Origin of the sequence: Acinetobacter sp. V89_7, from assembly GCF_029967895.1 — a bacterium.
In the GTDB taxonomy this organism is placed as follows: Bacteria; Pseudomonadota; Gammaproteobacteria; order Pseudomonadales; family Moraxellaceae; genus Acinetobacter; species Acinetobacter soli.
On sequence record NZ_JASCAJ010000034.1, the window covers coordinates 113,667 to 161,809 of the forward strand.

47 protein-coding genes (1 of these 47 only partly in view) are annotated in these 48,143 nt (G+C 44.6%); 21 read left to right on the forward strand and 26 right to left on the reverse strand.

The features are described from left to right. The 4 genes from QLG00_RS15135 to yccS all read left to right on the forward strand — a co-directional run. A protein-coding gene (locus QLG00_RS15135; protein WP_004934375.1) for a ParA family protein crosses the window boundary here: on the forward strand, positions 1-620 show its 3' portion. Its footprint begins 25 nt before the window's first position; only the last 620 of its 645 coding nucleotides appear in the window; the start codon falls outside the window, past its left edge; the stop codon is at positions 618-620. 127 nt (positions 621-747) lie between these two features. After that, on the forward strand, positions 748-1,857 hold the full coding sequence (locus QLG00_RS15140) for an AI-2E family transporter (protein ID WP_282471321.1): 1,110 nt from the start codon (positions 748-750) through the stop codon (positions 1,855-1,857). Between the two features lie 253 nt (positions 1,858-2,110). Then, complete coding sequence (locus tag QLG00_RS15145; RefSeq protein ID WP_004934372.1) at positions 2,111-2,722, forward strand: NAD(P)-dependent oxidoreductase; 612 nt, start codon at positions 2,111-2,113, stop codon at positions 2,720-2,722. 184 nt (positions 2,723-2,906) lie between these two features. Next, positions 2,907-5,057 (forward strand): YccS family putative transporter, encoded by a 2,151-nt coding sequence (gene yccS / locus QLG00_RS15150; RefSeq protein ID WP_282471322.1) that lies wholly within the window; start codon positions 2,907-2,909, stop codon positions 5,055-5,057. An 8-nt stretch (positions 5,058-5,065) separates the two neighbouring features. Here the strand turns inward: yccS and QLG00_RS15155 are convergent, their stop codons facing one another. Then, complete coding sequence (locus QLG00_RS15155) at positions 5,066-6,295, reverse strand: MFS transporter (RefSeq protein ID WP_055414886.1); 1,230 nt, start codon at positions 6,293-6,295, stop codon at positions 5,066-5,068. A gap of 503 nt (positions 6,296-6,798) precedes the next feature. On the opposite strand from QLG00_RS15155, the gene QLG00_RS15160 reads away from it, so the two are divergent. Continuing rightward, positions 6,799-7,425: an NAD(P)H-dependent oxidoreductase gene (locus QLG00_RS15160; protein WP_282471323.1), complete on the forward strand. Its 627-nt coding sequence runs from the start codon at positions 6,799-6,801 to the stop codon at positions 7,423-7,425. After that, the gene (locus tag QLG00_RS15165; RefSeq protein ID WP_053469631.1) at positions 7,422-7,736 is read left to right on the forward strand and encodes a putative quinol monooxygenase; all 315 of its coding nucleotides are present in this window, start codon (positions 7,422-7,424) and stop codon (positions 7,734-7,736) included. The genes QLG00_RS15160 and QLG00_RS15165 overlap by 4 nt, the downstream gene beginning before the upstream one ends. A gap of 41 nt (positions 7,737-7,777) precedes the next feature. Here the strand turns inward: QLG00_RS15165 and QLG00_RS15170 are convergent, their stop codons facing one another. The 6 genes from QLG00_RS15170 to QLG00_RS15195 form a co-directional block, all read right to left on the reverse strand. Continuing rightward, positions 7,778-9,325, reverse strand: a complete 1,548-nt coding sequence (locus tag QLG00_RS15170; RefSeq protein ID WP_048764459.1) for an anti-phage dCTP deaminase — start codon at positions 9,323-9,325, stop codon at positions 7,778-7,780. Positions 9,326-9,445: 120 nt separating this feature from the next. After that, the gene (locus QLG00_RS15175) at positions 9,446-10,120 is read right to left on the reverse strand and encodes a DUF799 domain-containing protein (RefSeq protein WP_282471324.1); all 675 of its coding nucleotides are present in this window, start codon (positions 10,118-10,120) and stop codon (positions 9,446-9,448) included. Continuing rightward, on the reverse strand, positions 10,117-10,485 hold the full coding sequence (locus QLG00_RS15180) for a DUF4810 domain-containing protein (RefSeq protein WP_004934356.1): 369 nt from the start codon (positions 10,483-10,485) through the stop codon (positions 10,117-10,119). Before QLG00_RS15180 ends, QLG00_RS15175 begins: the two co-directional genes overlap by 4 nt. A 17-nt stretch (positions 10,486-10,502) precedes the next feature. Further along, positions 10,503-11,177 (reverse strand): CsgG/HfaB family protein, encoded by a 675-nt coding sequence (locus QLG00_RS15185; protein WP_119689998.1) that lies wholly within the window; start codon positions 11,175-11,177, stop codon positions 10,503-10,505. Positions 11,178-11,346: 169 nt separating this feature from the next. Next, on the reverse strand, positions 11,347-11,721 hold the full coding sequence (locus tag QLG00_RS15190; protein ID WP_282471334.1) for a hypothetical protein: 375 nt from the start codon (positions 11,719-11,721) through the stop codon (positions 11,347-11,349). A 102-nt stretch (positions 11,722-11,823) separates the two neighbouring features. Then, positions 11,824-13,233, reverse strand: a complete 1,410-nt coding sequence (locus QLG00_RS15195) for an FAD-binding oxidoreductase (RefSeq protein ID WP_282471325.1) — start codon at positions 13,231-13,233, stop codon at positions 11,824-11,826. A gap of 358 nt (positions 13,234-13,591) precedes the next feature. Between QLG00_RS15195 and serA the strand changes: the two genes are divergently transcribed. From serA to QLG00_RS15210, 3 genes are all read left to right on the forward strand, one after another. After that, a complete protein-coding gene (gene serA / locus QLG00_RS15200) occupies positions 13,592-14,824 on the forward strand; it encodes a phosphoglycerate dehydrogenase (RefSeq protein ID WP_004934348.1) in 1,233 nt (410 codons plus the stop codon). A 90-nt stretch (positions 14,825-14,914) separates the two neighbouring features. Then, positions 14,915-15,790: an EamA family transporter gene (locus QLG00_RS15205; RefSeq protein WP_208476769.1), complete on the forward strand. Its 876-nt coding sequence runs from the start codon at positions 14,915-14,917 to the stop codon at positions 15,788-15,790. 22 nt (positions 15,791-15,812) lie between these two features. Continuing rightward, positions 15,813-16,679, forward strand: a complete 867-nt coding sequence (locus QLG00_RS15210) for an EamA family transporter (RefSeq protein WP_149930031.1) — start codon at positions 15,813-15,815, stop codon at positions 16,677-16,679. A gap of 39 nt (positions 16,680-16,718) precedes the next feature. On the opposite strand, the gene QLG00_RS15215 is transcribed toward QLG00_RS15210, so the two are convergent. The 3 genes from QLG00_RS15215 to truB form a co-directional block, all read right to left on the reverse strand. Beyond that, complete coding sequence (locus QLG00_RS15215) at positions 16,719-17,168, reverse strand: hemerythrin domain-containing protein (RefSeq protein WP_004934341.1); 450 nt, start codon at positions 17,166-17,168, stop codon at positions 16,719-16,721. Positions 17,169-17,323: 155 nt separating this feature from the next. Further along, positions 17,324-18,094 carry a TSUP family transporter gene (locus QLG00_RS15220; protein ID WP_004945047.1) on the reverse strand — a complete coding sequence of 257 codons (771 nt, stop codon included), beginning with the start codon at positions 18,092-18,094 and terminating at the stop codon, positions 17,324-17,326. A gap of 13 nt (positions 18,095-18,107) precedes the next feature. After that, positions 18,108-19,013, reverse strand: a complete 906-nt coding sequence (gene truB / locus QLG00_RS15225; protein ID WP_282471326.1) for a tRNA pseudouridine(55) synthase TruB — start codon at positions 19,011-19,013, stop codon at positions 18,108-18,110. 148 nt (positions 19,014-19,161) lie between these two features. Between truB and QLG00_RS15230 the strand changes: the two genes are divergently transcribed. Both QLG00_RS15230 and QLG00_RS15235 read left to right on the forward strand, forming a co-directional pair. After that, entirely contained in the window at positions 19,162-20,199 is a 1,038-nt protein-coding gene (locus tag QLG00_RS15230) for a lipase secretion chaperone (RefSeq protein ID WP_282471327.1), read from the forward strand. A 131-nt stretch (positions 20,200-20,330) separates the two neighbouring features. Beyond that, complete coding sequence (locus QLG00_RS15235; protein ID WP_282471328.1) at positions 20,331-21,302, forward strand: triacylglycerol lipase; 972 nt, start codon at positions 20,331-20,333, stop codon at positions 21,300-21,302. Between the two features lie 66 nt (positions 21,303-21,368). Here the strand turns inward: QLG00_RS15235 and rplS are convergent, their stop codons facing one another. From rplS to ispH, 12 genes are all read right to left on the reverse strand, one after another. Further along, positions 21,369-21,740, reverse strand: coding sequence for a 50S ribosomal protein L19 (gene rplS / locus QLG00_RS15240; protein WP_004934323.1), 372 nt, complete (start codon positions 21,738-21,740; stop codon positions 21,369-21,371). A 209-nt stretch (positions 21,741-21,949) separates the two neighbouring features. Continuing rightward, a complete protein-coding gene (gene trmD, locus QLG00_RS15245) occupies positions 21,950-22,684 on the reverse strand; it encodes a tRNA (guanosine(37)-N1)-methyltransferase TrmD (protein WP_004934319.1) in 735 nt (244 codons plus the stop codon). A 48-nt stretch (positions 22,685-22,732) separates the two neighbouring features. Beyond that, positions 22,733-23,281 carry a ribosome maturation factor RimM gene (gene rimM / locus QLG00_RS15250; protein ID WP_004934317.1) on the reverse strand — a complete coding sequence of 183 codons (549 nt, stop codon included), beginning with the start codon at positions 23,279-23,281 and terminating at the stop codon, positions 22,733-22,735. Between the two features lie 17 nt (positions 23,282-23,298). Continuing rightward, positions 23,299-23,556, reverse strand: a complete 258-nt coding sequence (gene rpsP, locus QLG00_RS15255) for a 30S ribosomal protein S16 (protein ID WP_004934313.1) — start codon at positions 23,554-23,556, stop codon at positions 23,299-23,301. A 141-nt stretch (positions 23,557-23,697) separates the two neighbouring features. Further along, entirely contained in the window at positions 23,698-24,132 is a 435-nt protein-coding gene (locus QLG00_RS15260; RefSeq protein ID WP_055414914.1) for a type IV pilin protein, read from the reverse strand. Then, positions 24,132-24,605 carry a type IV pilin protein gene (locus QLG00_RS15265; RefSeq protein WP_119689994.1) on the reverse strand — a complete coding sequence of 158 codons (474 nt, stop codon included), beginning with the start codon at positions 24,603-24,605 and terminating at the stop codon, positions 24,132-24,134. The genes QLG00_RS15260 and QLG00_RS15265 overlap by 1 nt, the downstream gene beginning before the upstream one ends. A gap of 65 nt (positions 24,606-24,670) precedes the next feature. Further along, positions 24,671-29,032 (reverse strand): PilC/PilY family type IV pilus protein, encoded by a 4,362-nt coding sequence (locus QLG00_RS15270; protein WP_282471329.1) that lies wholly within the window; start codon positions 29,030-29,032, stop codon positions 24,671-24,673. Between the two features lie 17 nt (positions 29,033-29,049). Next, positions 29,050-29,718 carry a PilX N-terminal domain-containing pilus assembly protein gene (locus tag QLG00_RS15275; RefSeq protein ID WP_104123908.1) on the reverse strand — a complete coding sequence of 223 codons (669 nt, stop codon included), beginning with the start codon at positions 29,716-29,718 and terminating at the stop codon, positions 29,050-29,052. After that, a complete protein-coding gene (locus tag QLG00_RS15280) occupies positions 29,715-30,683 on the reverse strand; it encodes a PilW family protein (protein WP_212515270.1) in 969 nt (322 codons plus the stop codon). The genes QLG00_RS15275 and QLG00_RS15280 overlap by 4 nt, the downstream gene beginning before the upstream one ends. Continuing rightward, a complete protein-coding gene (gene pilV, locus QLG00_RS15285; RefSeq protein ID WP_025095723.1) occupies positions 30,684-31,220 on the reverse strand; it encodes a type IV pilus modification protein PilV in 537 nt (178 codons plus the stop codon). It abuts the gene before it with no gap. After that, a complete protein-coding gene (locus tag QLG00_RS15290; RefSeq protein ID WP_004945018.1) occupies positions 31,217-31,663 on the reverse strand; it encodes a GspH/FimT family pseudopilin in 447 nt (148 codons plus the stop codon). The genes pilV and QLG00_RS15290 overlap by 4 nt, the downstream gene beginning before the upstream one ends. Before the next feature lie 120 nt (positions 31,664-31,783). Continuing rightward, the gene (ispH, locus tag QLG00_RS15295; RefSeq protein WP_004934289.1) at positions 31,784-32,734 is read right to left on the reverse strand and encodes a 4-hydroxy-3-methylbut-2-enyl diphosphate reductase; all 951 of its coding nucleotides are present in this window, start codon (positions 32,732-32,734) and stop codon (positions 31,784-31,786) included. A gap of 135 nt (positions 32,735-32,869) precedes the next feature. Between ispH and gmk the strand changes: the two genes are divergently transcribed. The 6 genes from gmk (at position 32,870) to bfr (ending at position 37,868) form a co-directional block, all read left to right on the forward strand. Then, the gene (gene gmk, locus QLG00_RS15300; protein ID WP_025095725.1) at positions 32,870-33,493 is read left to right on the forward strand and encodes a guanylate kinase; all 624 of its coding nucleotides are present in this window, start codon (positions 32,870-32,872) and stop codon (positions 33,491-33,493) included. A 68-nt stretch (positions 33,494-33,561) separates the two neighbouring features. Further along, the gene (rpoZ, locus tag QLG00_RS15305) at positions 33,562-33,843 is read left to right on the forward strand and encodes a DNA-directed RNA polymerase subunit omega (protein ID WP_004934284.1); all 282 of its coding nucleotides are present in this window, start codon (positions 33,562-33,564) and stop codon (positions 33,841-33,843) included. 389 nt (positions 33,844-34,232) lie between these two features. Continuing rightward, positions 34,233-36,347 (forward strand): HD domain-containing protein, encoded by a 2,115-nt coding sequence (locus tag QLG00_RS15310; RefSeq protein WP_004934280.1) that lies wholly within the window; start codon positions 34,233-34,235, stop codon positions 36,345-36,347. 75 nt (positions 36,348-36,422) lie between these two features. Continuing rightward, positions 36,423-36,806, forward strand: a complete 384-nt coding sequence (locus QLG00_RS15315; RefSeq protein WP_004934278.1) for a RidA family protein — start codon at positions 36,423-36,425, stop codon at positions 36,804-36,806. 152 nt (positions 36,807-36,958) lie between these two features. Beyond that, entirely contained in the window at positions 36,959-37,153 is a 195-nt protein-coding gene (locus QLG00_RS15320) for a bacterioferritin-associated ferredoxin (RefSeq protein ID WP_004934275.1), read from the forward strand. A 250-nt stretch (positions 37,154-37,403) separates the two neighbouring features. Beyond that, positions 37,404-37,868 (forward strand): bacterioferritin, encoded by a 465-nt coding sequence (bfr, locus tag QLG00_RS15325; RefSeq protein WP_004934272.1) that lies wholly within the window; start codon positions 37,404-37,406, stop codon positions 37,866-37,868. Between the two features lie 210 nt (positions 37,869-38,078). Here the strand turns inward: bfr and QLG00_RS15330 are convergent, their stop codons facing one another. After that, entirely contained in the window at positions 38,079-38,558 is a 480-nt protein-coding gene (locus QLG00_RS15330; RefSeq protein WP_151746477.1) for a pilin, read from the reverse strand. A gap of 825 nt (positions 38,559-39,383) precedes the next feature. Here QLG00_RS15330 and QLG00_RS15335 point away from each other — a divergent pair. From QLG00_RS15335 to QLG00_RS15350, 4 genes are all read left to right on the forward strand, one after another. Beyond that, entirely contained in the window at positions 39,384-40,250 is an 867-nt protein-coding gene (locus QLG00_RS15335; RefSeq protein WP_119026145.1) for a carbon-nitrogen hydrolase family protein, read from the forward strand. A 60-nt stretch (positions 40,251-40,310) separates the two neighbouring features. After that, the gene (locus QLG00_RS15340; protein ID WP_282471330.1) at positions 40,311-43,100 is read left to right on the forward strand and encodes an ornithine decarboxylase; all 2,790 of its coding nucleotides are present in this window, start codon (positions 40,311-40,313) and stop codon (positions 43,098-43,100) included. A 137-nt stretch (positions 43,101-43,237) separates the two neighbouring features. Continuing rightward, positions 43,238-44,701 (forward strand): biotin carboxylase, encoded by a 1,464-nt coding sequence (locus QLG00_RS15345; protein ID WP_034440443.1) that lies wholly within the window; start codon positions 43,238-43,240, stop codon positions 44,699-44,701. 9 nt (positions 44,702-44,710) lie between these two features. Next, entirely contained in the window at positions 44,711-45,727 is a 1,017-nt protein-coding gene (locus QLG00_RS15350) for a C45 family peptidase (RefSeq protein ID WP_004944998.1), read from the forward strand. A gap of 1 nt (position 45,728) precedes the next feature. On the opposite strand, the gene QLG00_RS15355 is transcribed toward QLG00_RS15350, so the two are convergent. From QLG00_RS15355 to QLG00_RS15365, 3 genes are read right to left on the reverse strand one after another with little or no spacing between them, the layout of a single operon-like run. Next, a complete protein-coding gene (locus QLG00_RS15355; protein WP_004934250.1) occupies positions 45,729-46,289 on the reverse strand; it encodes a TPM domain-containing protein in 561 nt (186 codons plus the stop codon). Further along, a complete protein-coding gene (locus QLG00_RS15360; RefSeq protein ID WP_004944995.1) occupies positions 46,283-47,365 on the reverse strand; it encodes a TPM domain-containing protein in 1,083 nt (360 codons plus the stop codon). Before QLG00_RS15360 ends, QLG00_RS15355 begins: the two co-directional genes overlap by 7 nt. A gap of 23 nt (positions 47,366-47,388) precedes the next feature. After that, on the reverse strand, positions 47,389-47,979 hold the full coding sequence (locus QLG00_RS15365; RefSeq protein ID WP_004944993.1) for a LemA family protein: 591 nt from the start codon (positions 47,977-47,979) through the stop codon (positions 47,389-47,391). Positions 47,980-48,143: the final 164 nt, after the last annotated feature.

Below are 48,143 nucleotides of genomic sequence, written 5' to 3' on the forward strand. Positions count from 1 at the left end.
AAAAAGGCGGCTGTGGCAAAACCATAACAGCAATCACACTTGCCTCTGCACTGGCACAAAAAGGTTATCGCGTTGCACTGGCCGATGCCGACAATCAGAAATCGGCACGGCAATGGTTAAAACAACGGCCAAGTCATGTTGCAGGCATTCAAAGTCTGGACTGGCGTCATGAAAAATCGATTGGTGAAGTGCCCAAAGGAATCGAGTATTTAATTATTGATGCACCGGGCGCGCTTTCAGATGATCAGGCACAGCATCTGATCAGTGAATCACATGCCATCGTCACTCCGCTACAACCCTCTTTTTTTGATATTGATAGCACCAAGCGCTTTTTAAAAGATATCCACGATATCAAGCGGATTCGTAAGGGCAAGGTCGAAATTTTATTGCTGGCCAATCGCATGAAAGCCAACAGCTCAAGCAGTAAAGATATTCAACAGTTTTTTGACAAGATTGAGCAAGCGCCGATTGCATCGATCAATGAACGCAGTGCCTACGGTCAGCTCGCCATGCAGGGTCTAAGTATTTTTGATAAAACTCAGAAGAATTTTATTGAGTTGCAAAAACAGTGGCAACCGCTTCTAGATGCACTGATTGAAGATAAGAGCAAATGGTTCTAAAAACAATGTTCTTAACAGATAAAATAGCGTTATTTTTGGCTACGTAATAAAACCAACTGTTTATTTGCCAGTCAGTTATTTTCAGTTAATATGATTTGGCCTCGCCCATCATGATTTAGAGAGTTCTGTGCAACAATACGCGCCAACCCTGCAACGTGCTTTATTATTCGGTTTGTTGATTATCCTGCTGCTTTTGGGTTTTCACATTCTGAAATATTTTATTGTTCCTGTGGTATGGGCAGCGATTATTGCGTATATGACGTGGCCGCTATACAAGCGGATTCAACGTTTTTTTGGTGAAAATCGCCCGAATCTGACCGCCACCATCATGATCAGCATTATCATTTTAGTGATTGGAGTTCCGCTTACCTTTGCGGTGTTTATTTTACAGCATGAAGGGCGCAATCTGTTTATTGAGTTACAGCAGCAAATTTTTTCTGGGCATCTGGACGCACCAAATTTTGTCCGTGACCTACCGATTGTAGGTAAGGAAATTGTACGTATTCTCAATGAAATCAACACCAATCCGAGCAATATTACCCAAAACGTGACCCTTTGGCTGCAAAGCCATATGGGCTATGGGCGCTTTGTATTAAGTGAAATCAGTAAAAATCTGGTCAAACTGTGCTTTGCTTTGCTGTCGTTGTACTTCTTCTACCGTGATGGTCAAACGATTTTATCGCAAGTGAGTAAAGCCCTCGAAATGGTGATTGGCCCTCGAATTCATCATTATTTAGATACAATTTCTGAAACCACACGTGCGGTGGTGTATGGGGTGGGTTTAACTGCTGTGGCACAGGCTATTCTGGCCGGGCTGAGCTACTTTGTCGCAGGCGTCCCTAACCCGATGGTACTGACCCTAGTCACTTTCTTGCTGGCGTTGATTCCATTTGGTACACCGCTGGCTTATAGCGCGGTGGCCTTATGGCTATTTTCTCAAGGCCAGATGGTCGGTGCGATTGGGGTCATGCTCTGGGGAGTTTGTATTGTCAGCACCTCCGACAATGTAATTCGCCCACTGGTCATTTCTGGCGCGACGCAAATTCCATTTTTGCTGATTATGTTTGGTGTATTGGGTGGAATTGCCAGCTTTGGACTGGTCGGCCTCTTTATTGGCCCGGTCATTTTGGCAGTTCTTTTGGCGATCTGGCGCGAATGGCTGCATGAAAATATCGAACCGGAACCAATGCCTAAAACCACAATGATTTACGACAATCTGGACGACCCAAAACTCTAACGCCTCCTTATGTTAGTGTGGATAACAATCAAGTTATCCACATGATGGGGCACAAAAACCATTTACATTGCTCATTAAACTCCCGCATATCTGTGAAAAAACTGCTACACAAGCGTCTATTTGGTCATCAAAGCACTACCTTGATTTACATCTGACGGACATAAACTGAACGCGATTTACAAAACGAACTGTCATAGTTTTGAATCAGTCACTTTTATTTTTGTGCATTTTATAAACGTCAGAGGAATAAAATATGAAAATTGCATTAATTGGTGCAACAGGTATGGCGGGTTCTCGAATTTTAGAAGAGTTGGTGTCACGCGGTCACTATGTTAAGGCAATTGCTCGAGATATTCATAAAGTTGCAGAAACAGAACGCGTTATGGCGGTTGCATTAGATTTAAATGATCACGATGCTTTGGTCGATGCGTTGAAAGGCCAAGATGCAGTGATCAGTTCAGTGCGTTTTCATGGCCTCGATGCCAATGCATTGCTCAAAGCCATTTACGAATCGAAAGTGAAACGTTATATCGTGGTGGGCGGCGCAGGTAGCTTACATGTTCCGCATCAGAATGTTCGATTAATCGATACAGAAGAATTTCCAGAGGCGTATCGTCCCGAAGCTGAGGCAGCAGGACATTTTCTGGATAAATTAAAACAGATTGACGATCTGGACTGGACCTATATTTCGCCATCTGCCGAATTCGGCCCGGGTAAACGTACCGGCGAGTTCCGTTTGGGTAAAGATGAACTGCTGGTTGCCGATGATGTCAGTAAAATTTCAACCGAGGACTTTGCCGTTGCATTGGCCGATGAACTTGAACAGCGCAACCACGTTCAGGAACGCTTTACCGTAGGTTATTAATTTCAGTTTCTGATTTTCAGTCGCTGTTGATGACTGCATTCTTGTTCGCAGTTTGAAAGAGGAGCCTTCAAATGGCTCCTTTTTTACATGAGTGTGCTAGTAGCGATGATACGGTAAACGGATTGACAGCCTGTGTAAAAAAGCCCAATCTACAAACATAAAAAACTTAACAACTATAACATTTATGCGCAGTCGCTTTGAATTTTTGTCGTCTTATCAAATTAATGCAACGCTGGTGTATTGCGTCCAGATTTTTATTGTTTTGCTCGGGACCACCTTGGGGCTTCGAAGCTTAGGTCTACATGAACTGATCATTCCAGTGACGCTGGGTGCAATTGCAACCGCCCTCACCGATTTTGATGACCGCTTGACTATTCGTTTACGCAATTTAATGTATGTGTCGGTACTATTTTTTGTGGTCAGTACCATACTTGAGTTACTGGCGCCCTATCCCGCTTTTTTTATTGTGTACCTGTCGTTATCGAGTGGCTTTTTAATTTTGCTGGGTTCACTTGGTCAACGTTATGCGACCATTTCATTTGGTACTGTGCTGCTGTCTGTTTATACCCTTTTTGGATTAGGAGAATACACACACTGGTATCAGCAACCTCTGTATTTTGTTTATGGTGTGCTTTGGTACGGCCTGACCTCTGTGCTGTTTTTTATGATCAAGCCTACACTTGCCGTGCAAGACAATCTGGCTCAGATTTTTCAAAATTTATCGCAAGTACTCACCTTAAAGTCACGCTTATTTGATCCCGATAATCTCGACAATGTTGAGCAGTTGCTGTTTGAACTTTCACTCGAAAACAGCAAAACCGTGCAAAGTCTGAACAGTGCCAAAAGTTCATTACTCAGCCGTTTAAAGGCATCGCGGGTCAATAAAAACAGTATGCAATGGTTACATTTGTACTTTGTCGCACAAGACATCCATGAACAGGTCAGCGCCAACTATTTGCATTATGAGCAAATTCAGCGCAATTTTAGCCGCAGCGATCTGATTTTTCGGATTCAAAAAAATATTCGCTTGCAAGCACAGGCCTGCGAACAATTAAGCCAATGCATTCTGAGTCGCCAACCCTATCAGCCCAGACCGGAAATCAAACAGTCATTGCTGCAACTAGAGCTGTCGATGCAAGACTGGATTGCCGAAAACCCGCACAACATCGAGGTGAAAAATCTCAAATTAATTTTAAAGAATTTACATAATCTGGATGATCAACTGAGTAACCTCGATGATCTTCAAGCCACCTATCCACAGCGGATGCAACATCATATCGATAACCTGAACTTACTGGATGACGATATTCATGGCATACGGGATTTATGGCTTAAGTTTCGCCAGCATCTGACGCCTCAATCGGCCTTATTTCGTCATGCCACACGTATCGCCTTTGTGTTTGCTGCCGGTTCGCTCATCTCGCTGCTGCCTTTTGCGCAAAATGGCTACTGGATTTTACTGACCGGACTGTTTGTGTGTCAGGTGACTTATTTTGCGACCAAAAGTCGCTTACGGTTGCGTACGCTTGGCACCCTGCTCGGCGTTATATTTGGTTTGCCCATCCTGTATTTTGTTCCCAGCGTTGATGGGCAACTCATGATCACCGTGATCTGCGGGGTGTTTTTCTTTTATCTCAGACAAAAAAAGTACGCGCTGGCCACCAGTATGGCCACGCTTATGGTATTGCTGATTTTTAATTTAAAAGGTGCAGGCTACGCGATTATTTTACCGCGTGTGATCGATACCTTACTCGGTTGTGCAGTGGCTTGGTTTGCGGTCAGTTTCATCTGGCCTGACTGGAATTTTCGCAATATTTCCAACAATATTCGTAACAGTAGCCAAGCTTGTGTGGCGTATTTTTCTTCTGTGATTGAGCAATATCAAACGGGCCGCAATAATAGCATGGCGTACCGGATTGCTCGGCGCTTGGCACACAACAGCCAAATTGAACTCTCGACCATGATTTCGAGTCTTAGTGCAGAGCCACACCCGAACCCCGAATTAATTCATTCGGCTTTTCGCTACTTGGTTTATAGCCACAGTCAGTTAAGCTACATTTCGGCTTTGGGGAGTCATCGGGAAAAGATGGAGGATCCAGAGATTTTGGCACTCATGCAAAAATGTCAGCAGATGCTGCATGCCGTTTTACAGCAACACCAGCGATTGCCTCAGGGTCAAATCGAACAACAATTGCGTGAAATTGAGCGTTTGGCACAAAGCAACTCAGGCGCCGATAACCTGATGCTGGTACTCAAACAGATCAGTTTGATTTTGGAGACCCTTCCCGAGCTGATCAACTTACGTACGCAACTGTTGCAGCAAGAGATTCGTTAAAGCTTAAGTTAGAATTGATCATTAGCTTGGCGGATACGCATTTGTTGCAGCAGTACCTTACGCGGAAAGCCAAACCATAATGCAATTAAAAACACCGAAGATAAACTAAATGCCATGATATGAAACTCGACATAAAGCGCGCGTACCAGTTCAATAATCAGGAAAAAACTAAACATCAACAACATGGATACCGCTGCGGCCACTGTGCCTTTGGCCACAGGTGAAGACATCAATGCAAAGCGGTAAATCACCGAAAAGCTGAGACCTTCACCAAAACTGATCAAAGTCATTCCGAGTAATAAACATGGTATGAGATATTGCTGCCAGATCGCTCCAACCATAAGCACCAAAGTACCCAATAGCATGATCGGCAGCCCGATTAAAATGGTGCGACCTAAAGTCAACCTATCGATGATTTTAATTAAAACAATATTGCCCGCAATCAGCCCCAGAAAAATCGGAAACTGAGCCAAACCATACTGCACACTACTCAGTTTTAGCTCATCCACCAGCATCACCGGGGATAACGCAATCCAGAGCATCAATGGCATCGCCACCAGTGGGAGTGCCAGCGTGAGGCCTAAAAAGGTGCTATCGCTGTAAATGCGTTTAAAATCATCAAATAAATATATAAATGGCTGACGGGTTACACTTTGCTGCTGGCTCGGCATTTTGGCTTTCAGCCCAAACCAGCTTAAAAAAGCTAAGGCAGCAATGGCCACAAATCCCCAGTGCCAAGAAACATAATCAATTAAAAAAGCGCCCAGTACCGGGCCAAGCAATGGTGCTAATAACGAGATATTGGCCATCAGTGCCATCACCTTAATGGCATCCCGCTCTTCGAAATTTTCCTGAACAGCCGCATAACCCACAGCAGAAATTACAGTTAAACCAATGCCTTGTAAAAAGCGTAACGCCAAAAACTGGGCCATATTGTGTGTGAGTAAAATCAGCAAACAACACACTGCAAAGAACAAGACGCCAGCCAGCAAAACACGCTTACGCCCCAAACGATCCGACAATGGCCCCAGCAGCCAAGCCACGCAGGCACCGCCAAGAACATAAAACGACATCGACGACGGCGCCCATGTGGCACTGACACCAAAGTCTTGCGTAATGGCCAACATCGCTGGCTGAATCAGATCGTTGCCGATATAGACCGCAAACTCAAACAGCACCAAGGCCAGCGGAAACATCAACGTTGCACGATTTAGGGAAGTAGTGTGTTTCTTTTGCATGATGCTCAACGTATCTCACATGCTCATTATCGAGCATAGGTATTTTTGAAAAAATAAAGCCCCTGATGACGAGCACCAAGTATTAAAAAATTGATATGAATCACGAGCTGAACTGCTCAATAAAATTCACCCTGCATACAAGGTGAGAATAAAGCCAAGATCATTATGCTGCGTGTGCGTTTTGAAGCACGATTTGCATAATGCCTGATCTGTATTTCAATGTGATGATCTTAGCATTTTTGACTTAAATCGTCGATGCGAGAATTGTTGACGGTCTGCTAAGGCCACTTAAAACAGCTGATTTGTTTTAGCTTGAAATCACGCAATTACAGGCTAAATGTTCTTTTAATCCGATTGAAATTGAAGTGTAAAAATTTCAGTTCGACTGTGTAAATAGATATTTTCATGATTTTTAATCAATAATCTTTTTCTCATTCCAGCATTTTTCAGCAACATTATGCGCTTTATACTGTCTTCAATTTTTACAATTTCTACCCAATCCTATGAGCAAAATTTTACTGATTAATGGTGCAAAAACCTTTGCACATTCCAAAGGTGAACTGAATGACACCCTGACCGAATTCGCCACAGACGTATTGAATGAACTGGGGCATCAGGTACAGGTTACGCGTGCAGACAGTAAATACAATGCAGATACAGAGGTTGAAAAATATCTCTGGGCGGATATGGTGATTTATCAAATGCCCGGCTGGTGGATGGGTGCACCGTGGACAGTTAAAAAGTATATCGATGATGTCTTTACCGCAGGCCATGGCAGTTTGTATGCCAGCGATGGCCGTAGCCGCTCAGATCGTACGAAGACTTACGGATCAGGTGGCCTGATTCAAGGCAAACAGTATATGTTGTCCTTAACGTGGAATGCCCCACTCGATGCATTTGAAGATCCAGATCAGTTCTTTCATGGTGTAGGGGTCGATGGTGTGTATCTCCCTTTTCATAAAGCCAACCAGTTTTTAGGTATGACGGCACTACCAACCTTTATTGCCAACGACGTGATTAAGCAGCCAGAAATCGAGGCCTATAAAACGGCGTATCGTCGACACCTTGAAACCGTGTTTGCATCGACTGCTCTATCATTTGAGCAGCACGATCAGGAGCAGCATGCATGATTACCGTGATTGCCGAAATTAAAACCCACGCAGGTGCCGAGCATCGTGAAGCCGTGCTGGCTGCTCTACACAGTATTCGCACTGAAGTGCTTGCAGAAGATGGCTGCCATGGTTACCAGCCGATGATTGATCATGCGTCTGAGGTCAGTTTTCAACGTCACGATGCACAGTCAATCGTCATGCTTGAACATTGGGAAAGCGTTGCACATTTAGAGGCACATTTACAGACTGCACACATGCAAGCTTATCAAGCGCGTGTAAAAGCACACGTGATCGAGGTTGATATTCGTATTCTGGATCATGCGTGCTAAGGCTTTAGGCCGATGTAACAGGCCCTGCATTGGGCCTTGTTTTAATTTTGGTCTTTGAGCAACTGCTCAATCTGCTGTTCTAGCTCGTGGTACGATTGACCATACATCGGCAAGCGTGGCTGCGCCGTTTTGCCATCCCACTGCAACACATACCCATCTTTGGATTTACGTTTGAGTTTACGTCCAATCCCCAGCGACACCGAAAACAGATTGACAAAGCTACGCGCACCAACGCCCACAAATGGCTCAAAGATTAACTTTGGCTGATCGGCCGCTTCTCGACCCTCCCATTTTTGCATGATGGAGTCTTCATGCATCATCAGGGCTTTACTTTTAGGGTATGGCTCAACAAAAACGACCTTTTCAATACCGGCAGAAATAATATGTTTGGCACAGTTATGACACGGAAAAGTCGTTACAAACAATGTCGCCCCTTGCGTTGAAATGTTGCTTCGACTACAGCTGAGCAAGGCATCCATTTCAGCATGGACCACCCGCCCATATTCGGTAATTTTTTTGATTTTACTTTCTTTTAAGATTTGCTGAATTTGAAGTTTTAATGGCGCTGTTCGTTCTTGCTCTACCGATTGATCAATCACCTCAGCCAGTTGCTGAAACAGGTCATCGATAATTTTATTTTTTTCAATGGTATTGGCATCGAAACCACGCATAAAATCACGGCCCGATTCGAGATCGCGTACCTCGCCTGTCTCATCATCTAGATACGGCCAGTACGTACCGCCTTGAAATTTCGGTACATCATTCGATCCCACTGCCAAAATCGTATTGTTACGCGCAATGACTGCCCCAACCTGTCGCGACAGATCGGCTGAACGTACACTGGCCGTAAACGACATATAGGTCGCAAACTCGTTAAAGGTTGGCGTGATGTACGGGTCTGCAAACAGAATTCTTAAAAAGCGCAAACATGATGCCCGTAGCTCCAGCTCAGGTTGACGTGATTGTTCAGGATTATACTTATCGAGCTTTAAAAAATAATCGGCCAAGTGAAACGCTTCACTGGTGTGCTGACCATAAGCATTGGCTTCGCCTTCGTCGCGCTCAATCAAGATGCGGGCGCTTTCCGGGCTAATGCCATAATGTTGAATCAATGAACTGTGACGCGCCGTTTTTGATTCATATAACGACAGCTGAAAAAAACCATTGGTGTAGATTTGTCTGAGCGCCTGAATTTCGGCTTCATGCTTTAACGAATCGATGATATAGGCTACACGGCGCTGGCTTGCATCTTGGTCTGGATGTTGTGCCTGCCATGCTTGACGGTGCTTGGCAATCAGACGTGCAATCTGAAGGGCCAAAAAGTCGGTATCGTGGTCATGGCGTAGCTGATTGCCGACATCCATATAACGATAAATCCGTTCAAATGCATTCAGTGGATGTGCTGGCTCGTCGACATGCTGCGCCAGAATATCTTTGGATACCGTAATAATCTCGACGTCGTAAGCAAATTCGGTTTCTAGCAGATCGGTGAGTGTAGCGGTCAGGATGTTCAGGCTACTTCCCACCGCCCCGACTAACCCGATAATCAGTTCATTGCTTACTTTTTGTATTTGCTCTAGCAACCGCATTCTCCAGCAAACAGATTGACAGACTTGATTAGTGTAACGTGTTTAGATCAAAAAAGATCGCATGCGGCACATTGGTCCGCTGCGATCTGAATGAAATCATACTTGGTAATCAACAAGCGGTTATTTCGCGCTCGTCTGATGCTGAAACTGCGGTGAACGTGGGCCATAAAGTAGCCCTATTCCCGGATTTGCAGGCGTTGGTGTAAGCATTTGATAATTGACTGCGCTGGCAATTGGGTAAGCACGGTCATTTAAGCTACTGGCAATCTGTTCGACCAATGCACCGACCAGAGCACCAATCAAACCGCCATTGCCGTTATTGCTCGACTGCGCAATTCGCTTGCTGCCACTCCAGAGCACATCTCCGGTTTTCAGATCGATCAATTTGGCATCGGCGGCCACTGTGGTCACACTCTGTAGCACCTGATAGCTCGATCCGTATTCCTTCACACGGATATACAACCCGGCATCGGCCCCAAAAATCTCCTGCAACTTCTGCGGAGCAATCGATTGTGCATCGCTGCCATTGGTGACTCCGTTTTCTTTAAACATGCTGTCGACAACAGCCAGCGGGAATACATAGTAACCCGCTTCTGCAACCGGCACGGTTACACTCGACCAATAGCTGTAGGTCGCTTTGACATCGGGTGAATCATTAACCGGTGGCAAAACCAGAATGGATTTAGGCATATGCTGCTGATAGGCCGTGGTGTCTTTTTGCAATGCAGTCGAACTGGCACACCCTGTCATCAGTGCGGTTGCGGCAAGGCCAAACGACATTAAAAGTGATTTCATGAGCGTACCTGACCCGTACTTGCCGTAAGTTTTTTCGAAAGACGATCCATCAAAATGCTCGATTCAGGATACACCTGCTTCTCAAGCTGAAAATACTCGCCTGCTTTTTGGCTGTTGCCTTGCTGGAGGTACATCAGCCCAAGATGTGCATATAGTCCTGGCGGAACAGCCAGACCTTTGCCCTTCGCTTTTTCAATATCGGCTTCAAGCTTGATAATTTGCGCGGCCGGCGTGGCTTTTTGCGGCGCACTGTACATCAGGTACGACTGCTCAGGATAACTTCCCCAGCTATACAACGATTTGGGTGCAGAAACACAACCTGTAAACAGCACACTTAAGCTGCTCAATAGAATTAGTTTTTTCATTTGCGGTGGCTCGGCTATTACTGCATCGACCAACGATTCGACTGGATATCGGTCACCAAATGATTAACAGCTTCGCGTACAGCCAAATCCAGAACCTTGCCATTTAAGGTTGAGTCATATGAAGCGGTAGAGCCAAAGCCCAACACCTCACGGGCACTCAGCGCATATTCACCAGCGCCTTGTACCGAATGCACTACTTCAGAGGTGCGTACATCCACCACATTTAAATTGACTTTGGCATAGGCAATCTGCTCTTTACCACGGCCCAAAATACCAAATAACTGCTGATCGCCGACTTCCTTGCGCCCAAATTCAGAGACATCACCAGTAATAACATAACGCGCACCCTTGATGGCTTGTGTGCCGTTACTAAAGCCTACTTCTTGTTTGAGTTCAGACAAATTATCGCGATTTAAAACCGAGAAATAGCCCGATTGCTGCAAATGGGTTTCCAAAATGGTTTTGGCTTGTCCGCCTAAACGATCGACGTTGTCTGAAAAAATCCCGCGCATGTAGCTTGAGCGGTTATCAAATTTACCAATCGAAACTGGTGTTTTTACCCCTGCGTATCGTACTTGAGCTGTTGCAGCAGTAACCTGCGGGCTCTGAATTGTTTTAGATGTTTCTGTTGTTGAACATGCGCTAATAAGAGCAGATGCTGCCAGCACACTGAGAATCAATACATTTTTCATTGTTTAATTAAAGATATGGTTTTAAAGAGAACACATAGTATAAAAAAATTTAACGCGGCTTAATATCTTTAGATTGGACTTATTTTAGTGCGTGATTGGTCGAATAAATACATGTGGGTATAGCGCCATCCATCGGGCATAGATGAATCTAGACCCACATACAATAGAATTAATCACACTTTGCCGTTTGAAAACCACGATGTGATTTAGCGCGTGCGCACTGGTAACTCAGTTGTTTATTTTGCAATTGCCATGCATTGTCGAGGCGCTTAAACATATATTCGGTACGCATCGCACGGACTGAATCGTCTAGCAAGCCGGTTTGAATCACGGTAATACGTGACACAGTCGGCGACTCGGCGCGGTTAAATACCTGCTCTATCGAGGTATTTTGATAATCTTCGGCAATTTCAGGTTGCGCATGGAGTACCTGTTGCATTGGCGTTTGGCCTGCTTTGTCCTTTAACGGCATCAATTTACTGGTGGTGGCACAGCCGGTCATGAGTCCCACACATAAACCTGAAATCGCAGCTAATCGTAACATCGTCATCCAATACATCTTGAAAATAAAAAAGCGTAGCATCAAGATGCTACGCCCTAAAGGATTACAATGTGGTAACTATGTAGTCACACAGCGTGATTCTGCTTATAAATCAAAGAGTTTACCTGGATTCATAATGCCTTTTGGATCAAATACTTTTTTCAGTGCTTTCATGTATTCGATTTCTTCAGCAGAACGTGAGTACTCCAGATACGGCTTTTTGGTCATGCCCACACCATGCTCGGCAGAAATCGAGCCATCGTATTTTTTAACCGTATCAAATACGTACTTATTGACCACCTGACATTTTGCAAAAAATTCGTCTTTGCTTAAGTTTTCAGGTTTTAAAATATTCAAATGCAGGTTGCCGTCACCGATGTGACCAAACCAGCAGATCTCAAAGTCCGGATAGTTTTCTTGTACAATGGCATCAATTTCACGGATAAACGCCGGTACATGAGTAATCAACACCGAGATATCGTTTTTATACGGAATAAACGGCGCAATCGATTCTGAAATATCCTCACGCAAACGCCATAGGTTGGCTGCCTGATCCAGTGTCTGGCTCATTACACCATCGTATACCCAGCCTTGTTCCATGCAGTGTTCAAAAATTTCCATCGCCTTGTCCATGATAGGCTCATACGGCGCTTCAAATTCAAGCAACACATAAAATGGGCATTGGGTTTCAAACGGGCGTTGAACATGTCCGTGATCGAGCACTTTTTGCATGGCCAATTCGCCAAAGAACTCAAATGCAGTCAGGTCAATTTCTTTTTGAAATGCATGTAAAACTGGCATGACCGCATCAAAATCTGGTACGCCCAGTACCATCACCTGTAAGTTGTGCGGTTGACGCTCGAGTTTGATTTCCGCTTCTGTGATCAGGCCTAAGGTGCCTTCACCACCAATAAACAAATGCTGTAAGGCATAGCCCGTCGCATTTTTGATCATGCCTTTATTCAGACGTAAAACATCACCCTTACCGGTGACCACGGTTAAACCGAGCACCCAGTTACGGGTCATGCCGTATTTAATTACTTTAATACCACCGGCATTGGTGCCAATATTACCGCCAATCTGACTTGAACCCGCAGAGGCAAAATCGACCGGATAATACATGCCTTGTTCTTCGGCATAGTTTTGCAACTGTTCGGTCACCACACCTGCCTGCACAAGCACCATACGGTCTGCAGGATAAAACTCAAGGATCTGGTTCATTTTGTCCATGCTGATGACAATTTCACCGTTGGCTGCCACAGCACCTGCTGAAAGTCCGGTACGTCCGCCAGATGGCGTAATCGCAACATTAAAGCGGTTGGCAAGCTGAACCACAGCTTGAACTTCTTCCGTAGTGGATGGAAATACGATGATGGATGGATTCGGATCAAAATGCTTTGTATAGTCCCGCCCCCAATTTTCAAGGCTATCGGCATCTGTTTTAATGCGGTTTTCACCGACAATTGCCGTTAATTGGGTGAGTAACTCAGGTGTTAAAGCGACTGGAGCGTTCATCGTTTGCAGACCTAGCAAGAAGTAACAGGTGGGAAGAGACCATCGCATCACGGCACAAGCGCAATACGGGCAAGGCCTCTTAAGCATCTCAAGTCTGAGAGCCAAGCAGTCTATTTATTTTACATGTAAGCGCCGAGCGGATAAAGCGTATACGCACGCATAATGCATATTCGCTTTTAAAACTTGTAAGAAAACACGAATAAATCTATAAAACGCACCGCTTCGGGGCATGATGGCGCGGCATTTCCCCTGCAAATACACGCTTTCCGATGACAAGTCGGTATATAAGAAATGAACAACTTGCATGACTCTGTGATATGATACCGCGACTAAATTTGGCCTTTGTAGCGGAGCCGTAATGAGCCAACATCTATCACTACCTAAAGACAAAATTCGTTTCTTGTTGTTAGAAGGCGTTCATCAAAACGCCGTCGACACGCTTCATGCAGCGGGTTATACCAATATCGATTATCGTAAAACAGCACTGGATGGCGATGCGTTAAAAGACGCCATTAAAGATGCTCACTTTATTGGTATTCGTTCCCGTACTCAATTAACCGAAGATGTCTTTGCAGCTGCGAACAAGCTCATCGCAGTGGGTTGTTTCTGTATCGGAACCAATCAGGTAGATTTAAAAGCAGCAATGGCACGTGGTATTCCTGTATTTAACGCGCCTTATTCCAATACCCGTTCAGTGGCTGAACTGGTGCTTGCGGAATTAATCCTTCTTTTGCGTCGTGTCCCTGAAAAGTCGGCAGTCTGTCACCGCGGTGGTTGGGACAAATCTGCAGTGGGTTCGTATGAAACACGCGGCAAAACATTAGGTATTGTTGGTTATGGCTCCATCGGTTCTCAGCTTTCAGTATTGGCTGAAAGTCTGGGTATGCACGTGATTTATTACGATGCAGTAACCAAACTTCCAATGGGGAACGCGCGTCAAGTCGGTTCACTCGACGAACTTCTGGCCACTGCGGATGTAGTGACCTTACATGTTCCTGATGTACCGTCTACACGTAACTTCTTCAAGAAAGAACAGTTTGCCAAAATGAAAGAAGGCGCAATCTTCTTAAATGCGGCACGTGGTACATGTGTGATCATCGAAGATTTAGCCGATGCGCTAAAATCTGGTCACCTTGCGGGTGCAGCTGTTGACGTATTCCCGAAAGAGCCAAAAGCAAACGGTGAAGAATTCGTATCTGCCTTGCGTGGTCTAGATAACGTCATCTTAACACCGCACGTGGGTGGTTCAACCATGGAAGCGCAAGCGAACATCGGACTTGAAGTATCTGAAAAGTTTGTTGCGTATTCAGACAAAGGTATGACGCTTTCTGCGGTGAACTTCCCAGAAATCGCATTGCCACTGACTGAAGGCAAACATCGTTTATTACATATCCATAAAAACGTGCCGGGTGTGTTGTCTAAAATCAATAACCTGTTTGCAGAGCAAAATGTCAATATTTCAGGCCAAAGCCTGATGACCAAGGGTGACATTGGCTATCTCATTATGGATGTCGATGCATCGGCGTCTCAAGAAGCCCTAGACATGCTCAATCAGGTTGAAGGCACAATTCGCGTTCGCGTCTTGTTCTAAACCTGTATGTTTTGAAAAGCCACAGCACAGCCTGTGGCTTTTTTATGTGTAGATCGATTATGATCGGCAAAAATATACCAAACATTAAAAATGTCTTTATCTGATTCCAAATCTCATCTACACGCACTCTTGGTCCTCTTGATTGCGATGATTAGTGTGCAAAGTAGTGGCTCGTTGGCCAAAATGCTGTTTGCACAGTATCCAGCACTGACCGTTTCTGCAATGCGTTTATGCTTCGGGGCGCTTATTTTATCGGTTATTTTTAAAGCATGGACCATCAACTGGGGGCAAATTCGCTGGCGTGCAATTATCAGTTATGGCATAGCACTGGCCGGAATGAATGCGCTGTTTTATTTGTCACTCCAGCGCCTACCACTCGGTATTGCGGTGGCTTTTGAGTTTATTGGACCATTAAGCGTGGCCCTGTTTTACGCACGGCAAAGATACGATCTGCTCTGGGTGGGGTGTGCCATTCTGGGCCTGATTTTGCTGTTTCCTTTTGGTCAAGCACAGCATGGCTTAGACAGCTTGGGCATTGTACTGGCACTCGCGGCTGGCGCCTGCTGGGCGTTATATATTATTGCAGGCCAAAAACCTTCAGGTGTTTCGGGAAATCATACTGTATTTTTGGGAATGATGGTTGGCGCACTGATTTTATTGCCCTTTGCCTTGCTCAGCGGAAATATTGGTCAGGTGTTTGAGTTTCCAAATCTTTTTCTATTTATTATTCTGGCCATCTTGGCCAGCGCTTTACCCTTTTCACTGGAAATGCTGGCCTTGAAGCGTTTAACGCCATTAAGCTTTGGAACTTTAATGAGCCTCGAACCTGCGGTTGCCGCATTTTCGGGATTTATTTTTCTGGGTGAAATACTGCTTTGGAATCAGTGGTTGGCCTTGGCGACCATCATTACAGCGTCGGTCGGTTGCACCCTCACCACTCAACGTGCCCGAAAAATGCAGGATTAAATCATTTAAACTGGATCTCTTTATGCCCAATTCAACGCTGATCGCCGTGATTGCAATGCTGCTATCCATGACGTGTTATCAAATCAGTGCCTCATTTGCCAAACAGCTGATTGCCGTACTCGATCCTTTGAGTGTGACCATTTTGCGTTTATGTTTCGCATCGATTCTGGTGTTTATCATGTTTCGCTCATGGAAAATCTTGCGTAAGCTGCCAGTACTCGCTTGGCGCGATTTACTGTGTTATAGCGCAGCACTGGCCTTAATGAACGTTTTGTTTTATATGTCGCTTGGCAAATTGCCGCAAGGTATTGCGGTGGGGCTTGAGTTTATTGGGCCACTGGGTTTAGCTTTGCTGTCGATCCAGCAGCGTAGTGATTCGATCTGGGTTTTGTTTGCAATTTTAGGGATTGCCCTGATGGTGCCTTGGCAAGATGCAGCACAGGCCAATTTTTCATTGTTAGGTGCGGTGTTTGCTTTGAGTGCGGGACTGTGCTGGGCATTTTATATTTATTTTGGTCATAAAGTGGTTCGGCAAAATATTGGCATGCACGCCTTAACCATTGCCATTACCCTCTCTGCCGTAGTGCTACTTCCCGTGGGGCTTATACATCAGCCACAGCATCTGCTTCAGCCAGCATTTTGGCCTAAAGCACTGTTAATTGCAGTACTGGCAACCGTCATTCCCTATGCTTTAGATCTGTTTGCCCTCCAGCGCTTAACCAAGCTCAGCTATGGCACTTTATCGAGCCTGTCACCGGCACTGGCAGCACTGGCTGGACTGATCTTGTTACATGAGCAAATTACCGCATTGCAGTGGCTGGCATTGGGCTGTGTCATTTTGGCCTCGATTGGCGTAACCTTTAAAAAGAAAGTCGATCTTGCTATCTAAATAACGCAAGATCGCACAGTTACAGACCAAGTAGACAGGTTACACAGACGCTGTTTTTTTGTACTTAGCATACTCGTTCAAATATTGCTTGCCCAGTTTCTCTTTTTCAGCATCGTCGAGAATTTTACCGGCCTGCTGAAAAAACTTGTGTTCTTCTTCTTTTAAATGATGATGTACTTTGTCCGCCAGTTTTTTCGCCGTTGCAATCCAGCTTGGACTGCTCATATCGGTTTGTTCTAACTCCTCGACCATTTCATCCATTTCGTGGTGCTCGGCCAGAGCATGGCGTGTAATATCCAGACCGGTATCGTTAAACATTAGTGGAATATACAAATAGCGGTCTTCTGCCACCGAGTGTGCATACAGTTCATTTTTCAGTGCATCAAACAGTTGTTGGCGCTCATCGCTATCCCCACTGGTTTGAACCAGTTGTTCAGACAAGTGACGCTGTTGGTCGTGGCTTTCACGTAAGGCTTCAAAAATATTCATGTCATATTTCCTATTCTGGCTATTTATAATTTTGGCTAAACAAGAAAAAAAAGAGCAACCTGCGCATCAAGTTGCTCTTAGAGTGTATGTCGAATTTTGAAACTAAATTGAATACTTCGTGTCAGTGCTGTGTATCAAAAACGTTGTAGCCGAATTTATCCTGTCACAAACATTTGATAACCAATACGGCAAATCAAGACAGATACCAGAATTAAAAAGATAATCCGGACAAAGCCACTACCATATTTCAAGGCCACACGAACACCGACCACCGAACCAATCACGTTGGCAACGGCCATCATCAGACCAATCTGGAAAATGACATGACCTGTGGGTGCCAAAAAGCTCAGTGCTGCCAGATTGGTCATAAAATTACCAATTTTAGACAAGGCAGAGGCATGTAAAAAATCAACGTTTAGAAAACGAATAAAAAAGAAGATGAAGAAACTGCCCGTTCCTGGGCCAAAAATACCGTCATAAAAGCCGATCAGTAAACTGCCAATTGCTGCAAGCACCAGGAGTTTGGGGGTAATCGAGATTTCAGAATGTACCTGCCCAAAATTTTTCTTGAGCAAGGTATACACTGCAATCACGATCAGCATTACAAACACAAATGGTCGTAGAAACGATTGTGGAATCAAGGACAAACAAGCAGCGCCCAGAAACGAACTGATCAATGCACATATGGCAATCACTGCCAGTAATTTCCATTGAAGTTTGACCTTGCGAACAAAGGTATAGGCTGCTGATGCTGTACCAAAAATCGATGATAATTTATTGGTACCAATCACCGTTGCGGGCGACATTTGCGGAAATGTGCTCATGATGGCGGGAATCTGAATCAACCCACCTCCCCCAACAGCCGCATCGATTGCACCTGCACAAAACGCAAAAAAGATTAAGCTGAGTAGAACTTCAATTTCCATCTGAGGTTATGCCTTATAAATTTAAAATACGTTTCGGCACCAATCTTTTTTTATCTGTAATTTCAGCGAGTCCTAGACATCTTTCGCCATCAAACACCAATACTTCTGACGCTGCATCATGATCGATATTGCTTTCTTGCCCGTTGCAGAAAAATTTCAGGCGACCGTCCGGAATTTGAACCTTTGGTAAATATTCAACTGGTGCATAGGGCGGCAATAATAGCACATCACGCTCAGATTCATTGAGCTGTTCTAAATATTCAAGCGTGTATTGTGGAATTAAATCAAAATGGCCAGTCTGAGTCCGGTGTAATGCTTTTAAATGCCCACCACAACCGAGTGCTTCGCCAATGTCTTCACCCAATACACGAATATAAGTACCTTTGGAACAAGTCACATCCAGCGTGAGACTATCGGCATTAAAATCGATCAAGCTTAAATCATAAATCGTGATCGGTCGTGCTTCACGTTCAATTTCGACCCCTTTACGCGCTAGCTCATACAAGGGACGACCGTCACGCTTGAGCGCCGAATACATTGGGGGAATCTGCTGAATCTCACCGCGAAACCGCGCCAATACCGTTTCGATGAGGTCACGTGTCAATACAGGTACAGGGCGAGTCTGGACAATGTCACCCTCAACATCACCTGTCGTGGTGGTTTGACCCAACTTGACCACGGTTTGATAGCGCTTGGTTGAATCGAGTAAATAATGCGAAAACTTGGTCGCTTCACCTAAACAAATCGGTAAGAGTCCGGTAGCAAGCGGATCAAGCGCGCCCGTATGCCCGGCTTTTTGTGCACGAAATAGCCAGCGAACTTTCTGTAAGACACCATTTGAACTCAGACCTAGCGGTTTGTTCAGTAAAAATACTCCACTAATTGGACGTTTGGATGGCTTACGAGAATCTGCGGTCATAATCGTACTGTGTGTCAATAAAATCAGCCGCCATGGTATCAAATCCGTTCATCCGTTTTTTAATTATTTCGCCAGAGATATGCTATTTTTTTAGTGAGATTGATTGACATCATCATCGAATAAAAATAAGTGCGGTTTGGAATGTTGTATGCAAGGATCGAAAAAAATTTATATCTGGACAGGTGTCCTCGGTTTGGTGGTCTTGGTGACCTTACTGGTGATGTGGTTAAGGCCTGCGGCTTCATCGGCACAGCGCAGTGATGTGACTGCAACGCAATTGTCGGCAGCAAGTGCTGTACATACTTCTGCACAAAATGCTGCCAACACTACAATGCCCTTTAGCAGCACCAGCCAACGCGATACCGAGATCAATTGTCAGCTCAAACGTGATGGATCGAATCGGTTGGTGGTCAATGAGCAAACGCGCAATTGCTTTGAATATTTCCTAACACAATATGGTGAAAAATCCATAGCCCAAATTGATCAGGATTTTAAAGCCTACCTCGCCGCGAGTTTAACCGATCCTGCTTTAAGTCAGACTACAGACTTGTGGCAACGCTACTTAAAATATCGGGAGGCTCTAGGCACCCTACCTGAACCCGCTGGCCCTAAAAATGAGCTGGCTTACTTCCAAAGTGTTTTTGCATCGCGCATGGCACTTCGGCAGCGTTTCTTTTCTGCCCCCGAGATTGAAGGCTTATTTGGCTCAGAAGATCTTTACAATCAGTACACGCTTAATCGTATGCGCATTTTAAATAACAATGCACTGAGCGATGTAGAAAAGGCCAAGCAACTGCGGGCACTGTTTGATCAGTTACCTACAGACTGGAAAGCCAATCTGGAACAGCTTTCAACACTCGATGATTTACGTCAGCTAACCGCCTCCATAAAACGTAAAGGTGGCTCAGCACAAGAATTACACGATATGCGAACCCAACTGGTTGGCCCCGAAGCCACTACTCGTTTAGAAAATCTCGATACACAGCGTACAGCGTGGAAAGCCACCGTGACCCAATATCTTGATGCGCGTCAAAGCATTTTAGACAGCTCCATGAGTGACAGCGCCAAGCAAAAAGCCATCGAATCACTTCGTAATTCCACTTTTAGTCGCCAGCAAGATCAAGTGCGTATTCAAACCTTTGAAGCTGCGAAAGATCGTGGTCAGCGCTTGCCACTTACAGAATAATTCACAATTTGATCATTAAAAAAGGAGTTGAGCTACACTAAAAATAAAACATGTTAACAAGGACATAACATCCGATTTGAACATCATGAGCAGGTTCAAATCCAGAAAAAATAAATGCAGGGAACATTTCAATGAAAGTTAAATTATTATTCACTGGTATTTTAATGGTATTGGCTCAGCCGGTTCTGGCCAGTTCTGCGCCTATTCAAAATGCCAAGACATCCTTTGTCATTTCAAGCTACGCCCAAACCAAGTATCCAATTGTACTGGCACATGGCTTATTCGGTTTTAATAAACTGGGTACAGAAGCGTTTGGTCTGGATTATTGGTATCAGATTCCGCAGGATTTAGCCAAAAACGGGGCAAATGTCTGGGCCACGCGCCAATCTGCAGCCAATACCTCCGAAGTTCGCGGTGAACAATTACTGGCAGAAGTACAGGATATTTTAGCCATTACCGGTGCACAAAAGGTCAATCTGATTGGCCATAGTCACGGTTCACAATCGGTTCGCTATGTGGCAGGGGTACTGCCGGATCGAGTCGCTTCGGTGTCTACTGTGGGCGGGCCTGCAAAAGGAGCACCTCTGGCCGATTTAATTTATAAATCCTTAGCTGGAACGGTACTTGAAGCACCGATTGCAACACTGGTCAATGCAGCCACCAACCTGATTACGATTGGTCAACTCGATGATCCACGCCAGTATCCGATGGATTCACTTGGCGCAGCCTATAGCCTCTCGACCGAAGGCGCCAATAAGTTTAATGCCACTTTTTCTGCTGGTGTACCCACAACAGCTTGCGGACAGGGCGCAGCTAAGGTCAATGGTATTCAATATTATTCATGGAGTGGCGCCAGTGTTTTAACCAACCCTGTTGATCCAACCGATTACCTACTTGGCCTTAGCAGTGTGTTTAGTGGCCAGAATAATGATGGCCTGGTACCGGCCTGTAGTAGCCATATTGGTACAGTCATACGCGACAATTACGTGTTAAATCATCTGGATGAAGTGAATCAGGTGCTTGGGCTTCGCTCGGTCTTTGCTCAAGATCCGGTATCGATTTTCCGTCAACATGCCAACCGTCTTAAACTGCAAGGCTTATAAATTAAATTTCAAACATAAAAAATGCGCCCAATGGGCGCATTTTTTTGCAAGCATACAACGTTAAGATTAACCTTGTTTGCGTGCTGGCAATTTTTCACGAATACGTGCAGCTTTACCAGACAACTCGCGTAGGTAGTAAAGTTTAGCACGACGTACGTCACCACGACGTTTCACTTCAATTTTAGCAACAACTGGTGAGTGAGTTTGGAAAACACGCTCAACACCAACACCGCTAGAAATTTTACGTACTGTGAATGCAGAGTTTAAACCACGGTTTTTCTTCGCGATTACAACACCTTCAAATGCCTGAAGACGCTCACGGTCACCCTCTTTTACTTTAACTTGGACAACAACAGTGTCACCAGGAGCAAAAGCAGGGATATCAGATTTCAACTGTGCATTTTCAACAGCTTGAACTAAAGGATGTTTACCACTCATTGTGGAATCTCCAATATGTGCGGGCGAGAAGAGGTCTCTGACGCCGCTGGGGATAGAGGCTAAAGCGCATATCACCCTGTTTAACTTTCCCTTTAAAGCAACATTACCTTAAAGAGCCTATTATTCAGCTTAAACAATGTTTAAGCAGTAACTCGAAGCATGGCTTCTCGTAGGGTGCAAGGACAAACTCGCACTTGACTTGACTGTCCTTACTTATCTTTTAGCCATTTTTTTTGCTGCGCACTCAACTCGACGTGCTCAACCAGCTCTGGTCGGCGCTCAAGTGTACGTTGGTAACGCTGCAAAAAACGCCATTTTTCAATATTGGCATGATGCCCCGATTTAAGTACCTCGGGTACATCTAGCCCTTCAAAATGATCAGGCTTGGTATATTGTGGGCAATCGAGTAAACCATCCACAAAAGAATCTTGTACATGTGACTGTTCGTCAGACATTGCATCGGGCAAACGCCGAATGATGCTATCGAGGAGTACCATTGCTGGCAACTCACCGCCTGACAGGACATAGTCACCAATCGACCATTCCTGATCGACATAGTGTTGAATCAGTCGCTCATCGACACCTTCATAACGTCCGCAAAGCACAATCAATCCATCATAATGAACGAACTGCTGCACGGCGGTTTCATTTAAGGTTTTGCCTTGTGGCGACATGTACACTACAGGTGCATGTTGACAGCCTGCTTGCATGGCAAGCGCTTTTGCATGGGTAATTGCTTTTGCCAGTGGCTCGGCCATCATTACCATGCCAGGGCCTCCACCAAATGGACGTTCATCCACTCGTTTGTAATTACCCTGTGCAAAATCACGTGGGTTGATGCAAGTGACTTTTGCAATCTGACGCTTGGTTGCGCGTCCACTAATTCCGTAAGCCGTAATTGCATCAAACATTTCTGGAAAAAGTGTTATGACTGCAAAAAACATCGCAGACTCCTATATTTTCCAACTGCGTTTGTGGCTAAGCCCACGATTTCAGTAATCTACGCCCCAATTGACGTAAATTCGACCTGCTTGCAGATCGACACGTTGTACCACATCTTTATGCCATGGAATCATTCGTTCTTCAGCATCCACGCTGTCCGCAGTCGCACGTACGACCATGACATCATTGGCACCGGTTTCAAATAACTCATGGATTTGACCCAAATTCACTTCATGCTCTTCTTCATCCAGACCCAGTACTGTCAGGCCTTTTAAATCTGACCAGTAGTACTCGTCTACATCGGCTTTCGGAAGTTGTGATTTTGAAATCCAGATGGTGGCGCCCACAAGGTTATCTGCTGCTGTACGGTCACTGACATTTTTCAGCGAAACAACCAGCCCTTTGCCATGTGGCTTCCAACGTTTTACATCGACAGTTTGCCAACCTGCTTTGGTCTGAATGTACCAAGGCAGGTAGTCAAACATGTTGCTCATAGGTTCTGTATTGGAATACACCCAGAGCCACCCATTTAATCCATAAGCGGAACGTAACTGTCCAATCTGAAGACGATCTTCAGGTACATTCTGTGTTGGTGTCATGGGCTACCTACTACAAATTATGCAGCAGTTGTAGCTTTTTTAGCTTGAGCAGCCAAAGAAGCAACACGCTCAGATGGTTGAGCACCTTGAGATACCCAGTGAGCAAAACGATCAGCATCTAAACGTAGTTTCTCAGCTTGACCTTGAGCAGTCGGGTTGAAGAAACCAATACGTTCGATGAAACGACCATCACGTGCATTACGGCTATCCGTAACAACGATTTGATAGAATGGACGTTTTTTTGCGCCACCGCGTGCAAGACGAATAACTACCATGATAAAAGCCTTATAATTCTTACGGATTATCCCTGCGCCGACCATCGGCAACACTTCAAACCCCTTTCATAGAGGGCAGTATTCTACGTCAAATCGCAAACGAATGAAAGATTAAATTTTGACTTATCCATAGTTTTGAATTTATTTTCCATCCCAGTCCGAGGCGCTACTCAAGCTGCAACTGCTGCTGCCTTTGGCCCAGTACTTTTGTCCATCCTGATTCAAACATACAATACCATTTCCGGCCTGCATCGTTGATGCATTGGGTGTTGCCGTCAGCACATAGCCCTGATTATCGGTATCGAGCGTTAATCCTAATGTATAAAATGCTGTTCCTGTAGCCGGAAAATTCGATGTAATACCCAAACCGCTGAGTGAAGCATTGGCATAACTCCGATTCACCACTTTATAACTTTGTAATTGCTGCGCCACACGAATCAGCTCGGCCTGAACCTCACCGCGATTCACTCGTATTTTATAATTCTGATAACTCGGATAGGCAATTGCCGCCAGAATCCCAATGACTGCCACCACAATCATCAGCTCAATTAAGGTAAATCCTTGCTTTGCTTGCATCACCATGTCTCCGAACCTGTACCGCAGGTCATAAAATCGATATTGTTTGTTGTTTTATTTTTGCAGCGAAACCCAGTACTGGTCAGAAGCAGCGAGTAATTATTTGAATCGGCACTACTGGCTTTAATTGCCCAATCCTGTGTATTTAAACTCAGATCTAATTTGTATTTTTGCGACCCACTGCTACTGTTTAATGGCAATAGTAAAGCGGTATCGCTTGCATTCGCGACATCGTAATAAGGCCCTTTACTGTCGGCTGTTCCTTTTAAGGCAAAGCCCGAATAACTAAAGTTACGTGAACGATGTCGTTCTAGCAAGGCTGCAATTTTCTGCATTTCTTGCTGTGCTGCTGCCAGATTAGAGCGACGGACATATTCCTGATAACTCGGAATCGCAATGGTGGCAACAATGGCAATCATGACCACGACCACCATCAGCTCAATTAAGGTAAACCCTTGCGTGCTACGCGACATAGATGCGCTCCTGATTGGATGATGACACCTCACACCCCCATAAAGAGATGTGAGGCAATCTGCATTTAAGGGGTGTACTGTTCATACCATTTTAATGGCACAATTTGACGCCGCGTGGTTTGGGTACTTGAGAGCACATCTTTGGTCGAGTCACGATCGGTTGAACTTCCCCCCAAGATTTGTCGGGTCGTTACGCCATTGCTGGTGGTACCGGCGCCAATCGTCACAGGTAAAATACCTTTTCCAAGTTTAAGTGTTGTTGTCAGGTCAGCCGACTTTTCGCACACACCATATGGCAGACAAAAGCGACGGACACTACTCAAACCTTGCACACCAATTGAGCAATCTGCCACACGTCCTTCTTGTGCAATCGGATCAAAAATACTCACATACAGGTTTTTATTGATGACCACAGGTTCATCCATCACCTTTTGCTGGTTGCTTAATTTGGCATACCAACCATATTGCGGGCGATTGACCATGGTCAGCTCCCCATATTTTGGTAATTGTGCATAAGCGACTAAATTTTTATTGTTTGCTGCCATATCACGGGTGCTAAAACTCACCTGTGTGACATCGTTGTCGAAAAGATTAAATACCACCCCGGCACTTTGATCACTAATCGGTAAACTGCGGTTAGTGGTTGCAATACTCAACACAGCAAGTGAATTGGCGCCATATCCATACACACTAAAAATAGGTGCTTCATAAAAACGTAAATTGGCATCGGTTAAGTCACTTGGTTTATTGTTTTGCAGATCGAGCAGTTGTGCTGCCTGTGCAAACTGTTGAGGATTACTGCCGTTATTAATATCGACACGCCAGAGTTGTCCGCCCAAATCACCAAAGTACAAATGATCCACCAGACCATCACCATTTCGATCTACTGCATTGATCCGGCTGACGACGCTATATTGCATGTTGGTTTTCAAGGCCATGGTGGCACCGGTATTGGCTGTGGTGGCCAAATTGCTGGCCCACCAGAGCAGATCGCCATTTTCGGCATCAAACATGTACACACCCGAACCAATCTTATTGCTCTGAGCGTAACTGACCTGTTCGTATCCGCCATTATTGGCATTACCATCGGTTCCACCCGCATCGTAGCCACCACCCACAAACATGACCAATTTGCGTTTGCCCTGCCAGTTTACCCATGCCACGGTTGGTTTCGACCAGCTTTGCCCCATGTACTTGATGGCATCGAAGCTTTTTCCTTCTGGAGTGGTCGATGAATAAACTTTGCCAGAAGCAGGATCAATATAGAATTTTAAGCTTGGTTTGGTTTGATCATCCCATAGGCTCAAATCCAAGGCATAATAACTGCGTCCACCCATACGTAATCCACCATAAAGGTATTGCTTACCGCAGGCGCCCGTCGAGACGCCATCTTTTATACAAGTTGCATCTGTGGCCGACTTACCAACAGTGAGTTTGCTATCTTTAGTGTTCCACACATATTCACTGTAGGCGGTCCACGGCGCATCAATGCCGTATTGCATATTGTTAAAGTTGTCGTGTCCCTCAAGATTTGTACCTGTAAAGGCTTTACGCTGCTTGGCATTTTCAAGTAGCTCATTGGGTAAAAATGCAAATTTTTCTATACCTGTACTGGCATTGACCACATGTAAAAGCCCTTGCACGGTACCAAATACCAAATAATCATCACGTGTTAATGAACCATCATTTTTGATGGTAGCCGACTGGGTAATTTTGATTGGCGATGAATGAAGCACCATCCCGACTTTTTTATATTCAGGTTTGGCAATCAGACTTTCTTGATTATTGGTGGTTTGAATTTGATAGCCCAGCAGGTTCATCAAATCGCTACGACGCGGGTCTTTACTTTGACTTTCGCAGAGCTTGGTGTAGTAGTCGTTTCCAATCAGCCCAATTGAAGCGGAAACATCATATTTTTTATCTTTCGTGATACACGCGCGGTTCACGTATAACTGCCGGCTAGATGCACTGCTACTGGTCGCTGTAGGTAATTTGTCTGCAAACCCACCCGTTAAAATACTGGTTTTGGTGGATTGTATGTTGCTATTACTCCAGACATCGGTGATGGTTTTGGTCTGTATGGTTTCACCTGTATCGGCCAAATATTTTTTTACATTCCCAAACCAAGTTTGTTTGTCGTCGGGAACAAACATGTTTTGAAAAACATAGTTATCAAGATTGTATGGGGTAAGTGGATCTGTTGGCACCACAGGTACGCCTAAAAAAGTTTCCCGGTTACTAATGCCCAAATTGGCATAGAAGTTATAAATACTGTTGGCAATATTTTCTGAGCTGGCTGAGTTATACCAGCCCCCTTTACCCAATACGCCCCACCGTGCCAAATTTTTGACATCCTCGGCATCGGTTGGAAACACATTGCCAAGCAAACTGGTTAAACCATTCACCAACGTACCACCAAGCAATACGTTTAAGGTATCCTTTAATAAATTCGGAACAATCTGACCCAATAGCGAATTATTTACACCTGTCATCGATGCTTCAAGCTGGGCTGAATCTGTAGTGCTTGGAATCGTGGTAAATTCACGCCCAACGCCAATCACACCCGTGGTGATATTTTTATCGAGTAGCTTTTTGGTGTAATTACCAATGCAGCTCCACGTGGCATAATCACGGCTACTTAAAGTGGTCGATTTTAATCCTGCCGATGCATCACACTGAAAAACGTTACTGAGGTCGAGCTTCGACAAGTCTGTGGCCGAAGTATTGAGTGAACGACCCATCAAACGCTCAATCGCATTTTGTGTGCCCAGCCCTTCCGCGCCTTGCTTAAGCAGTGCATCGGTAACCGTTGGGGTGATATTTGGTACGCCACCAGTAATCACCATAATACCGTTAGCATTACATTGCGGTGTGTCTGTCGGTGCGCGATAAAATGTAGTAGAACGTTTGCTGGAATCGACCGAGTTACTAAAGCCGCTATATTCAATATCAGCTTGTGAATCATAGCCATAGTAGAGATGTTTCTCTGAGACCTTGATTCCCAAGATGTTACCAACCACACCATTTAAAAGCCCCCCTACCACTCCATCACTGATAAGGGAGCTGACCAGATCATCATTTACCTGTATAAGATTAGTTGTTGATATTCCACCAGACTTATACTGCCAAGCATCATCCTTACACGTTACACCATCAGATTGCCAGCTATCTGTTCCGTATTTATCACATTTATAATCGTACCAGCCTAATAGTGGAAGAAATAGAATTTTTACTGGAATAATTCTCATTGCTATTTGTCTAGCACCAGTACCCTTGGTAGTGGTTCCCATTAAATAGGCACCCGTCTCTGCATAGGTACTGGCGGTTGGAACATTCCCTGCGAGTCCAAGAGTTTTGAGTAAATCATTGACGGTGCTGGCTGTACCCTTAAATTCTAATAACTCAGACAAACCTTTTACTGGATTTGAAAGAATGCTCCAGAGTTTACTAAAGATATCACCCACCAACGCTGCAATCAGTTTCGGCACAATAACCAATACATTTTGTAGATTAAAATCGCCTTTGGACTGAATATTTCCTGCAATTTTTTCGACTAGATAGTTACGATACGTGGTGGCACTCCCTGAGTAGGTCTTTTCAAAACAACGGAAATTGGTATCACTGGCTCGAGTGGTCGACAGCTTACAAGCAGGCGCCAAAATACGTCCCGCACGATCATTGGTCATAACATCAACCGGCATGACCGATATCCCGACACTGACATTGTCTGGCAGAGGTTTGAGCCCTGTACTACTATTTCCAAGCAATACGTCCGTTAAGGCATTTTTGACCCGCGAAAGTTTGTCATAGCATCGATATACACCCACCGCAGAAACACTGTTCAGCAGTTTAACATTGGCCTGAAAATCACAGGTATTTTCGATATAACTTTTGGCGTCTAGCCCGGTTGCACCCAGCAGCGGTTTTAATAAGCCATCGAGTGTTTTTACCACCAAATCTGTGGTGACTACGGTACAGTAATTACGTGCATAGTTGTATTTACTGCTCGGTGACTCTGTGGTGATCTTTAACAGCGGATCCAGACTCCCGCCCAGTAAGCCCTGTAAAGCCACCTGATCGACTGCACCTACGGTATTGGTGACCAACTCAAGCGCATCTTTATCGCCTAGCAGCCCCAGCCCACCCCCTGAACCTAAAATATTAGAGACACCTTTCCCCACACAAATAGGATATTCTTTTAATAAATCGAGTGCTCCTGCTCCCCCCATGGTGCGGGACTGATCGACCATCAGCATTAAACGCTTATCAAATTGTGCTCCTTGATGATAAACCTCGACATCACTGGCCTGAGCGTTGCATGCAATTATCAGTGAAACGCTCATCAGAGCTGTACACAGCATCCGATGATGCTGAGGTGTAGCGGTACCAGGTAAGGGATTAAATCTTTTAGATTTCTTGTTTTTCATGATTGTTCTCCCTTGACCTACTTAGGTGGCTCAAAGTCAGATAAGAAGCGATACTCGGCCACTTGTGAATTAAACAAGGCCTGCTTCTGACTCAAACAACTGATGGCATTACTGGCCGATTGATTCAGACAGGTATTGATATCTTCGGCAGATGAAAATCCGGTCATGACAGAAACTGAAGTCAGTTGTAGGCGTAAACTGCTTTCCGTTTTTGCAGTGGTGATATCGGTACCACGCGCATAGTCAGCAAATGGCTGATTGTCCGATGATGCTGCCTTTTTGATATACACCTGTGTGACCACCTGCGTGCGCCCACCCGCAGCATCGGTACTTTTACATGAGGCTTGGTTATCGACCGTGCCTGAACTATTGACCACACCCATATTGCTCATCACAAACGGTGCTGTCTTATTAAAACAGCTCACCATTTCCTGATTAAGATTACCGACATTACGAAAATAATTAACGACACCATTTGCAGAAGCCAAAGTACTGGTATTCACAGGATTTTGAAAATACATCAGGGCAGCATCCGAATTTTGTAGCAATAAAGCCTGAATCTGATTATTTGCAACCATTTTGAGCGAGCTGACACTTTGCCGGATAGCCAAAGTTCCCACCACCATGATCAAGAGTAAAATCATCAGCACCACGATCAGGGTTGCACCTTGTTGATTGGTTTTCATTGTGTGACATACCCCTCTTCCACCCAACCCATGGCATTTCTTAATGAAATGGTCTGAGTCACTACCTGACGCAATCGTGTATCTTGATTTGTACTGTTTAATGCAACCGACTGCCCCAACACATCAAAAGTCTTTTTATTACGATTTCTAACGTTTACATCATTGCCTGCTGTTTCATTTGACTGCACCAGTAAACCAATTTGAATCACATTGATGTATGGCTTGATCTGCTGTGAGATACCATCAATATTTTTGGTCATTGCGGGTGTTTTTGCGGTGTCGAGATAATCTGCCACAGACACGTAATTGAGCGCTGTTGGATTATTCAAAGCGCCTTTCACATAGCCCACTTTAATGCGCATATAATCGACCGAGGGAATAATAATTTGCCCCGCGCCAGACAAATCCAGTGTGGTTTTTGGCTTGCCATCTACTGCGGTTATCGTGTTTCCATTTCGCATATATTGATCGGCCACACAGCGCAATGCTTTGTCACTGCCAACAAAATATCGCTGAGCCACATAGGTACCTGCGGCAAGGGTTTTGCCGGTACAGTCATAATCGCTTTGCGTTGCCTGATAACGAATCGTAAGCTGATCACTTTTTTGATCGACATTACTGTCTCCAACTGCGCTTTTGGTCAGTGCCGTCTCGGCAAGCGTTAATAAGTATTTTCCACTCACTTGATCACTGACATTACTTGCAGTCAGAAGCAATCCCGCATTTGCTTGTTGATCGTTGATATATGCAGAGGATGCGCTCAAGTTGGCTTTTCGAACATCATCTAAAATATAGTTCACCCCAAAACTGGCACTGTCTTGAATATTCGACATGGCTTTTTGCACATTAAAACTGGTGATACTGGTGAGGTACAGCTGAATGGCTGCCGCTGTAATCAAAAGCCCCAGCGTAATGGCTACCATCAGTTCAATTAGTGTAAATCCGGCCTGATGTAATCGGGTCATTTAATAGGCCTCCAGAAAAATACACGTCGCATTGCGCTCATAACTGGTGGCACCATTTTTGTAGCATGTCTCTGAACTGCTAAAACTTTGTGCGGTTTTATCCCATGCCACATAAATGCATTGACGCCCCAAATTTGTTCCTGCATTGCTGGCATTGGGACAGGTATTCACAATAACGCTCATACCTGAATTTGTGGTTTGGTTATAAATATATTGTAAATCGCTGGTGGCTTGGGCACTGGCCTGACTACTCACAGTTGTGGCGCAGTTGGAGGCTTTGGTATAGGCCTTTGTTGAGCTGTTAATTGAACCTTCTGTGTGATACAGCTTACATTGTGTGGCTTGAGGGTTGGCACGCATACGCTCGGTCAAGTCTCGTGCAATATTGAGCGCAGCCACTTGATTGCCTGCTTCCATACTGGCACTCACCGCACGCAACTGAAGCGCTGTAAATCCAAGCACACCGATGGCCAGTAGCAACAACGCCACCATCACTTCCACTATACCGACACCACGTTGAGGCCCTGCAAGCTTCATGTGCACGCTCCTTCTTTGTAAGTGGTGTCTCCTGTTACACCGACTTCGATACAACGTGCAACGCCTTGGCGCTGTAATGAAAATTTGCTACTCGCAACTGGAATTCCTTCTACACGAAAAATCAGTTGTGTGGCTGAACCAGATGCAAGAGTGACTTCCTTATCGAGCTGCGCAACAAAAATGCGATTCTTATCTATATTTGAAATCGGAGGATTCTTTTCACAATTAGTCACGGTGCTGACGCATACGCCCGTGGTCTGGCGAATAGTCAGGGCTTGAGTGCGTGCCTCGACCAATTTCGACATTAATTCACGCGCCGAGGCATTCAGCTTTTGCCTATTGAGCAAGCTGTTAAATGATGGCACTGCGATTGTGGCCAATATTGCCAAAACAGTTATGGTTATAATGAGTTCGATGAGGGTAAATCCTTTCATTTTTTGCATATCGTCACTCCCCCTAGTGTCTAGCTTAACTTATTTTTTTACACAACCCATACAATCAAGATTAAGGGCATAAAAAAGCGGATGAGTGACACTCATCCGCTTTTTTAAAACAGTTCAGACTTAAGCTTGGGTAACATGAATACGTAATTCTTTAGGTAAGCTAAAGGTAATATTTTCTTCGCGCCCTTCTAATTCTTTAGGTGCATCTGCCCCCCAATCTTGCAAGCGCTGAATCACTTGCTTGATTAAAATTTCAGGTGCGGATGCACCGGCAGTCACACCAATTTTATCGACACCCTCAAACCATTGTTGCTCAAGCTGATCCGCGTTATCGACCAAGTACGCCGCCTTGCCCATGCGCTCTGCTAATTCACGCAGACGATTGGAGTTAGATGAATTAGGCGATCCGACCACCAAGACCACATCGCAGCGATTGGCCAGATCACGAACCGCATCTTGACGGTTTTGAGTGGCATAACAGATATCATCTTTACGCGGCCCCTGAATCTGGGGAAATTTGCTGCGCAGTGCATCAATCACTTTGGCGGTATCATCAATTGACAGAGTCGTTTGGGTAACGAAGGCCAGTTTGTCTGGATGGCGAACCGCCAGCGCTTCAACATCCGCTTCATCTTCAACCAGATAGATATGACCGCCTTTGGTTTTATCGTACTGGCCCATGGTTCCTTCGACTTCAGGATGGCCTTCGTGTCCAATTAAAATGGCCTCAGTACCTTCACGCGCATATTTGGTTACTTCAATATGCACTTTGGTGACCAATGGACAAGTGGCATCAAACACTTTCAAACCACGGCGTTCAGCCTCTTGCTGTACGGCCTTTGACACACCGTGCGCACTGAAAATGACGATTGAGTCGTCAGGTACCTGATCAAGTTCATCGACAAAAATAGCACCACGCTGACGCAGATCATCGACCACAAATTTGTTATGTACCACCTCGTGGCGAACATAAATAGGCGGATTAAAACATTCAAGTGCACGATTTACGATTGCTATGGCGCGGTCAACACCTGCGCAAAAACCACGTGGATTTGCCAACACAATTTCCATAGAATCCTCAATTATTCGCTAGATGTTTCGTTCAAATTTGGCGTCGGTATAAACTTTTATAGTGGACTATATTTTGTTTAGGTCCGTAGTACACTACAATAGCCAAGATATTTTATCATAATCAGGAAAAATATCATGTCGGGTCTATTGTTTGTCGTTTCTGCTGCATCAGGAACAGGCAAAACTTCTCTCGTCAAAGCGCTTTTAGAGCGTGTGACCAATTTACACGTTTCTGTATCGCACACCACACGAGGCCAAAGACCTGGTGAACTTGATGGCGTTCACTACCACTTTACCAGCAAAGAAAACTTTCTGTCTCAAGTTGAGCAAAACGGCTTTATTGAATATGCAGAAGTTTTTGGTAACTATTACGGTACCTCACAAACCACAGTGAAACAACAGCTCGCCAAAGGTCATGATGTTTTACTTGAAATTGACTGGCAAGGTGCAGAGCAGGTTCGCAAACTTTTTCCTGAATCCAAACAAATTTTTATTTTGCCACCAAGTCAGTTCGATCTACGTCAGCGTTTATCTAACCGTGGAACCGATAGCGTAGAAGTGATTGAGCATCGCTTAAGCTGCGCGGTAGAAGACATGCAGCAATACGTCAACTTTGACTATATCATTATTAATGATGACTTTAACAAGGCTTTGCATGAGCTAGAGTCGGTGATTAGTGCCAACCGTCTGACCCTGAATCAGCAGGTACACCGTCATCAACAACTCATTCAACAACTTATCACACCGAACAACGAATAAACTTGAGTATAAATTGAAAGCATTTTATACTTCGCAGTCTAGTCAGATTTACTTAACCGAGAACATATATGGCACGCGTAACCGTTGAAGATTGTTTAGACCATGTAGACAACCGCTTTGAGCTTGTACTAGTGGCAAGCAAGCGCGCGCGTCAACTTGCTCGTCAAGGCATCGAGCCAACTGTAGAATGGGACAACGATAAACCAACCGTTGTTGCACTTCGTGAAATTGCAGAAGGTCATGTGACTAAAGATATTTTAAAACAGCGCGAGCAAGACTATCAGACTTCTTCTCTTGATCTTGCGTTGTCTGCAAACAGCTTAAACTTGGAAGGTTTTTCTTTCCAATAAGTTTAAGACAAGAGCAAAAAGGCGCCATTATTTGGCGCTTTTTTTATGTCAGTTGATATAAAAATGAAAGCCCAAAAATGAAAATAATCCGGTGCTTTTGAAGCTAAATCGAACCAATCAATCAGCAAATAATTCGATGCGGCACTATAACCGATCAAAATATCAACAAAAAAAGAGAAAAAAACGCGCAAATTGAGGAATAAGTCTCATTAAATTAGTGCGCTTCAAGCAAAGATTTGATACAAATGTAGGTTTACATCGTTTCTCCCAATCTTAACGATAGAAAAATATTTGCGATTTTTTTTGTGAACAAATTGACAAGTTTCGCAATATGCTTTTCATTAAGAGATATATCGTTATCCATCTCCCAAGCGATCAAAAGGTGTTTTATGCCAGGTGAAGAGGTCAGTCAAGCCAAGCAACAGCTTAAATTAATTATCGAAGCGTACTTGGATGCAAGTGACGTCGATAATGTGCTTGCTGCTTGCGATTTTGCCGATCTAGCGCATTCAGGCATTACCCGTAAAAGCGGTGAGCCCTATATTGTGCACCCGATTGCCGTCAGTTGTATTTTGGCACATATGCGTCTCGATGCCGATACACTCATGGCCGCGTTGTTGCACGATGTGATTGAAGATACCGACTATACCAAAGAAGAAATTAGTGAACGCTTTGGAAAAGTAGTGGCAGATCTGGTCGATGGTGTGACCAAGCTGACTCATTCAAGCGATAAACAGTACAACAAGGCTGCATCGTTTCGAAAAATCTTGCAAGCCACCTTACAAGATCCACGCGTGATTATCATCAAGCTTGCCGATCGTTATCACAACATGACCACGCTTGATGCACTGCGTCCAGATAAACGTGCCCGTATTGCCCAAGAGACCTTCGATATTTTTGTTCCCATGGCACGTATTGTGGGCATGAATGAAATGGCAGATAACCTTGAGCTATTGTGCTATCAAAATCTTGATTTAGATATGTATAACAATGTGCAAGAAGCATTGCTCGAAACCAAATCTAAACGATGTGAATATCAAAGCAACTGGGAACGACATTTAAGCGACTTATTAAACACCTACCAAATTCAAGGCCGAATTAAAAAGAAAAATAACAATATCGAATTACTGCGTCACTTTGTTAAAAATGAAATTAACCTTCACGAACTCACACACAGCCATGCCTTTGAAATTATCTTGCAAAGCATTGCAGACTGTGACCGTTTAGTCGAAGCACTCAAAGAAAACTTCCAGATTGTCGATTTTGAAGATCACATCCGACGCCCGTTACCCGGCGGAAATCAGTCTCTGATGATGAAGTTAAAAGGTGAACAAACCACGCTTTCTCTGACCGTTCAGACTGAACTGATGCGGAAGGCAGCGCGCTTTGGGGTAGTGCTCGGCGAGAATGCACCGCAAGCTTGCCGCTCGGCGATTCAAGCCTCCATGCAGAATCTTACGACCTTAATTGATGGTGAATGTGCCAAAACCACATTTAACGATCTGCTTGATTATCTGCATCAGGAAAAAATTTGGGTTTATACCCCGCATGGGCATTTGCACGAATTACCGCAAGGTGCCACAGTGATTGATTTTGCCTATTCGGCCAGTTTATTTCTTGGCAACCATGCAGTCGGAGCCAAAATTGACGGTGAAATTCGCCCGCTCTCGACCCCATTGGTGAGTGGACAGGTGATCGATATCATCACCGATGTACTAGCGACGCCGAATCCAGACTGGCTCAGCTTTATCAATACACAAAAGGCACGTCGCGCAATCCAAAATATGCTGCGCGATCAAGATTTCGATGAGCAACTCTTGGTGGGTCAACAAGCACTCAACCGTGCTCTCAAGCTATTTAATCGCTCGATTCATGATTTGTCGGAAAAAGACTGGTTAAGTGTCTTGCAATGGCGCCATGTAGAAACCAAAGAAGCGCTTTTTGAACAGATTGCTGTGGGTGATTTATTGCCACAACTGGTGGCCAACCACTTATTTTCTCAAGATACGCCACAAAAAACCGATGAAGTGTCGGACCGATTGATTCAGGGAACAGAAGGCGTCGATGTCAAATATGCGCATTGCTGTAATCCGATTTTAGGCGATCCAATTCAGGGGCATTTGTCTCGTCGTGGCCTCATTGTGCATCGTGCGCGTTGTCGTAATTTGCTACATGAACAACATATGCACCCGGAAAATATCATGCCGCTGCAATGGACTTCAGACGATCTGGATGATGTCAGCTTTACCGCATATTTGTGCATTGATATGCCACTTGATGGTGAACAGATTTCAGAGCTGATTTATTTATGCCGTAAATCGCATACGGGCGTTGAAATGGTTCAGCCGCATGGCGATCATACCTATGCCAATATTGTGGTCAGTAACCGTAAAGTGGTGGCACAAATTATTCGCGATCTGCGCATGCTTTTTGGATTCCCACGCGTATCTCGGTTATATCTTCCTTCTGCGGTAACCGAAGCAAATAAAATTAAAGCAAGTTAATCAATTATATCGATGATACTGTTGTCCTTTGGACTCATCGATTATGATGTTTTGTATTGAGAAGAGGAGTCATCGATGTCACGCCAAGTTATTCATACTGAAAATGCACCTGCCGCTATTGGAACATATTCACAAGCGATCCTGATTGACAACACCTTGTATTTATCAGGCCAAATCGGTTTAGATCCTTACAGTATGGAATTGGTTGAAGGCATTGAAGCTCAGATTCGTCGTGTGTTTGATAACTTAAAAGCCGTTTGTGAAGCTGCGGGTGGTTCATTAGCCGATATTGCCAAACTCAACATTTTCCTTACCGATCTCAGTCATTTTCAGCTGGTCAACCAGATTATGGGTGAATATTTTGCCCAGCCCTACCCGGCGCGTGCTGCTTTAGGTGTAGCGAGCTTACCTAAAGGTGCTTTGGTTGAGATGGATGGTATCGTTGTTATAAATCAATAAGTTATATTTCTTCATAAACACCACCTATAAGGTGGTGTTTTTTTATTCAAAAACTCAATGATAAAAACAGCAATCCCAAATGAATTTCATTGACAAACGATAAATATTATCAATAATACCTATTATCCCATTTAAGATTGTGAATCACTCCGATGTATGTATGTTTGTGTCGTGGTATTACAGATCAAGATATTAAAGATGCCGTTGCCAATGGCGCTGAAAGCTATCGCGAGATTCGTGAATTGCTTGATTTAGGCACGTGCTGTGGCCGCTGTGCGCCTGAAGCCAAAAGTATCATCAATGAAGAACTGGCTGAAATTGCCGCACGCATTTCTGTCGCTGCATAATCGATGCACTATGTGAGTGAGTACTTAATTTATTTTATAATTTTTAATTGATATTCAGTTTTAATACCCCTCCCCGCTCATCACAGTCAGCGGGTTTATTTTTTTAAAAAGCGCGATATTCGACTGTTTTTGATTGCGATTTTCATTTGCTGTTCAATAAACTACTCGCCAGCACCTAAAGAGTTGATTAAACTTTAAAGCATATTGCCTTAACTGTATAAGGCGCATCATTTGTTGTTGGAGTCATATCATGAAAGGCAATCGGGACGTTATCAATCAACTCAATCAAGTGCTGTATCATCACCTGACCGCAATCAACCAATATTTCTTACATTCACGCATGTTTAATGACTGGGGCATTGAAAAACTCGGCTCTGCCGAATACAAAGAATCGATCCGCCAAATGAAACACGCAGACAAAATAATTGAGCGTATTTTGTTTTTAGAAGGTCTGCCAAATTTACAGCATCTGGGTAAGCTTTATATTGGTCAGCATACCGAAGAAGTGCTGAACTGTGACGTGCGTAAAGTGAAAGAAAATATTGAGACGCTCAAAAAAGCGGTTGAAATTAGCGAAATCCAGCAGGATTATGTGTCGCGTGATTTAGTTCAAGAGATTTTAGAAAAAGAAGAAGAGTATTGGGATTGGACCACAACACAACTGGATCTGATTGAAACTATCGGCATTGAAAATTATATTCAAAGTCAGGTTTAAGTTCATACCTAAAGTTCAATGAAAAGGTGTATATTTTTATTGAACTATTTTAAGTTAGATAATAGAAACTACTACTTAGTCTTAATATAAAATTTAAAGATCCTTTTTGAAAATTACGTTATTCATTCTGAAGTTATTAAAGTTAATTTATTAATCCCATTATAGAAGTTAAGTGACTTGCAATATTTTTCTATTGCAAGTCACTTGGAATTACAAACTTGAAGCACTATCACATGTCTTAGGACGGATTGAGTCATCTAGATTCGATGAACATGCCCATTGGCCGGAGGCAGCAGTGTAAGTGAACTGTACTTTTTTGCCACTTACTTTGTCATTTATACCTGCACCAGTTTTAAATGTTGCTAATAAAGCACACGACGTTGTTGAGTTTGCTGTCGCTGTTATTCCTGATACGTATTTACCTGATAAGGTTAAACCATTTAACGCCCCAGCAGGTGTTGCACCATTCCCTGTTGTTGCAGCAGCAGTACTACAAGCTGTAGACATACCATCATTGCTTACTGATTCAACTACAGGTGTTTTCAATCCATCTAACAAATTCATTGCTTCTGAAGCTTGAGCTCTCGCAGTATAATTCTGATATTGCGGAATCGCAATCGCCGCCAAAATACCAATAATCGCCACCACGATCATCAATTCAATTAAGGTAAAACCTTTTTGTGCATTCATAAAACTTCTCCAATAGTATTGTTTTTTATATCGCGTGTATCGCTATGTAAGTGATTGCACAGAATATGCCAACTTATGCAGTTAATTTAATAATTATTAAAAACAATTACTTATTCATATTTTGAGAATATTTTTTTAAATTAAGTCACATAAAATGTAAGAAACTGACAAATTTTGTCAGTCGAAGGGTGTAAAAATTGTCAGGTCATTTGGTGTAAAAATAAACTTAGAGTATTAAGCTCGGCATAATTCAGTTTTCAGCTAAAAACTTTAATGTTTCAGACAAAAAAACGATAAAACATCATGTGATATATCCACTATCTGACTATTTAAACAAATTTTTTAGTTTTTCTTCAAACTTGTTCATTTGCTGATTTAAAAGACACAACACCTAAAAGGATTAGGCTTTCTTTGAACACCCGACACACTTAATTGTTTCTTTTTTAAACAATCAAATTCAAAACCCGAGCTTTTATTTTTAAAAGTTATTTGTTAAACAATACTTTACAATGACCAAAATTGGCACCTAGTATTTTGATCAAATTGGCCCTTGTACGAACGATCTCGAAAGCAGAAATTAATCTTGTAGGTGTGAAAAAAAACATCATGGAGTGATGCAAGTTTTTTAAAAAAGAACATATTTTTTATGCAATTAATTTTAATTTTTTATTGCCAAAACTGATTATTAGCGGCGTAAAGATGTGCCTAAAAACGATTTTTTAAACAAAGGCAGATCTACTCCTTCGATCTAGAATCATCAACTTTAACCATACGTTAAAACAATGACATTCAAATATCGTAGGACATGTAAGTGAGGGGAAAATGATGTCAAGCACCTTTGGTATAGCAGGGATTCAAATGCAGGTATCTGCATTTACCAGTAACGTCGAGCAAATGGGCAATTACATGCGTCATATTCGCATGCGTTTCCCATGGGTCAAAATGGTGCTTTTTTCAGAACTGGCGCCACTCGGTCCCAAGCATCACATGGCAGAAGCACTGCCAAGTCAAACCGAAGCACAATTGGCAGAACTGGCACGTGAAACAGGTTTATGGGTGATACCAGGCTCGCTGTTCGAACGTACTGAAGGGTCAGACGGCGAGATTGTTTACAACACTTTATCGGTGATTAATCCAGAAGGGCAAATTGTTGCTCGTTATCGCAAAATGTTTCCGTTTCGCCCGTATGAAAAAGATGTGGCGGGTGGTGATCAATTCTGCGTATTTGATGTACCCGATGTAGGTCGCTTTGGCGTCTCGATCTGTTATGACATGTGGTTCCCGGAAACTACACGAACACTTGCTGCAATGGGTGCCGAAGTGATTTTACACCCGACCATGACCGACACGATTGATCGTGATGTGGAACTGGCGATTGCGCGGGCCTCTGCAGCTCAAAATCAGGTGTATTTCATCGACATCAATGGTGTGGGTGATGGCGGTAATGGCAGGTCGATTGTGGTCGATCCGTCAGGTTATGTTTTGCATCAATCGGAAGCAGGTGCAGAAATTATTCCGATTGAAATCGATTTAGAAAAAGTACGTCGTGAACGTCGACGCGGACTTCGTAGTCTGGGGCAGCCACTCAAAAGCTTTCGTGACCGCGATTGCCATTTTACTGTGTACCAAAAAGACAACACTGAATTTCCTTATCTGGATAGCTTAGGGCCTTTGGTCAAACCTGAAGACTAACTCACGCCTCGCCTAAGCTTTACAAGATAAAGAAAATTTCTATAAAAAAAGACATAGCTTATGAAAAATACATATTCATTAAGCCAGCACCGTAGCGTATGGGAGATACGCTCGGATAGCTGGATTAATTTAGTTGAAGATATTGGGTATCTAACGGATTTAGCAGTCGATCATGTGGAGCGTGCCAAGGCACTTACACGGGTTAAATTAACGCTCGATTTTCTGGTTCCCATTGAAAGTTACTGGGCCTTTCCAAGTAAACGCGTTTTTAATGAACTCTGCCAGAATATCGAGCGAGAAGAGTTTTCTACAGCACGCGTTTTAGCGCGCCGGATTCATCGTGCGCTCTCGGCCGGAAGCTATCGCCACGATCATACTGTTTTACAAAGCGAACGTGAATTGTCGTGCCAGATTGAAACCACAAGCGATCAGCAAGCACGGTTATCTCAGCCGTACTTTGAAGTTCTGATTGTCGATGAAATGAGTGCAGCAGAAGAAGATGCGTTACGACGCCGAGTCATCAGCAAACGCAATGCCGATGATCCGTTTATTTTCGATATCGTGGTGGTTCCGAGTTTTGAAGATGCACTCATTGCCACGCTCATCAATTTTAACTTACAGGCCGTCGTGATTCGTCATGGCTTTCCATATCGCTCGGTCAATCATCTCGATATTCTGGATCGTCTGATGATCGATCTGGATCGAGATATCGAAAGCTTGCCGGAAATCGAGCGTGGCACCTTGCTCGGTAGTCGGATTGCACAACTACGCCCAGAGCTGGATTTGTATCTGGTGAATGATGCGGGCGTCGAAAATATTGCTTCACAGGCTGGCGGTGAAGTATTCAAACGAATTTTTTTCGGTGAAGAAGATCATATCGAGCTTTATAATGCCATCATGAAAGGTGTGGGCGAGCGTTATCGCACGCCATTTTTTAATGCTTTACGTGATTATTCCAAACAACCTACCGGTATGTTTCACGCCTTGCCCCTAGCGCGCGGTAAAGCCATTTTAAACAGCCACTGGATTAGTGATCTGGCACAGTTTTATGGCATGAATTTATTTATGGCTGAAACCTCTGCAACCTCAGGCGGCCTCGATTCCTTACTTGAACCTGTTGGCCCGCTTAAACATGCACAGGAATATGCAGCACGCGCTTTTGGTGCCAAACGGACCTTCTTTGCCACCAATGGCACCTCGACCTGCAATAAAATTGTGGTGCAGTCGCTGGTACGCGAAGGCGATTTCGTACTGGTCGACCGTAACTGCCATAAATCACACCATTATGGCTTAGTGCTCACAGGCGCTAATGCGGCCTATCTGGACTCGTACCCACTGAACGAATATTCCATGTATGGTGCGGTGCCGATTCGCCATATCAAGCAAATGTTGCTCGACTTTAAGCGTGCAGGCAAACTCGATCAGGTCAAATTACTTTTACTGACCAACTGTACTTTCGATGGCGTGGTATACGATGTCGAACGTGTCATGATGGAATGCTTGGCGATAAAACCCGATCTCATCTTTTTATGGGATGAAGCATGGTTTGCATTTGCAAGTTGTCATCCGATTTATCGTCAGCGAACTGCCATGGCCAATGCTGCTAAATTGGCCGAGCGCTTTAAAAGTGATGCCTACGCAGCACAGTATGAACAGTGGCAACAGACGATTGATTGGGACAACGATGAACAGTTGCTCGACACCCGTCTGATGCCAGATCCATCAAAGGCACGTGTCAGAGTTTATTCTACCCACTCGACCCATAAAACCCTTACCGCACTGCGTCAAGGCTCGATGATTCATATCTGGGATCAAGACTTTAAAGAAAAAAGTGAAGAGGCCTTTATCGAAGCCTACATGACCCATACATCTACATCGGCCAATTACCAAATTTTGGCATCGCTAGATGTCGGGCGTCGCCAAGTCGAAATGGAAGGTTATCAATTGGTGCAGCGTCAGTTAGAACTGGCCATGAGCTTGCGCGAGCAAGTGATGCATCACCCTTTGCTCAAGCGTCATTTTCACTTTTTACGCGTGGGCAATGTTATTCCGGAGGCTTACCGCGAATCGGGCGTAAATAGTTATTTTGATGAAGGCAAAGGCTGGGCCAATCTGGAAAAAGCGTGGAGCATGGATGAGTTTGTCATGGACCCAACCCGCGCAACACTCATGATCGGCATGGTTGGTATGGACGGCGATACCTTTAAAAATACCGAACTGATGAACAAATACGGTATTCAAATCAATAAAACCTCCCGAAACACCGTATTGTTTATTATCAATATTGGTACAACGCGCTCCGCAATTGCATATTTGATTGAAGTACTGATCAAGATTGCCCGCGATGTCGATCGACGCGTAGCAGATATGAGCTCGGCAGAGCGGCGTATTCATCAAAAGCGCGTGAATTCTCTCACGCAGGAACAGCCACCATTGCCTGACTTTTCGGCATTCCATGCTGCATTTCAGGGGCAGCGCCTTGATCCGGCTGTACAAACCCGAGATGGCAATATCCGTCAGGCCTTTTTCCTGTCGTATGAAGATACCAGCTGTGAATATATCGATATTGCAGATGCCGCAGCGGCGATTGCAGCCGGACGAGAACTGGTTTCAGCATTGTTTGTTATTCCGTATCCACCCGGATTCCCGATTTTGGTGCCAGGCCAAGTGATCAGTGCAGAAATTTTACAATTTATGGCTGCATTAGATGTCAAAGAAATTCATGGCTTCCGACCTGAGCTTGGTTTTCGAGTATTTACGCAAGACACGCTAAACCGGGTACAGCAAGCCAAAGAGACCTATGAGTCTTTGCAGCAATACCAACATATTCATCATTTACGCGCAGGCTAATTCCTGCGCACAGCACTCAAATACCGTACGGAACACAAAATATGAGTCTTCAGTCTCTGCCCTCTATTTATGCGTTCCTCAGAAAATACTGGCCAAGTAGTACGCCTCAGAAAACCGCTGAGCTTAAGGAAGTGAACATGAATTATAGTAATAAAGTGACGAGCATTTCTGATATGTTGCTGATGTTTCATCGTAACGAACGTCCGATTTACTTCATCAGCGCGACAAATTTTAACTTATTAGGCATCGATCGTTGGGTTAACCGCTTTCGCTATATCAATTACATCGACTGTTTTGATGGTCGTCATCCAAATGTTTTTGTTCCACCCGAATCTTTGCACGACGATTTTAATTCGATTGAAGACATCAATAATTATCTGCTGCAACATAAAGATGTGGTCGATCTGATTGAGCGGCGTGGTGGAAATCCGGTGGCCACCTTTTTGATGTTTGATGAAAAAACCGAGGAACTGGCCAAAGAAATTGGTCTGGACATCTGGTTCCCACCTGCGGCATTACGTCAGCGCTGCGACAATAAAATGGAAACTGTACGGATTGGCAATAAAGCCGGCGTATATTCGGTACCCAATGCACTTGCCAAAGTGAGCAGCTATGAGCATTTGTTGCAAATTGCCGACCGTCATGGTTTAGGCCATGATCTAGTAATTCAAACTGCATTTGGTGATTCGGGCCATACCACCTTTTTTATTGCCAGCGAAAATGATTTTAACAAACATAAAGATGAGATTATTCATGATCCTGAAGTCAAGATCATGAAACGCATCAACTGCCGCGGCGCAACGCTTGAAGCCTGTGCCACGCAATCTGGAACACTGGTGGGGCCATTACTGACCGAAGTGGTCGGTGCGCGTGAACTGACGCCTTATCAAGGCGGCTGGTGTGGCAATGAAATTTTTCCGGGCGCTTTTTCAGAGCGGGCAAGAATTAAGGCACGCGAAATGGCGGAGAAATTTGGTAATCAACTACTTAACGAAGGTTATCGTGGCTATTTCGATCTGGATTTTTTAATCGATATCGATACCGATGAAGTCTATTTGGGTGAGTTGAATCCTCGCATTTGTGGCGCCAGCCCGATGACCAATCATGCCGCTTTTGCCTATGCCGATGCGCCTTTGTTCTTATTTCATCTACTAGAATTTTCAGGCGTACCTTTTGATCTCAATGTAAAAGAAATTAACGAGCGTTGGGCGCAGCCGCATTTTATCGATTCGTGGTCACAGGTGGTAATTAAATACACCGAAGATAAAGTCGATCAAGTCACACATGCACCGCCAACCGGGATTTATCGTATGGCTGAAGATGGCAGCATCTCTTATCAGCGCTTCGATTATGCACGCCGCGCCATCGATACCGAACGTGAAGCCTTTTTCTTGAGAATCACAGGCCCTGGCGATTTTCGTTATGAAGGTGCCGACTTAGGTATTTTGATTACACGTGGCCGCTCTATGGATGATAACTTCCGTCTTAACATTCGCGCACGCGACTGGATTCGTGGAATCAAGAGTTATTATGCTGGTAAACCGATTGCCACAACACATCACGATTTGGCCCCTGCGCCGGGATCTTTCAAAATACTCTAAGGAAAACTTATGTCTGTCGAACTTCAGTTCCAAGCTATTTTAGAAGATACGCCCGATGAAAAATGGAAAGCGATCTTCCAGCAATTCTGGCCAGGGTATCGTGCATGGTTCTTGCGTAGTGGTGTTGCAGGACGTCCAACCTATCTGGAGTGTCGACAGGCATTACGCACCTACATGCCAGAGTTAATCCCAATTTGGGAAAAACTCATTGCACTGACCGGAGGCGGTGACGTAGAAGCACGCTTTTTATCACTCTGGTGTCCACCAGCGTACATCGCTGGGTGCTCTCAAGGCGTATGGTTCGATCCTCATGCCCAAGAAGAACCGATCCTGCTTCGTAATTATGATTTTGCACCTGTATTACTCGAAGGCAATCTGCTCAATACACGCTGGGTGAATCAACGCGTGATGGCCATGAGTGATTGCCTGTGGGGCGCACTCGATGGCGTAAATGAAGCAGGTGTTTCGGCTTCGCTTTCGTTTGGGGGGCGGACCATCACTGGCACAGGATTTGGTATTCCGCTGGTACTGCGTTATGTACTGGAAATGGCGCAAAACACCGAAGAAGCCGTGGCTATTTTAAAGCGCGTGCCTGTGCACATGACCTATAACGTCACGCTACTCGATCGTAACGGAGACTGGCGCACCGTTTTTGTGAGTCCAGATCGGGAAACTGAAGTGGTTAAACGCCATGCTGTGACCAATTATCAGCATCAGATTGAATGGCCACAGCATGCCACTGCCACACTTTCTTACGAACGTCTGAACTTTTTAGAACAGGTCCTCACACACTCCACCCATTCGTCACAGGTGGTGCAAGGTTTGCTCACCAAACCGCTCTACCAAGATGCATGGCTTCGGGGCTACGGGACGCTGTACACCGCGATTTATCGTCCGGTGTCCCAGCGTGTGGAACTGTATTGGCCACAACAGCTGTGGCCACAGTCATTTGAACAGTTTACCGAAGAGCAGCGCACCATTATTTTGGCGGCACAAGCCGATCAAATCTTGTATTCAGCGCCATAAACTAACCCAGAATAATGGGCTCATTGCCCAGCTCATTCTGGTCTTGATCATCGTGCTGCATATAAAACTGATCCAGCACCTCACCAATCGCCAAAACCGCATCGACAACCGCAGCACGATAATCACCGTGCTTCAGTTGTTGCACCATAGTGCGACAAATAGCTTCCCACGCCAGCGTATGCGTTTCGGTACAAATTCCTCGATCTACCACCAGTTCGACCTGCTGTTCACATAAATTCAAATACAGCAAAATGCCACTATTATGGGCAGTATCCCAGACACCAAGTTCGGCAAAGAGTTGCTCGGCTCGGCGCCTCGGAGTTTGTTGATAGGCTTGCAAGCATGGGATATGACCTTCAATCACCACCTGTATTTCACCCACGTGGCCATGTTCGGCCTGTGTCACCGCCTGCGCAATTGCGGTCATGTCGGTTTTAGAAAAGTAACGCTTCGCCGCAGGCAAAAAGAAAAAATGTTTCAGCCAGCGTTTTAAACTGGGTTGATTTTGCGCCCTAATTTTAGGCTGGGTAATAATTTGTGTTGTATCGGTTGTTGTTACCATGATCCTGATGCTCCCCCACCACCAAAGCCGCCGCCACCGCCGCTATAGCCACCACCGCCACCAAAGCCGCCGCCACCGCCAAAACCGCCCCCACCACCGCGACCACCGCCCGATGCAAACAGCTGAAAAATTAATTGTGCCAAAGACGTGACCAGCAATAGAAAAATACCTAGACCTGCCAGTAAGCTGGTGATAATTCCCACACCACTAATGATACCGGCTGCAATCCCCGCAACGCCTGCTGTTGCTGCGCTGAGTCGATTCCCCACAATAAAGGATGCAAAAATCCCGACCACAATAATAATCATCGAATAAGTGAGCATCTGTGAACGGGCCTGTTGCTCATGAAGTGCCTGTTCTTGGCTCTCTTTTAACTCCTGTGCTGCCTGCTGCGCGACCTCGGGATCCATATTCAGAATTTTTTCAATTTCATTTAAACCTGCCTGTATCCCTTGCGCATACTGGGCTTGCTTAAAATACGGCGTGATTTGATTACGTATAATCCGCCCAACCACAATATCTGGAAGAACGCCTTCTACACCGTAGCCAGTCAGAATCTGAATCCGACGGTCATTGACCGCAATGGTCATTAAAATACCGTTATCACGCTTGGCACTACCCAATTGCCACTGTTGTGCCACACGCATGGCATAATCAAAAATATCCTCTTGGCCTGTAGTCGGCACAATCACCACTGCAATCTGGGCTTTTTTTGCTTCGTACAGCCGACGGATTTGTTGCTCAATCTGCTGTCTTTGTGCCTCGGTCAGTAAATTGGCCTGATCGATCACGGGGGCATTTAAACTGGGTAATGATCGTATCGATTGCCCTTCGGCCAGATCATTGGCAATTTGGGGTTCCTGTGCAGCAGCCACACTCGATGAGGGTGCTTTCTGATTGCCTTGCTGCTGTTGAATGATCTGTTGTGCTGCCAGCAGTTCGGTATTGTCTTGAGTTTGGTCGCTACCTTGTGCGCTAAATGCGAGACTGCACCACATCAGCGTCAAACAGCCGAGTATAACTGCCCAAGATCCTTGATATAGGCGCCATCGTAATCTAGCCAGAGGGAGCGTCATGGCATTCTCCAGTTCAGGCAAAATTAATTAAATGAGACTGTTGGTGCTTTCTCTGCGCCTGCTTCTGCACTAAAGTTTTGTTTGGTATGCATCCCAATCACTTTGGCTGTCATGGCCTGCGGGAACTGTCGAACATAGGTGTTGTAATCCTGTACCGTACTGATATAACGATTACGTGCCACCGCAATACGGTTTTCTGTACCTTCGAGTTGAACCTGTAAATCGCGGAACTGCTCATTGGCTTTTAAATCGGGATAGTTTTCAGAGACAGCAATCAAACGAGACAATGCGCCAGTCAGCTGACTTTGTGCCTGCTGATACTTTTCAAAAAGCTGCGGGTCTTCAAGGACGGCTTTATCAACTTTCAAGCCAGCCACGTTTGAACGCGCCTGCGTGACGTCGGTCAGCACCTGCTGTTCGTGTTTGGCATAGCCTTTCACCACATTGACCAAATTCGGAACCAGATCGGCACGGCGCTGATACTGGTTTTGTACCTCAGACCATGCTGCCGTTACCGATTCATCTTTGGCCTGCAAGGTGTTGTAGCCACAGCCCGAAAAGATAAGCGTACTGACCAATACACTGGAAAGTGCCAATTTTTTAAATAAATTCATGTTAATCACCTCATTATTTTTAAAATTTGTGTTTTAAAGGCATTGTAACGAGGATTTTAGCGCTGTTTTGTTTATTTTCTTTATCATAAAAAACGGGCCAGACGCCCGCTTTTTGGTTGATTCAGGTTCAGCTGTAACGAAGCTGGGCGGAAGTCTCCTGAAAT

Coding starts and splice junctions, on each gene's coding strand:
- QLG00_RS15360 (WP_004944995.1), bottom strand. CDS start 47,365: ATGACGCTCCCTCTGGCTAGATTACGATGGCGCCTATATCAAGGATCT.
- QLG00_RS15165 (WP_053469631.1), top strand. CDS start 7,422: ATGATTACCGTGATTGCCGAAATTAAAACCCACGCAGGTGCCGAGCAT.
- QLG00_RS15290 (WP_004945018.1), bottom strand. CDS start 31,663: ATGCAAAAAATGAAAGGATTTACCCTCATCGAACTCATTATAACCATA.
- QLG00_RS15355 (WP_004934250.1), bottom strand. CDS start 46,289: ATGGTAACAACAACCGATACAACACAAATTATTACCCAGCCTAAAATT.
- QLG00_RS15265 (WP_119689994.1), bottom strand. CDS start 24,605: ATGTCGCGTAGCACGCAAGGGTTTACCTTAATTGAGCTGATGGTGGTC.
- QLG00_RS15145 (WP_004934372.1), top strand. CDS start 2,111: ATGAAAATTGCATTAATTGGTGCAACAGGTATGGCGGGTTCTCGAATT.
- QLG00_RS15190 (WP_282471334.1), bottom strand. CDS start 11,721: ATGTTACGATTAGCTGCGATTTCAGGTTTATGTGTGGGACTCATGACC.
- QLG00_RS15270 (WP_282471329.1), bottom strand. CDS start 29,032: ATGAAAAACAAGAAATCTAAAAGATTTAATCCCTTACCTGGTACCGCT.
- truB (WP_282471326.1), bottom strand. CDS start 19,013: ATGACCGCAGATTCTCGTAAGCCATCCAAACGTCCAATTAGTGGAGTA.
- QLG00_RS15275 (WP_104123908.1), bottom strand. CDS start 29,718: ATGAAAACCAATCAACAAGGTGCAACCCTGATCGTGGTGCTGATGATT.
- QLG00_RS15230 (WP_282471327.1), top strand. CDS start 19,162: ATGCAAGGATCGAAAAAAATTTATATCTGGACAGGTGTCCTCGGTTTG.
- QLG00_RS15365 (WP_004944993.1), bottom strand. CDS start 47,979: ATGAATTTATTTAAAAAATTGGCACTTTCCAGTGTATTGGTCAGTACG.
- rimM (WP_004934317.1), bottom strand. CDS start 23,281: ATGACACCAACACAGAATGTACCTGAAGATCGTCTTCAGATTGGACAG.
- QLG00_RS15170 (WP_048764459.1), bottom strand. CDS start 9,325: ATGCGGTTGCTAGAGCAAATACAAAAAGTAAGCAATGAACTGATTATC.
- gmk (WP_025095725.1), top strand. CDS start 32,870: ATGTCGGGTCTATTGTTTGTCGTTTCTGCTGCATCAGGAACAGGCAAA.
- QLG00_RS15340 (WP_282471330.1), top strand. CDS start 40,311: ATGAAAAATACATATTCATTAAGCCAGCACCGTAGCGTATGGGAGATA.
- yccS (WP_282471322.1), top strand. CDS start 2,907: ATGCGCAGTCGCTTTGAATTTTTGTCGTCTTATCAAATTAATGCAACG.
- QLG00_RS15195 (WP_282471325.1), bottom strand. CDS start 13,233: ATGAACGCTCCAGTCGCTTTAACACCTGAGTTACTCACCCAATTAACG.
- QLG00_RS15315 (WP_004934278.1), top strand. CDS start 36,423: ATGTCACGCCAAGTTATTCATACTGAAAATGCACCTGCCGCTATTGGA.
- QLG00_RS15330 (WP_151746477.1), bottom strand. CDS start 38,558: ATGAATGCACAAAAAGGTTTTACCTTAATTGAATTGATGATCGTGGTG.
- rpsP (WP_004934313.1), bottom strand. CDS start 23,556: ATGGTAGTTATTCGTCTTGCACGCGGTGGCGCAAAAAAACGTCCATTC.
- QLG00_RS15210 (WP_149930031.1), top strand. CDS start 15,813: ATGCCCAATTCAACGCTGATCGCCGTGATTGCAATGCTGCTATCCATG.
- QLG00_RS15310 (WP_004934280.1), top strand. CDS start 34,233: ATGCCAGGTGAAGAGGTCAGTCAAGCCAAGCAACAGCTTAAATTAATT.
- trmD (WP_004934319.1), bottom strand. CDS start 22,684: ATGTTTTTTGCAGTCATAACACTTTTTCCAGAAATGTTTGATGCAATT.
- rpoZ (WP_004934284.1), top strand. CDS start 33,562: ATGGCACGCGTAACCGTTGAAGATTGTTTAGACCATGTAGACAACCGC.
- QLG00_RS15220 (WP_004945047.1), bottom strand. CDS start 18,094: ATGGAAATTGAAGTTCTACTCAGCTTAATCTTTTTTGCGTTTTGTGCA.
- QLG00_RS15160 (WP_282471323.1), top strand. CDS start 6,799: ATGAGCAAAATTTTACTGATTAATGGTGCAAAAACCTTTGCACATTCC.
- QLG00_RS15185 (WP_119689998.1), bottom strand. CDS start 11,177: ATGAAAAATGTATTGATTCTCAGTGTGCTGGCAGCATCTGCTCTTATT.
- QLG00_RS15345 (WP_034440443.1), top strand. CDS start 43,238: ATGAATTATAGTAATAAAGTGACGAGCATTTCTGATATGTTGCTGATG.
- rplS (WP_004934323.1), bottom strand. CDS start 21,740: ATGAGTGGTAAACATCCTTTAGTTCAAGCTGTTGAAAATGCACAGTTG.
- ispH (WP_004934289.1), bottom strand. CDS start 32,734: ATGGAAATTGTGTTGGCAAATCCACGTGGTTTTTGCGCAGGTGTTGAC.
- QLG00_RS15180 (WP_004934356.1), bottom strand. CDS start 10,485: ATGAAAAAACTAATTCTATTGAGCAGCTTAAGTGTGCTGTTTACAGGT.
- QLG00_RS15280 (WP_212515270.1), bottom strand. CDS start 30,683: ATGACCCGATTACATCAGGCCGGATTTACACTAATTGAACTGATGGTA.
- bfr (WP_004934272.1), top strand. CDS start 37,404: ATGAAAGGCAATCGGGACGTTATCAATCAACTCAATCAAGTGCTGTAT.
- QLG00_RS15335 (WP_119026145.1), top strand. CDS start 39,384: ATGTCAAGCACCTTTGGTATAGCAGGGATTCAAATGCAGGTATCTGCA.
- QLG00_RS15175 (WP_282471324.1), bottom strand. CDS start 10,120: ATGAAATCACTTTTAATGTCGTTTGGCCTTGCCGCAACCGCACTGATG.
- QLG00_RS15155 (WP_055414886.1), bottom strand. CDS start 6,295: ATGCAAAAGAAACACACTACTTCCCTAAATCGTGCAACGTTGATGTTT.
- serA (WP_004934348.1), top strand. CDS start 13,592: ATGAGCCAACATCTATCACTACCTAAAGACAAAATTCGTTTCTTGTTG.
- QLG00_RS15260 (WP_055414914.1), bottom strand. CDS start 24,132: ATGCAAGCAAAGCAAGGATTTACCTTAATTGAGCTGATGATTGTGGTG.
- QLG00_RS15320 (WP_004934275.1), top strand. CDS start 36,959: ATGTATGTATGTTTGTGTCGTGGTATTACAGATCAAGATATTAAAGAT.
- QLG00_RS15350 (WP_004944998.1), top strand. CDS start 44,711: ATGTCTGTCGAACTTCAGTTCCAAGCTATTTTAGAAGATACGCCCGAT.
- QLG00_RS15235 (WP_282471328.1), top strand. CDS start 20,331: ATGAAAGTTAAATTATTATTCACTGGTATTTTAATGGTATTGGCTCAG.
- QLG00_RS15205 (WP_208476769.1), top strand. CDS start 14,915: ATGTCTTTATCTGATTCCAAATCTCATCTACACGCACTCTTGGTCCTC.
- QLG00_RS15215 (WP_004934341.1), bottom strand. CDS start 17,168: ATGAATATTTTTGAAGCCTTACGTGAAAGCCACGACCAACAGCGTCAC.
- pilV (WP_025095723.1), bottom strand. CDS start 31,220: ATGAAGCTTGCAGGGCCTCAACGTGGTGTCGGTATAGTGGAAGTGATG.